The sequence below is a fragment of the Bradyrhizobium sp. DOA1 genome, assembly GCF_001593325.1.
Classification (GTDB): Bacteria; Pseudomonadota; Alphaproteobacteria; order Rhizobiales; family Xanthobacteraceae; genus Bradyrhizobium.
On sequence record NZ_JXJM01000001.1, the window covers coordinates 4,806,625 to 4,861,594 of the forward strand.

The following is a 54,970-nucleotide window of genomic DNA, read 5'->3' on the forward strand; positions in this document are numbered from 1 at the left end:
CTGCAACGCCTGCCGCCGACGGTGAGGATGGGCCGCGCGGAGGTGACGCTGCCGCCGGGCTCGTTCCTGCAGGCCACGGTGGCGGGCGAAGAGACGCTTGCGGCGCTCGTTGCCGAGCGCGTCGGCAAGGCCAAGGAGGTTCTCGACCTCTTCTGCGGCGTCGGCCCGTTCGCGCTACGGCTTGCCGAGAAGGCGCGCGTCACCGCGTATGACAGCGACCCCGGCGCCATCGCCGCGCTCGCGAAAGCGGCGCGCACACCCGGCCTGAAGCCGATCAAGGCCGAACCACGCGACCTGTTCCGCCGCCCGCTGCTGCCGCAAGAGCTGCGCGATTTCGACGCCGTGGTGTTCGACCCGCCGCGCCAGGGCGCGCAGGCGCAGGCGCTGAAGCTTGCCACAAGCAAGGTGCCCGTCGTCGTCGCCGTGTCCTGCAACGTCGCGACCTTCGCGCGCGATGCGCGGCTCTTGATCGACGGCGGCTACAAGCTCGAAGCGGTGGTGCCGGTCGACCAGTTCCGGCACACGCCGCATGTGGAGCTGGTGGCGAAGTTTAGACGCTAAAGCGCGATGAATATCATCGCGCTTTGGTTTATTGTTGACGCATGATCTTTCCGGAAAACCGCTTCGCACTTTTCCGGATCATGCTTTAGCGCCGAAGCCCACTCAGCGCCGGAGACTCGCCCGGCAGCATGTTCGATCTGATGTCGCTGTCCATGCGGCCCGAGTCCTGCTGGCCGAATCCGGCCCCAAACGACAGACTGAGGTTGGAGGTGGGCTTGAACTCGACACCCGCAAATGCGCTGTATCCCGGTGCGGCGCCGGATGTCAGCGGCGCAATCGAGCTGCCGATGCCGTTGCCGAATTTCAGCGTCTCGACACCTGCGAAGAACGTGACGGGCAAGCCGCCCGCCGTCTTGGTGTTGTAGCCGAACTGCGTGCTGTCATAGGACAGCGCGCTGAAATTACCGGCAAAACCAGTCTGGCCGAGGCCGCTCCAATTGAGGTTGCCCCGTTGGCTGCCGACGAAGAAGCCGTTCGCAAAATTGGCGCGGCTCCCAGCATCGCCGGCATTGAAGCTCTGGAAATTGCCATAGGTATCGGCGCTCTGGCCATCGCTGCCGCCAAGGCCGAAGGGTCCGCCCGGAATCCAATATCTCAGGGGCGCGACTTGCGCATGAGCGGGAGCTGCGCAAACGCAGAGCGCGGCAAAGAGGATTGCGAGCGCGGGTGAAGTAGCAAAGCCTGGCATTCAGATAACCGTCAGGAACTTCCCAAATCATACCCGCCGGCTCCCAAGATTGCCAGCAACGCGATGCCGGTGGTTCCCCCACCGGATCACCTTTTCCTGACGCATTGAACCTGCTCCATGACGAACGGACCCATCTAAAGGACGCGCTTGCCCGCGTCCGTGTCCAAGACACTTGAAAATGCCATCACATGGAGGCTGTCATGGAGGTCAATACCGACAGGTTGAATGCCTTTATGGGCAAGATGATCACCGAGGTCGGGGCCGCGATGAACGCGTCGCTGGTCCTGCTGGGCGACAAACTCGGCCTGTACCGCGCCCTCGCCGCCAAAGGGCCAATGAACTCCGCCGAGCTCGCGAGCGCCACCGGCACGGCGGAACGTTATGTCCGCGAATGGCTCGCGAGCCAGGCGGCATCCGGCTACGTCGAATATGATGCAGCATCCGGAAAATTCTCGATGCTGCCGGAACAGGCAATGGCGCTGGCCGATCAGGACAGCCCGGTGTTCCTCGGCGCGGTCGGCAATGTCATCGCCGCTGCCTTTCTCGACGAGCCGAAGATCACGGACGCGTTCAGAACCGGCAAGGGTGTCGGTTGGAACCGGCGCAGCGAGTGCCTGTTCTGCGGCACCGCGCGCTTCTTCCGCACCGGCTACATGCATCATCTGGTGCAGGAGTGGCTGCCTGCGCTCGACGGTGTCGTGGACAAGCTCAAGCGCGGCGCCAAGGTGGCCGATGTCGGCTGCGGCCACGGCGTTTCGACACGGCTGATGGCAGAGGCCTTTCCGAACTCGCGCTTCTATGGCTTCGACTATCACGAGGGCTCGATCGAGGCCGCGCGAAAGGCCGCTACGGAGGCCAAGCTGGACGATCGGGTCTCCTTTGCCGTTCACTCGGCCAAGTCTTATCCGGCCGAGGGATACGACCTCGTCTGCTTCTTCGACTGCCTGCACGATATGGGCGATCCCGTCGGCGCCATCAGCCATGTCCGGAAGACCATGGCCGAGGACGGCACCTGCATGCTGGTCGAGCCGTTCGCAGGCGATCGCCTTGAAGACAATCTCAATCCGGTCAGCCGCGTTTATTATGCGGCCTCGACCATGATCTGCACACCGGCCTCGCTGGACCAGGAGGTCGGTCTCGCGCTCGGCGCACAAGCCGGCGAGGCAAGGCTGCGCAAGGTCGCGCACGAAGGCGGCCTCTCGCGCTTCCGTCGCGCCGCCGAAACCCCGTTCAACCTGATCCTGGAGGCGCGGATCTGACCGTATCACAGGGGGGTCGCGTGACTGCGGCATACGGCCATGCCGATGCCGCAGCCTGACGCCGCATGGAGCTCCTTGCCTCGCTCGGGCCGTCACGTAAGCTGGCGGGCTACGACGCTGTTGTTGGAAGATCGACCGGCAATTGAAGCGATCGATATCTTGAAGCCCGGAGAACCCGGTGACATCCGACAATCCCGTCACTTACGAATGCGCTGGCAACATCGCCCGCATCACGCTGCGCCGCCCGCCCGTCAACGCACTGAGCCTCGAAGTCATCCGCGCGGTCGTCGCCGCGCTCCGCCGCGCCGCCGATGATCCGGATGCGCGCGTGGTCGTGCTGGGAAGCGCGTTTGCCAAACGCTTTTCGGCGGGCCTCGATCTCGACATCCTGCTCGGCAAGCCCGGCGCCCAGATCCGCGAATTCCTCCAGGCGCTCTATATCGACCTCTACGACGCCCAGTACGGGCTCGGAAAACCATCGATCGCGGCGGTCGGTGGCGCGGCCCGCGGCGGCGGCATGACCATGGCAGTGTCCTGCGACGTCGTGCTGGCGGCCGAGAGCGCGACGTTCGGCTATCCCGAGATCGACGTCGGGGTCATCCCGGCGATCCACTATGCTCATCTTCCGCGCATCGTCGGACGTCACCGCGCCTTCGAGCTGCTGTTCACCGGCCGCGTCTTCAGCGCCACAGAGGCACGCGAGCTCGGCGTGGTGAACCGCGTCGTCAGCGATGCGGAGCTCGAGGCGGAGGTCGCAAAGCTCGCAGCGCAGTTCTCAGGGAAATCAGCGGCGGTGCTGCGCATGGGCCGCGCCGCCTTCATGCGCCAGATCGATCTGGACTACCGGCGCAGCATCGCCAGCGCCGTGGACGACTTCTGCAACGTCGCGACCTCGGACGAGGCGCAGGAGGGCTTGAGAGCGTTCGTGGAGAAGCGACCGCCGAAATGGTGAGGACGGCAGCCCGCGCCGGCAACGCCGTGCGCTCAGGCGGTCTTGTCGAGCGTGGAGGATGAATCAGCCGGCGGATATTTGGTCACCGGCACCATGAAGGATTTGCTGCCGACCTGATAGATGATCCTGCCGTTCTGCCCGTCGTCGGTGGCGATCTGCGCCTGTCCGAACATGATGACGTTCTTGTAGACGATGCCGGTGCCCTGGCGGGTAATGCCGTCGGTGGTGACGCTGACCTGGGCTTCCTTGCCGTTGACCGAGAGCACCTTGAAGCTCGCGCTCTTGCCGTTGTCGCTGGAATAGCCGCCCCAGCTCCCCATGAGACGGCTGTCAGACGGCGGCGGATCCTGCTTCTCCAAATTGGCGGTCTGCTTGCCGGCACCGCCAACGGAGTAGAGCAGCACCATGTTCTTGCCGTCCTTGGTGCCGACCGTGACCCCACCGAAGCTGATCAGCGAGCCGTTGACCTCGGCAAAACCACGTTCGGTCCGCCCGTTATGGGTGTACTCGACCTGCGCCCGGGCACCGCGGATGTTGATGACGTTGAAGCTGACGGGCTGGTTGTTGCCGACCCAATTGCCCTTCCATTCGCCGAGCAGCCTGCTCTGGCGAAACACCCGCTCGTTGGCGGGAGAAATCTGGCTGGTGGTCGCTGAGACGGTGGCCATTGGACTGCTCGAGGGACGGGCCTGACAAACCCGCTTTCGTTCGCGTCCGATCGGAAGCAAACTGAAACACCCGGATTAGGGCCACGTGCCGGTTAACGAGGGGTTAAGCTCGATCGCCCGACGAGATGAGGCGAAAAGTCCCAACGGAGCCAGGCTGTCAGCGGCCCCAGCGATCCGACCAGATCTTCTCGCCGATCATGCAATTGACGCGCGGCTCCCTGTCGGCAACCCGCATCACCGGGCGCTCCGGCGTCCGGCCGGCGACCTCCATCAGCAGCTTGGTGCGGATCGCTTCCTTGAACTTGTCACGCTCCTTGATCGTGATGACGAAGGAGCCGGGACCGCCGATGACGCAGTCCTCGTAGTAGAAATCGAGATTGTCGATATCCATCGTCGAATAGGACGGCTCCTTGACCATGATCGGCAGACCGTTGATGACGATGCCCTTCTCGAGCGCAGCGTCGCGCGCCACCGTGACCGGGCCGCCATTGTTGTTGGGGCCGTCGCCGGAAATGTCGATCACGCGGCGCAGGCCCCGATACGGATCTTCGTCGAACAGCGGCATCGCGAAATTGATCGCGCCGGAGATCGACGTGCGCGAGGCGCGACGGATCGGCGTCTTCATGATCTCGGCGGCGACCGCGTCCGCCGTCTCCGGGCCGTCCACCAGCCGCCAGGGGATGATGATCTTCTGGTCGCTGGAGGCGGCCCATTCGAAATAGGTCACCGCGATCCGGCCGTTCGGGCCGAGCTTCAGGGCCTGGAGGAATTCCTTCGACTGGATCGCCTGCGCGTAGCCTTCGCGCTGGATCGCGAGCTCGTCCATGTCCATGGAGTAGGAGACATCGACCGCCAGGACCAGCTCGACGTCGACCGCCTGCGCGTCCTTGTCGGCGGCGAGCCGCTGAGTCTTGGTCGGCTCAAATTTCGGCCCCGGTGCCGCAACGCCCGCCACATCTCCTCCGGCGAGTACGCCGGCCACCAGCACAGCCCCGATCGAGAACAGCAAGCGCATCGCAGCAGTCTCCCGTCGTATGACGCGATGGTGACATGCAAACGCCTTGCCGCAAAGCGCGAAGATCGTTTGCACTTCACATTCGAGTTAGGAATTTGCAAACTTCACGCAAACCCGCCGCCATGTTGCCGCGCTTGCGTCACCGGAACTCGCGCGATCACAGACGTCCTCGCGCAGCCGAGACTCTCGGCATTCCGGGTTCTCGCGACGCACACCCAGAATGACACGTGCAATGTGGAGACACGCCCCCACCCACTTGTCCGGCACAATTTCCATGCTAGGCTGGCCGCACAGATGGGGATGGAGTCCCCCGACAACCGCCCGGCGGTCCGTTGCCGTATTGGGCTGATGACTCCTGCTCGAGGTGGGGCTCTCATAGAGGCTCTGCCTTTGGCGGGAGCATGGACAAACCCGCCGACGGCGGGTTTTTTGTTGCCTGAAAGGCAGGGTCAGGAGAAGGCGTGACGACGACGACACCGAATGCTGCGCGGACCTCGCTGCCCAGGGGAATATGGGTGCTCGGCTTCGTCTCGATGCTGATGGACATCTCTTCCGAGATGATCCATGCGCTGCTGCCGATCTATCTCGTCACCATGCTCGGCGCCTCCACGCTCACCGTCGGTTTTATCGAAGGCATTGCCGAGGCGACCGCCTCGATCACCAAGATCTTCTCCGGCGCGCTGTCGGACTGGCTCGGCCGCCGCAAGCTGCTCGCCGCGCTCGGCTATGGGCTGGCCGCATTCACCAAACCGCTGTTTCCGCTTGCGCCAAGCGTCGGGTGGCTGGTGGCGGCGCGCTTCATCGACCGCGTCGGAAAGGGCATCCGCGGCGCACCGCGCGATGCGCTGATCGCCGACATCGCTCCGGTCGGCCTGCGTGGCGCAAGCTTCGGGCTGCGGCAATCGCTCGACACCATCGGCGCCTTCCTCGGGCCGCTCGTTGCGATCGGCCTGATGTGGTGGACGGCCGACAATTTCAACATCGTGTTCTGGGTGGCGGTGCTTCCGGCCTTTCTGGCCTTTGGTCTGATCGCCTTCGCCGTGAGCGAGCCGAACCCCGATCCGAGCCGGGAGCGTGCGAAGAATCCGCTCAATCTCGCCGCGATGCGCCAGCTAGGAGCGGTGTACTGGCGCGTCGTCGCGGTCGGAATCGTGTTCACGCTGGCGCGCTTCAGTGAGGCCTTCCTGATCCTGCGCGCACAGAACATCGGACTCAGTGCGATGTGGGTGCCGGCGGTGCTGGTGCTGATGAACGTCGCCTATGCGCTGTCGGCCTATCCGGCCGGCGTGCTGTCGGACCGGATCAACCGGACCGGCCTGCTCGCGCTTGGCCTGGTCTTCCTCGCCGCTGCCGACCTCGCGCTGGCCTTGCTGCCGAGCCTTGCGGGCCTCGCGCTCGGCGTTGTGCTGTGGGGGCTGCATATGGGACTGACGCAAGGCTTGCTGTCGGCGATGGTCGCCGATGCCGCCCCGCCAAGCCTGCGCGGCACCGCCTTCGGCTATTTCAACCTGTTCACGGGTCTTGCTCTGCTCGCTGCGAGCGTGATCGCCGGCGCGTTGTGGGACGTCTACGGTCCGGCAGGCACGTTCCTCGCGGGTCTCGGCTTCGCGCTGGTCTCACTGATTGGGCTATTCGCGATCGGCGGCGGGCTGGCGGTAAAGGACGAATGATGCAGGTCGCAAACCAGGAAACGGGACGTTGAACACCCAGTACATTTTGGCGGTCGCCGCCGGCGGAGCGCTCGGCGCGGTCGTGCGCTATCTCGTTGCCATCGGCTCGGGCCGCGCCTTCGGCACCGACTTTCCCTGGGGCACGCTGATCATCAACGTGACGGGATCGTTCCTGATCGGCGTCTTCACCGCGCTGTTCGCGACGAGATGGAACCTGCCGCAGGCTGCCCGGATATTTTTGACTGTCGGCATCTGCGGCGGATACACGACGTTCTCGACGTTCTCGCTGGATGCCTGGTATCTCATCGAACGCGGCCAGACCGTTGCCTCCGCCGTCTATATGATTGCATCGGTGGTGCTGTCCGTGGGCGCGCTGATCGCCGCCTTGCAGCTCGTCCGCGCGCTTCCGTAGGCAGCGCAGCCACGCATTCCTGCCCATCCGCAACGGCATGATCACGACCACATCGGCCATCTTGGAGCAGGCCGGGCGTCTGCAATATGATGAGACGGCTGGAGCTGATCAGGGCCGGGGCGTTTCAGGACACGATGAACGATACCGTCACCACGCCGAAAACCAGGACGAAGACCAAGGTCGAGCGGCCGCGGCTGCACAAGGTCATCCTGATCAACGACGACTACACGCCACGAGAGTTCGTCACGATGATCCTCAAGGCCGAGTTCCGTATGACCGAGGCTCAGGCCTACAAGGTGATGATCACCGCACACAAGCTGGGGACCTGCGTCGTCGCCGTGTTCACCAAGGACGTCGCCGAGACCAAGGCGACACGCGCCACCGACGCCGGCCGCGCCAAGGGCTATCCGCTGCTGTTCACGACGGAGCCGGAGGAATAGGGCTCAGCCGGCCTGCGCGTACGTCTCTTCCGCCAGCCCATACACGCGCTGCGCCTTGGAAAATCCTGCGATCGGAAATTCGCCGAGCTCGTGCCAATCGTGCCAGCAGACATTGGCGAAACCTTCCGAGGCGACGACGGTTCGCCCCAACCGCCCCGTGATCTTCTCCAGCCGCGCCGCGAGATTGACGGCGGGGCCGATGCAGGTGAAGTCCAGCCGGTTGCCGCCGCCGATATTGCCATACAGGATATTGCCGACGTGCAGCGCGACGCCGAAGCGGAAACGCTCGACGGCCTCGCCGACAGGGATGGCGAGCGCTTCCACGCTGGCGCGGGATTCGCGCGCCGCCTCCAGCACGCCTGCGCAGACATGGGCGGCATCGCCGACATATTCGTCGATGGGAAACACGGCGAGCAGACCATCGCCCATGAATTTCAAGACCTCGCCGCCATGGCCGCGGATCGCGGTGACCTGGCAATCGAAATAATGGTTGAGGATCGTGACCACCGCCTCGGCCGGCAGCCGGTCCGACAGCGCGGTGAAGCCGCGCAGATCCGAGAGCCAGATCGCCGCCTGCATGGTGTCGTTGTGGCCGCGGCGGATCTGGCCGCCCAGGATGCGCGCGCCCGCGCGATTACCGACATAGGTGTCGAGCAGCATCTCGGCGGTGCGGCGCAGGCTGATGATCTCGCTGACGCGCGCGAGCGGCGCGATGATGGCCCGGATTGCCGCTATGTCCTCATCGCTGAAGCCGCCGGGCTGCCGTGTCATCCAGCTGGTCGCATGGGTCGAGCCGTCGAGGAACGGCAGCGGCACTGCGATATAGTCGGTCGCCCCTTCGGCGCGCATGTCGTCGACGATCGGAAACCGCTTGCTGTTGGGATCATCGACCCGCCCTCTCACCTCCACGCTCTGCTCGAATACGATACGAAGCGGGCTTTGGGCGAATTCGGGCGTATCCAGGACATCGAAATCGACGCTGCCGATTTCGACATCCTCGCCCTGCCGCCAGATGAAGTTGCGGCCGAAGATTTCGGGATGCAGCGTGCGGATGAAGATGCCGAACCGCCACAGCGGCAGGCCGGCCGCGACCAGACGTTCGCAGAAATCGGCGATCATCTCGGCCGGCTCCTGAGCCGACCAGGCGCCGTCGATCAGCCAATTCAAAACGCGCTGGAGCTCGGAGCTGTTCATGCCCGCATTTGCGGACGAAGTTGCGGGGCCGTCAAGCTGCGCGGTGGGCTAGTACCGCGACATTATATCTGGCGCATGATCTTTTCGGAAAATCGCTTCACATCTTTCCGGATCATGCGTTACCGCCCCACCTGCCCGCGATCGCGCAGGAAGTGATCGGCCAGCACGCAGGCCATCATGGCCTCGCCGACGGGGACGGCGCGGATGCCGACGCAGGGGTCGTGGCGACCCTTGGTGAAGATCTCGGTGTCGGCGCCGCTGCGATCGACGGTGAGCCGCGGCTGCAGGATCGACGAGGTCGGCTTCACAGCAAAGCGCACCACCACCGGCTGTCCGGTAGAGATGCCGCCCAGCACGCCGCCGGCATGGTTGGACAGGAAGCGCGTGCCGTCATTGCCGGTGCGCATCTCGTCGGCGTTCTCCTCACCAGTCAGTTCTGCCGCGCCAAAACCGGCGCCGATCTCGACGCCCTTCACCGCGTTGATGGTCATCATCGCGCCCGCGAGATCGGAATCCAGCTTGGCGTAGATCGGCGCGCCCAGGCCCGCCGGCACGCCCTCGGCGACGACTTCGATCACCGCGCCGATCGAGGAGCCGCTCTTGCGGATGCCGTCGAGATAGGTTTCGAAAAACGCGGCCTTGTCCTTGTCGGGGCAGAAGAACGGGTTGTTCGCGATCTCGTCCCAGTCCCACTTCGCGCGGTCGATCTTGTGCGGACCGATCTGCACCAGCGCGCCGCGCACCTTGACGTCGGGCAGCACCTTGCGCGCGATCGCGCCGGCAGCGACGCGCATCGCCGTCTCGCGCGCGGAGGAACGCCCGCCGCCGCGATAGTCGCGCAGGCCGTACTTCGCTTCATAGGTGAAGTCGGCATGACCAGGACGAAACTTGTCCTTGATCTCCGAATAGTCCTTCGAGCGCTGGTCGGTGTTCTCGATCAAGAGCCCGATCGGCGTGCCCGTCGTCACCTGCACGCCGGTCTCCGGATGCGCCATCACGCCGGACAGGATCTTCACCTGATCCGGCTCCTGGCGCTGGGTGGTGAAGCGCGACTGCCCGGGCCGGCGGCGGTCGAGGTCCCGCTGGATGTCGGCCTCGGTGAGCGGAATCATCGGCGGACAGCCGTCGACCACGCAGCCGATCGCCACCCCATGGCTCTCGCCGAAGGTGGTGACGCGGAACATGTGGCCGAAAGTGTTGAAGGACATCGCTGCTCGCTGGTGAGGTTCCGGCGAGTGGTAACGCGCTCTCGATGGGGGGTCAAATGCCTGCGGAGTTCGTCATGGCCGGGCCTGTCCCGGCCATCCACGTTCTTGGGTGCCGCAACCAAGGAAGCCCGTGGATGCCCGGGACAAGCCCAGGCATGACGGCGGAGGAGGCGCCGCTGCCCCTAGCTATATTTCTCCAGGCCCCCATCCCGAAACACGTAGACGGCGCCCTGCTCGATATAGAGCTCAGCCGCGCTGGCGGGGGTCTCGATGCCCAGAGCCACCATCAGGGCCCGGCAGGTGCCGCCATGGGCCACCGCGACGGTGTCGACCAGGAGCGACTCGTACCAGTCGAGCATCCGCAGCTGCACGGCGGCATAGGTCTCGCCGCCGGCCGGCGCGACCGTCCATTTGTCGGCGAGGCGGCTTGCATAGACATGGGGATCAAAGGCCTCGCTTTCGGCCAGTGTCAGCCCTTCCCAGGTGCCATAGCCGATCTCCCGCAGGCGGTCGTCGAGCGAATAGTCGGCAGGCGGCAGTTCGAGCTTGCCGCGCACGAGTTCCATGGTCTGGCGCGCTCGCCCGAGCGGGCTTGCCACGTATGGCACCGCCGCCTTGTCCTTGCCCTCGCGCCTGAACAGATCGGCGAGAACATCAGCCGCGTGCACCGCCTGGCCGCGGCCCTTTGCGTTCAGGGGGACGTCCTGGGTGCCCTGGAGCCGTCCGAGCGCGTTCCACTCGGTCTCGCCATGGCGAAGGAAGTAGATCGTGAGCACGGACATTCGAGCTAAAGGCTAGTCCTTCCCGCCGAACGAGATATCAGGCGCGTCCGGGCGCTTCATGCCGAGCACGTGATAGCCGGAATCGACGTGGTGCACCTCGCCGGTCACGCCGCGCGACAGATCGGAGAGCAAATACAGCGCGCTGCCGCCGACGTCCTCGGTCGAGACGTTGCGCCGCATCGGCGCGTTGGCCTCGTTCCATTTCAGGATGTAACGGAAATCGCCGATACCGGACGCGGCGAGCGTCTTGATCGGACCTGCCGAGATCGCGTTGACGCGGATGTTCTTCTCGCCGAGATCGGCGGCGAGATAGCGCACGCTGGCCTCCAACGCGGCCTTCGCCACGCCCATCACGTTGTAATGCGGCATCCATTTCTCGGCGCCGTAATAGCTGAGCGTGATGAGCGAGCCGCCGTCCGTCATCAGCTTCTCCGCGCGCTGCGCCACCGCGGTGAACGAATAGCAGGAGATCAGCATCGACTTGGAGAAATTCTCCTGCGTGGTGTCGACGTAGCGGCCATCGAGCTGCTCGCCATAGGCGATCGCGTGCACCAGGAAGTCGATCTTGCCCCACTTCTCCTTCAGCACCGCGAAGGCGGCATCGATGGATGCAGCGTCCGTGACGTCGCAATGGCCGAGCACGAGCCCGCCGATCTCCGCGGCGAGCGGCTCGACGCGCTTCTTGAGCGCATCGCCCTGATAGGTGAAGGCGAGTTCGGCGCCAGCCGCGTGGCATGCCTTGGCGATGCCCCAGGCGATCGAGCGGTTGTTGGCAACGCCGAGGATCACGCCTCGCTTGCCGTGCATCAATCCTTGCATCAGACCTGAATTCTGCGCCATTTTTCGATGTCCCATCGCGCGGGTTGAGGTCTGGAGGTACACCAGCCCTCCTTCGCGGTACAGTCCTAATACGTGGCGTTAACGCTGTTTCGAGCGCCGGAATAGCCGTTCCATTCGGGTGTTATGATCGTTGAGGCGCTTGCCCCGAACACCCGGACGTCATGACCGCAATGAATGCGTTTCGCCAGAGTGTGGAAGCCATGATCCCGGCGTTGCGCCGCTACGCTCGCGCGCTCACGCGCGATGCGGATGCGGCCGACGATCTGGTGCAGGATACGTTGGTGCGCGCGCTGCGTTCGGAGCGCCTGTTCCTCGGAGGCGACGTCAGGAGCTGGCTCTATACGATCCTGACCAACCTCAACAAGAACAGGCGGCGATCGCTGGCGAGGCGGCCGCAATTCATGCCGCTGACGGACAACAATCCGGATGCCAGCGGGACCGAGGCCGAAGGCCGCGACATCGAGAAGGCGCTGGCCACGCTCGTCGAGGAGCAGCGGTCGGTGCTGCTGCTGGTGATGCTGGAGGGCATGAGCTATCGCGAAGTCGCCGACATCCAGGGCGTGCCGATCGGCACCGTGATGTCGCGACTGGCGCGCGCCCGCGCCCACGTCAGGGCGTCGCTGGAGGGCGAGCGCCCGGCGCTCAGGCGGGTGAAATGATGGCAGGGTCGATGCATCGGGTATCGTCCACCCGCATGCCGATGGGGCGGGCGACGTCGAGTTACGAAGGACATTTTAGGCGGCAAGGCCAGAGACGACCGATATGAACGACCGCAACATTCCGATCACCGAAGACGAACTGCACGCCTATGTCGACGGCGAGCTGCCGGCCGAACGTCGCGCTGATGTCGAGGCTTTTCTTGCCGCCAATCCCGACGAGGCCGAACGTGTGCAGTCCTGGCGCGCCATGGCCGAGATGCTGCACGCCCGTTACGATTCCGTCGTCCTGGAGCCGGTGCCGGTACGGCTGGAGCTCGAGCGGCTGGAGCGCCGCCCCCGGCAATGGTTTTATGGCGCGGCCACGGCCGTGCTGGTTGCCTTCGTCGCCGGCGGCACCGCCGGCTGGGTCGCGCATGGCGCCGCCAACGCGCCCTCGACCTTCCAGAGCTTGACCGCGGACGCGCTCGACGCCCACCGCCTCTATGTCGTCGAGGTCCGCCACCCCGTCGAGGTCGGCGGCAACGAGCGCGACCACCTCCAGGCCTGGCTGACCCGGCGCTGCGGCTGGACCGTGTTCGCGCCGAACCTGGAGGCGAGCGGGCTGAAGCTCGTCGGCGGCCGGCTTCTGCCCGGACCGAACGGGCCGGCATCGTTCCTGATGTATGAGGGCGCCTCGGGCGAGCGGTTCACGATCTACGCGACCAAGACCGAGAGCGGGGCGACGCAGATGCGCTATGCCAAAACGGACAAGGACGGCGCGCTGTTCTGGGCCGAGCGCGGGGTCGGCTACGTCGTCAGCGGCGGCGGCGACCGCGATCGGCTGACCAAGGTGGCGCAGGCGGTGTACGACCAGGCGGAGAAAAACGGCACCTGAGCAACCGCATGAATGCGGTGCCTCGATTCCGACATTGAAAATTTGGAATCAGGACATCGACGCGTCTCATTATCGCACCGGATGATCACGCGAAAATGAGCAGCGTTCGATCCGCCGATCGACGCGGGCGGCCTCGATTGGGGTTTTTGGTACCGCGCTGGTCCCCCTCTCGAGGCCGCACCTATTTATCGCCTGCCCCGCCGGACAGCCGACACGTCGAGCATATCAGCCGAGAAGCGCACCCGCGCCTCTGGCATATGATGAGCATCATCTGCCTGACGATGCTCTAGACCTCTTGGGAGAACCCCTTCAGTTGGATCACGCCTAACCAACCCCACTACGCGCATTGTAGGGGTGCTGGTCCCGCCACTTTTCCATCAATGCCTCAAGCTCGGCATCGTTCCCGTCCGGTAGCATAATCCTGATGACGACGAAGAGGTCCCCGGCTCCGCCGGCTTTCGGCAGCCCCTTGCCCTTCAGGCGGAAGGTCCGGCCGCTGGACGTGTTTTTCGGGACCGAGAGCTCCACGGCATTGCCGAGCGTGGGCACCCGGACCTTGGCCCCGAGCACCGCCTCGTAAAGCGTGACCGGCAGGTCGATCCGCAAGTCCGCGCCCTCGACCTTGAAGTGCGGATGGGGCGCGATGTTAATGGTGATCAGGAGATCGCCGGGCGGATGGCCCTGCGCGCTCTCGCCCTGCCCGCGCAGTCTGATCTGCTGGCCTTCGGTGACGCCGGCCGGGATCTTGACGTTCAGCTCCTTGCCCGTGGGCAGCCGGACGCGCTTCTCGCCGCCGTTGACCGCCTCTTCCAGCGACACCGACATGGCGACGTTGACGTCGAGATCGAGCCCGATCCCGCCGGTGTCGAAATCGAACTGGGCGCCGCCGCCGGCGCCCGGCCGCGCGCCGCGCATCCCGCCGCCGAACATGCTGTTGAGGATGTCCTCGAACGCGCCGCCGCCCGGGCCGCCACCGGTACCACCGCTGCGGAACGTATAGCTCTCGAAGCCGCCAGGACCCGCGCGCCCGCGCGGACCGCCGCCACCCGGAAAACCCTGGAAGCGCGGCTTGCCCTCGGCGTCGATCTCGCCACGGTCGAACTGCTTGCGCTTGTCCTCGTCGCCGAGGATCTCGTTGGCCGAGTTGATTTCGGCAAAGCGCTCGGCGGCCTTCGGGTCACCCTTGTTGCTGTCGGGATGGTGCTTCTTGGCAAGCTTGCGATAGGCGCTCTTGATGGCGGCAGCGTTGGCGCTCCGCGGCACCCCCAAGACCTCATAGGGGTCGCGCATCCGTCACGTCTCCTTCAAGATATCGAAATTGTTCAAAGGGCTCCCCGCCCCACCTCCGGATCATGTGGGGAGAGAGTGGCATTTTTGCAACTAGGAGCGCGCACCGCCCCTCGATGATTCAAGCATGATCTTAGCGGAAAACCAGTCCCCACTTTTCGCGAACGCGGCCCTCCGGGTCCGGATCATGCTCAGCTCCGCCACGGCTTTAGCGTATGAATCTCCCAACGGCCACGACCACTTTGGCAGCCGGCGCCCTGGAGCCAGCTTTCGGTATTGCCGTTGACGTAGCTTGCCAGGAAGTCGCGGCATTTGCGGCCGTCCTCGGCGGCATACGACTGTGCGATCGGCGTGACCGAGCCGCGCGCCCCGGTCTCCGGATTCTCCCAATGCTGGCTGGAATCCTTGTCGCCCTTGCTGAGGACGTCGGAGGCGGCATTGCGGGTGAAGGCGAGATCGGTCTCGGTCGGCGGGCCGTTCGTCGGCCGCGTGATCGAGCCGGTCAAGTCGTTGTCCTCGGCCTTGGCATAGGCGCTGCCGTCGCTGCGCGAAAAGCTGCAGCCGCCGGCACCGCACCCGATCAGAATCATCGTCACGACGAAGCCGGATGGCCGGATCGCCGATAGGCCAACGCGTTCCCATGCCCTATATAGGGCGGTAGCGGACAGCAACGCGTTTTGGGCCGCGGGACGCAACTCGGACTCCGGACATGACCGACACGACATCGATGAAACACCAGACACCCTTAACATCCGGTGATTTCACCGCCGCCAACGAGCCATTTGCGTTGTTCGAGTCCTGGCTGAACGAGGCGATCAAGAGCGAGCCGAACGATCCGAACGCGATGGCGCTCGCGACCGTCGATCCGGACGGCCTGCCCGACGTGCGCATGGTGCTGATGAAAGGCTTCGATACCGAGGGTTTCGTCTTCTACAGCCACATCGCGAGCCAGAAGGGCCGCGAACTCGCCGCAAATCCTAAGGCAGCGTTACTTTTTCACTGGAAGTCGCTACGCCGTCAGGTCCGCATCCGCGGCAACGTGACGCCGGTGACCGATGCGGAGGCCGATGCGTATTTCGCGACGCGACCGAAGCAGGCCCAAATCGGCGCCTGGGCGAGCAAGCAGTCCGAAGCGCTGGAAAGCCGCTTCGCCTTCGAGCAGGCCGTCGCCAAGGTCGCGGCCAAATACGTCATCGGCGAGGTACCGCGGCCGCCGGGCTGGAGCGGCTGGCGCATCACGCCCTCGCGCATCGAGTTCTGGCACGACCGCCCATTCCGCCTGCACGACCGCATCGAATTTCGCCGTGACGCGGCCGGCCAGCCGTGGTCCAAGACGCGGATGTATCCTTAAAGCTTTGGGCCGATTTGAAAGATGTCCATGCCGCATTCGTCCAATCTGCCGCGTCGTACGCTCCTGCTGACCGGCGCCAGCCGCGGCATCGGCCATGCCACCGTGATCCGCTTCTCCTCGGCCGGCTGGCGCGTCATCACCTGCTCGCGGCATCCTTTTCCGGAGGACTGCCCGTGGGACGCAGGCCCTGAGGACCACATCCAGGTCGACCTCGGCAATCCCCAGGATACCGCGCGCGCGATCACCGAGATCCGCAATCGCCTCGAGGGCGGCACGCTGCATGCCCTCGTCAACAACGCCGCGATCTCGCCGAAGGGCCCGGGCGGCTCCAGGCTCGGCTCGGTCGACACCGATCTCGACACCTGGACGCACGTCTTCCACGTCAACTTCTTCGCGCCGATCATGATCGCGCGCGGGCTGATCGAGGAGTTGAAGGCGGCCAAGGGCTCGGTCGTGAACGTCACCTCGATCGCGGGCTCGCGCGTGCATCCTTTCGCCGGCGCCGCCTATGCGACGTCCAAGGCCGCGCTCGCCGCGCTGACGCGCGAGATGGCCTCGGATTTCGGCCGCGTCGGCGTGCGCGTCAACGCGATCGCGCCGGGCGAGATCGACACCTCGATCCTGTCGCCGGGCACCGAGAAGATCGTCGACCAGCAGATTCCGATGCACCGGCTCGGCACACCCGACGAGGTCGCCAAGATCATCTACGTGCTTTGCACGGACACCTCATCCTACGTCAACGGCGCCGAGATCCACATCAACGGCGGCCAGCACGTTTGATCCGATGCTTTGTATCGGCCGCGGCGCTGCGTCCGGGGCACGAGAGCGGAGTGAGGCGGATGCTGCTTCCGCGCGTCATCGCGAGGAGCCCTTGCGATGAACCAATCCAGAACCCTTCTGCGGAACGACTCTGGATTCCTTCGTCGCTTCGCTCCTCGCAATGACGGTGAAATTATCCCGAGCGGTGACCAACCTTGACGGACCGCATTCGATGGCAAGCCGATTGAATTGCGCTGAAGCGCTTTCCGATCCCTCTCATTTGGGGAAGCCATGCTGTGTGTTTTGCAGATCGTAGGCAGTCGCTTGAGGATGGCATTGCCAAGCGGCTGACCGCTCCCTTCTATCGAAAGGAGGTGTCGGATGATGGGCACGAGCAGCTTTTCTACGATGTCGCCGATGCGTCGAGCCGAACTGAGCTAATGAAACAAATCAAGCAGTTCATCGCCGAAAATAGAGAGGGCCTTGCCTACGCGCATCAGCACCCCGACGAAGTGGAGGCGCCCAACCTCGACATCGGAATCATCATGGATGGACCTCTGATGAAAAGCGCAACGTTCGACGGCGAACTCATTGCACTGCTTGCAGAGTTCGGCATGACGGTTTCGATTTCAGCTCATCAAGCTTCGCCAAGCGAAGAATAGGCCGCGCAGATCGTGAAGCACTGGCTGATTTGCCGAAAGACGGAAAGCAAGGCGATCCAGACAACGCCGCCGCAAGACCTGGATCGCCCGCCCTTCCTCCCCGTTCCTCAATCGAGTCGAATCCGACGCGACCTCTCGCGTGGCCGCGGAGCGGCCGTGCTGAACGCAGTCGAGCAGTCGTCGTCGTTCTCGCCGTCGAGCAGCGGAGCACCACAGTGCCGGCACATGCGCGCCGACAACGACGGCGCCCTGCCGCTCGTCACCGCCTGACGATAGTGCGCCAGATCGATGACGTTGCGGGGCGTCGTTATGTGTTTTTCAACCATGGCTGTTCCTCGCGGCTAACACGCTGCTTATCGCAGACAAGTTTCGCGCAAACGTTCAGCCCACCGCTCAAATTTTACCGGAGGAATTGGGGCGGCGAGCAGGCATCACCGCGCGGCCGCAATCCCGCTCTATTCTGCGACACGATCGACCGTGTCTCAGCGAATAGCGTAAGGTCTCGGTAGCTATTTTCCGAGAGCGGCGGGGATTCACAGCCACTTCTTGAACTTGAAGATCCAGTACGGGACGATCGCCGCGATCAGCATCATCACCAGGGCCATCGGATAGCCGTGGATCCATTCGAGCTCCGGCATCACCTTGAAGTTCATGCCGTAGATCGAGGCGATCAGCGTCGGCGGCATCAGGACAACGGCCATGACCGAAAACAGCTTGATGATGTTGTTCTGCTCGAGATTGACGACGCCGAGCATGGCGTCGAGCACGAAGGTGATCTTGCTGGAGAGATAGGAGGCGTGGTCGGTCAGCGAGGCCACGTCGCGCTGCATGGTCTTGAGCTGCTCGCGCATGTCCTTGGACCATTTCACGCCCTCGACCACCGCGGAGAGGAAGGTGACGACGCGGCCGATCGAGACCAGGCTCTCGCGAACCTTCGAGGTGAGGTCGCCCTTGCGGCCGATCGAGATCAGGATCTGGGAATATTGCTTGGCGTGGCCGTGGCGCTCGCTCTCGGGCTCGAAGATGTCGTGACTGACCTGGTCGATCTCGGAACCGCAGCGCTCCAGGATGTCGGCGCAGCGGTCGATCACGGCGTCCAGGAGCTCCATCAGCACCATCTCGCCGGTGATCGCCGGCGTGCAGGAGCGGGCGAGCTTGGCTTCCACCAGGGCGAACGGCTTGGGCAGATCGTAGCGCACCGTCACCAGGCGGTGGTCGCCGAGGATGAAGGTCACCGCCGTGGTCCTGGGCATGTCGGTATCGGAATGGCACATCAGCGTCGCGGTCATATAGCGCGCGCCGTTCTCGATGTAGAGGCGGCTGGAGATCTCGATCTCCTGCATGTCTTCCCGGGTCGGAATGGCGATGCCGGCCAGCCGCTCCACCGCCTTGTCCTCGGCCGCACTGGGATTGACGAGGTCGATCCAGACCGCGTTCTCCGGCAGGGTGGAGAGATCCTCGATGACGGCCTTCTTGAGCGAGGACTCGGAGGGAACGAATACCGAAAACATGACCACTCCAGAGATCCTGCGACAGAACGACAGCCCTTAGCGCGATTCTGACAAGTTCACGATGACAACAGCATTAACGAAGCGTTGGTATTTTGGGTGGGGGCAAGGCTCAACTGTGGCAAGGAATCGACAGTTTGCGGCTTAGGCGATCCCAAAACCGCAAAAATTTGCGGCAGAAAAGCCACAGGTTGGACCTCGCAGCGCGGGATAAGGCCTTCAGTGCTGGAATTGTGGCAGATTTCAACGATAATGGGATCAACGGAGTCGAGGAACTTGGGCGGTAAGCTCATGCCTTCCGCACGGTATTGTTTTGATTGGAACCAAACCATGTCGTCGCTGAAAGTTATTTTTGGGATTCTGGCCGCCGGCCTGATGCTGTCGGGCTGCATGCAGGCCACCACGCGTTACGAGGCGACCGACACCAAGGCGTTCAAGCCGAAGGACAAGGAACTCCTCGCCAAGGTCAAGTACGAGAATACTGCGGTTGCAGAGCCGTTCCGCCGCGCCATCGTCCAGTACCACCGCAAGGAAGCGCCGGGCTCGATCGTGGTCGATTCCGACAACCATTATCTTTATTACGTGCTGGATGGCGGCAAGGCGATCCGCTACGGCATCACCGTCGGTGAAGAGGCGATGGCCTGGTCGGGCATCGCCAAGGTGGCCAGCAAGACCGAGTGGCCGCCCTGGCACCCTACCCCCAGCGAAATCTCGCGCCTGGGCGTGCCGACCTATGTCGCCCCCGGCCCGGACAATCCGATGGGCTCCCGCGCGCTGTACCTCCATTCGGGGGGCAAGGACACGCTGTTCCGCATCCACGGCACCAACCAGCCGGAATATATCGGCGCCTCGATCTCGTCAGGCTGCATTCGCCTGACCAACGAGGACGCGATCGATCTCTATGATCGCGTCAAGGTCGGCACCCTCGTCGTGGTGCTCGAGCCCAAGCACGGCGACTCGCCCTACAACTCGCGCCTTGCGCTCGGCAGCAGCCAGACCGGCCAAGCGGCCAGCTACTGATCACCTCCTGATCTCAGACAATCAAAAGCGCCGGTTTTACCGGCGCTTTTTTATTCCCGGCTTGGATGGTTGAGCCTTCTTCTTCGGCTCCGACTTGTCCTTGGACGGAGAGGATTTCTCCGCGGTCTCGTCCTCGGCACCCTCCTTGGTCTCCGGCTTGGCCGCGACCTCGCGCGGCGGCGCCTCTTCAGGCCGTTCCGCCGGCAGCAGGGGAGCGACCTGCGGCAGGGGATCCCAGACGTTCCACTGGCAGATCCGATAGTCGTTGCGCCGCTGCACCAGATCGAGATGGATATGGTCCTCGTGGTACCAGTCCGAGCCCGGACCGAGCACGGTGGAGAAGCGCGCGCACACCGAATGCAGCACGCGCTCGCGCACCTCGCGCGACATGGTCCGGTCGGTGAGGCCGATCGACTGCCCGTTGGCGAGCTTGATGCCGCGGACGTCGATCGCATTGGCCTTGCCGTGCTCGGACAGCATCGCGCCGGCGACACGGTTGCGGCCGCGGCACTCGAAGCTGTCGAAATTGTCGAGCTCGCTCACCGCGGAGCCGAGGCTGGTCGCCAGCGGCGCCATGTCCTTGCGCACCCAATCGGCAAGGGCGGACGCCATGGTGCAGCGGAGGATGGCCGCCGGCTTGACCGCCACCTTGCGCTTGTCCGGCAGCACGACGGCCTCCAGCCGCACCAGATCCTCGCCACCGCAGGCGCCGGGGCCGCGGATATCGGGAATGGACGGCGCGATCGCGATCTCCTCCGTCAGCGCCAGCCGGCAGGCCGAGGCCTGCTTCTCGGGCGGCGGCGCCGCCTCGGCGGGCTTGTCCGCGCTCGGCTTGTCGGGAGCCGGCTTGCCGGCGGCCTCTGGCGGGCTCTCCTCCGATGCCTTCGAGGTTGCCTTAGGGGCCTCCTCGGGGCGCGGCTTGGGAAGGGGAATTTTGGCGGCGCGAACGGCAGCGCGCGGCTTTGGTGTTCCAAAATTGAAGATATCGAGCGGCGCAGGATATTTCCGCGCCTCTGCCGTTTCGGCGAGCAGCAACAGCCCCGCCGCAGCGGTAACCATTGCCGCCCCAGTGGACATATAGCCGCGACAAGACCATTTGCGGCGAAAGTCCGGCAGGCTAAAACTCATGACAATTCTTTGGCCCAACGCTGAGAGCGACAACGCGCCCAGCGACTTCTCGGAGGAACGTGAGAATGCTCGGTTTGATGCAAGATTGGCCCCTGCTCTGCCACCGGATCATCGAACATGCCGCAAGGATTCATGGCAAGCAGGAGGTGGTCACGCGCTCGGTCGAGGGACCGATCCACCGCACCACCTACGCCGAGATCCACAAGCGTGCGCTCAAGGTTTCGCAGATGCTGGACCGCGACAACATCAAGCTCGGCGACCGTGTCGCGACGATTGCCTGGAACACCTGGCGCCATCTCGAGGTGTGGTACGGCATCATGGGGATCGGCGCCATCTGCCATACCGTCAATCCCCGCCTTTTCCCCGAACAGATCGCCTGGATCATCAACCATGCGCAGGACCGCATCGTGGTGACCGATCTCACCTTCATTCCGATCCTGGAGAAGATCGCCGACAAGCTGCCGAGCGTCGAACGCTACGTCGTGCTCACCGACAAGGCGCATATGCCCGAGACCACGTTGAAGCAGGCGGTCGCCTACGAGGACTGGATTGCGCAGGCCGACGGCAAATTCAAATGGAAGGACTTTGACGAGAACACGGCAGCGGCGATGTGCTACACGTCGGGCACGACGGGCGACCCCAAGGGTGTGCTCTATTCGCATCGCTCCAACGTGCTGCACGCGCTGATGGCCAACAATGTCGACGCGCTCGGCACCAGCGCGTCCGAGACAATGCTGCCGGTGGTTCCGCTGTTCCACGCCAACAGTTGGGGCATCGCGTTCTCGGCGCCCTCGCAGGGCACCAAACTGGTGATGCCCGGCGCCAAGCTCGACGGCGCCTCGGTCTACGAGCTGCTCTCGACCGAGAAGGTGACGCATACCGCGGGCGTACCCACGGTGTGGTTGATGCTGCTCCAGCACATGGCCGCGAACAATCTGAAGCTGCCGGACCTGAAGATGGTGATCTGCGGCGGCTCGGCGATGCCGCGCTCGATGATCAAGGCCTTCCTCGACATGGGCTCGAACGTCCGCCACGCCTGGGGCATGACCGAGATGAGCCCGATCGGCAGCGTCGCGGCCCTGAAGCCGCCGTTCCAGAACGCAACCGGCGATGCCAAGCTCGACGTGCTCCAGATGCAGGGCTATGCGCCGTTCGCGGTCGAGATGAAGATCACCGACGATGCCGGCAAGGAGCTGCCCTGGGACGGCAAGACCTTCGGGCGGCTCAAGGTCGCGGGACCAGCCGTCGCCAAGGCCTATTACCGGGTCGATGCCAACATCCTCGACGAGGACGGCTTCTTCGACACCGGCGACGTCTCGACCATCGACGAGGACGGCTACATGCGGATCACCGACCGCTCCAAGGACGTGATCAAGTCCGGCGGCGAGTGGATTTCCTCGATCGACCTGGAAAACCTCGCGGTCGGCCATCCCGCCGTGGCGGAAGCCGCCGTGATCGGCGTGTTCCACCCGAAATGGGACGAGCGGCCGCTGCTGATCGTGCAGCTCAAGCAGGGCCAGCAGGCCACGCGCGAGGAGATATTGAAGTTCATGGACGGCAAGATCGCCAAATGGTGGATGCCCGACGACGTCGCCTTCGTCGACGGGATTCCGCACACGGCCACCGGCAAGATCCTGAAAACGGCGCTGCGCGACCAGTTCAAGGATTACCGCTTCCCGAACGCGGCGGCATAGTTCGGCACGGGCGTCATGCCCGGGGCTTGACCCGGGCATTCACGTATCGACCGCGGCAAAGATAGACGTGGATGGCCGGGACAAGCCCGGCCATGACGACGAGAGCGCCTGCGGAACTCTTGAATTTGCCCCCGGGGCGTGGTCTCAACGGCCCATCGTCGCGCCGGATCGGCCGGCACCGCCTCCAAAACCCCGGCAGAGCTCGTCCCGATGGCCCGCAGGTTTTCCGCTCCCTACCAGTCGGAGCCCGTGTCCAGCCTCGCGAACTGGGCGCGCAATCTGGCCGTGTTCGCGGTGGTGGCGGTGGTGGTCTCGATCATCATCGTCCGCTTCGACTTCCTTGAGATGAAGCCGGCGCTGATGACCTTTTTCGGCGGCCTGGCGATCGCCGGCCTGTCGATCCTGTTCGGGCTCGCCGGCTTTGCCGCGATCTGGCAGAACGGCTCGCGCGGTATGGGGCGCATCCTGCTCGCTTTCCTGATCGACGGGATGATCCTCGCCTATCCCGCCTATCTCGCCCTGCAATATCGCAAGCTGCCGGCGATCTACGACATCACCACCAATCCGATCGACCCGCCGCGCTTCGACGCGCTGGCGCCCGTCCGCACCGGCGATGGCACCAACACCGCGGTCTATGCCGGCCTCTATTCGGCCGAGCAACAGCGGCAGTTCTATCCCGACATCGAGCCGATCGAGCTGGAGCTTCCGGTCGACCGCGCCTATGCGATCGCGCGCCAGCTCGTCAACAAGCGCAAATGGCTCGTCATCGACGAGCGCGCCCCGCAGCCGCCGCGCCGGATCGGCCGCATCGAGGCGGTAGCACGCACGCCGATCATGGGCTTCCGCGAGGACGTCTCGATCCGCGTCGTGCCCGACGGCGATGATTCCCGCGTCGATATCCGCTCGGCCTCCCGCTATTTCGAAAGCGACCTCGGCAGCAACGCCGCCCGCGTCAAGAAATTCATCGATGACCTCAACACCGCCGCCGATGCCGATGCGCTGAAGCCGGTGAAGAAGACGCCGGTCGCTCCGCCCAAGGCCCCGGCGAAGACGGTGAAGAAATAGCGAGTAGCGAATAGCGAATGGAAGCCACTCTCATTCGCTACTCCCCACTCGCCATTCGCCCCTAGGCCATCCGATACGTCCCGCCGATCACGGGATCGCCGTCCGTCGCCACCACGCCGCGGGCGACCAGATCTTCGAGGTGCGCCAGCACGGAATAGCCGGCCGCCGTCGTCAGCCGGGGATCGATGCCGATATAGATCGCGCGCACCATCGTCGGGATATCGGTCTCGCCCTTGCCGAGACGATGCAGGATCGAGGCCTCGCGCGCCTTGCGATGACGGATCAGGAAGCGCACGAAGCGCGGTCCATCCGGAATCTCGGGGCCATGGCCGGAGAAGTACAGATCTTCCTCACGCGCGGCGAGGCGGTCCAGCGAGTCCATATAGTCGATCATCGAGCCGTCGGGCGGTGCGACGATCGAGGTCGACCAGCCCATCACGTGATCGCCGACGAAGTTGAACTTCTGCTCGGGCCAGGCAAACGCCAGATGATTGGCGGTGTGGCCGGGCGTCGCCACCGCCTCGAGCCGCCAGCCGTCGCCTTCCACGACGTCGCCATGGGCGATCCTGATGTCGGGCACGAAATCGCGATCAGAGCCGGATTCCGGATTGTGCTTCTCGCTTTCGAAGCGCGGGCGCGAGGCGCGGTGGGGGCCTTCGGCATAAACGGGCGCACCGGTCGCCTGCTTGATCCGCGCCGTGTTCGGCGAATGGTCGCGGTGGGTGTGGGTGACGAAGATGTGGCTCACCGTCTCGCCGCGCACGGCATCGAGCAGCGCTGCGGCGTGCGCCGCGTCGTCCGGGCCGGGATCGATGATCGCGACATTGCCGGTGCCGACGATGTAGCTGACCGTGCCGGTGAAGGTGAACGGGCTCGGATTGTTACAGAGCACGCGCCGCACGCCGGGGCGGACTTCCTCGACGATTCCAGGCTTCAGCGGAAAGTTGCGGTTGAACGGGACGTCGTCGTTGTCGGACATGAGACTTCCTGTGCACTACCTCCCCCCCCCCCCCGCCGTCATACCCCGCGAAGGCGGGGTATCCAGTACGCCCTGGCGCCGGTGGCAAAGGCGAGGTCTCTGGGATACTGGATCGCCCGCCCTAGTGCGCAATTGCGCACGGGGCGGGCGATGACACCGAGCAAGACACAACCACGGAACGCGGTCAGAAGAACGCCTGAATGCCCGTGATCGCGCGGCCCAGGATCAGAGCGTGGACGTCGTGGGTGCCCTCGTAGGTGTTGACGGTCTCGAGATTATGGACGTGGCGCATCACGTGGTACTCGATCGAGATGCCGTTGCCGCCGTGCATGTCGCGGGCGGTGCGGGCGATGTCGAGCGCCTTGCCGCAATTGTTGCGCTTCATGATCGAGATCATCTCGGGCGCGAACTTGCCCTCATCCATCAGGCGACCGACGCGCAAGCTACCCTGCAGGCCGAGCGCGATTTCGGTCTCCATGTCGGCGAGCTTCTTCTGCACCAGCTGGGTGGCCGCGAGCGGCTTGCCGAACTGCTTGCGATCGAGCGTGTACTGACGGGCGCGATGCATGCAGTCCTCGGCGGCGCCCAGCGCTCCCCAGGAGATGCCGTAGCGGGCGCGGTTGAGACAACCGAACGGACCCTTGAGGCCGGAGACGTTGGGCAGCAGCGCATCCTCGGGAACCACGACACCGTCCATCACGACCTCGCCGGTGATGGAGGCGCGAAGCGAGAGCTTGCCGCCGATCTTCGGCGCGGAGAGGCCCTTCATGCCCTTCTCCAGCACGAAGCCGCGGATCTGGTTGTCGTGCGCGGCCGACTTGGCCCAGACCACGAACACGTCGGCGATCGGCGCGTTCGAGATCCACATCTTGCTGCCGGTGAGGCGATAGCCATCCGCCACCTTCTCCGCGCGGGTCTTCATGCCGGCCGGATCGGAGCCCGCATCGGGCTCGGTCAGGCCGAAGCAGCCGACCCACTCGCCGCTGGCGAGCTTCGGCAGGTACTTCTTGCGCTGGTTCTCGTCGCCATAGGCGTAGATTGGATACATCACCAGCGAGGACTGCACCGAATTCATCGAGCGATAGCCGGAATCGACGCGCTCGATCTCGCGCGCGACGAGACCATAGGCGACATAGCTCGCATTGGCGCAGCCATATTCCTCCGGCAGCGTGATGCCGATCAGGCCGAGTTCACCCATCTCATTGAAGATCTCGCGGTCGGTCGTCTCTTCGAGATAGGCCTTGGAAACGCGCGGCAGCAGCTTGTCCTGGGCATAGGCGCGGGCGGTGTCGCGCACCATGCGCTCGTCTTCGGTGAGTTGCTCGTCAAGCAGGAACGGATCGTCCCACTGGAAAGCAGCCGCAGCCGGCTTGTCCTTGGCCTGAGGGCGCACGCTCATGAAACGTCCTTTCGCGTCTGGTTCCGTCATAAATTGCCCGACAAATTAAAGCGCCGCGGCAACAAGTGCAATTGCATTGCAGATCGATGGACCTGCGTGGCTCCACGGACGCGCGTCGTGCGGCCCGGGATGACAGCGCTAGCTTTCCAGCTGCTCGTTGGCGACGATCTCGATGCCGAAGCCGGACAGGCCTTTGTAGTCGTGCACCGAGGAGGTGAGATGCCGGATCGAGGTGACGCCGAGATCGCGCAGGATCTGCGCGCCGACACCGACCTCGCGCCACTGCCGGTTGCGGTCCGCCTCGGTCGCGCTCTCGTCGGGCAGCGGTGACACGGGGACACCGGCTGCGCCGTCGCGCAAGTAAACCAATACGCCACGGCCGGACTTCTTGAAGTGCTCGAGCACCGCCGCCATGCGCTTGTGGCCGGTAAAGGTATCCTTGACGATGTTGGGCTTGTGGAAGCGCGTCAGCACGTTCTTGCCGTCACCGACGCCGTTGTAGACGAAAGCGACATGGGCGATGGAATCGAACGGCGAACGATAGGCATAGCCCTGCAAGGGGCCGATCGGGCTCTCGGTCACGAAGGTCGAGACCCGCTCGATCAGCTTCTCGCGCGCCTGACGGTAGGCGATCATGTCCGCGATGGTGACGTGCTTGAGCTTGTGCTGGGCGGCGAAGCGGGAGACCTGCTCCCCCTTCATCACGCTGCCATCGTCGTTCATGAGCTCGCTGATGACGCCGACCGGCGGCAGGCCCGAGAGCTTGCAGAGGTCCACGGCAGCCTCGGTATGGCCGGAGCGCAGCAGCACGCCGCCGTCCTTGGCGATCAGCGGGAAGATGTGGCCGGGCCGGGCGAAATCGTTGGCGCCGACATTGGGATTGGACAGCGCGCGGCAGCAGGAGGCGCGTTCCTCGGCCGAGATACCGGTGCCGCCGTCGGGCTTGTAATCGATCGACACCGTGAACGCGGTGGTGTGTGCGGAATCGTTGTGGGCGACCATCGGATCGAGCCGCAGGCGGCGCGCGTCCTCCGTGGTCACGGGGGCGCAGACGATGCCGGAGGTGTGGCGGATGATGAACGCCATCTTCTCGGCGGTGCAGAGCGAGGCGGCGACGATCAGATCGCCCTCGCCCTCGCGATCGTCGTCGTCAGTGACGACCACGAGCTCGCCCCTGGCAAAGGCCTGCAAGACTTCCTGAACGCTATCGGGCATTTCCCAATCTCTATCGATGATGGCCGCGAGGCTTAGCCGGACGCCTTAGCCGGACTTGGACCGGGGCGCTAGTCTTTCCAGCGCAACCGCTCATGCCGGAGGGCAGGCCTGCCGGGATGGTTCACCAGGGATATAGGCGCCCCGCGCCGGAGAGGAAGCAGCAGCCCGGCCGGTCAGGGCAGCACTTCGCGCCGCTCGCCGAGACGCTGATCGAGCTCGGCGCGCTTGTCAGCCAAAAGGCCGGCCTGGGCCGCCTCGATCACAGTGAACAGCTCATGGGCATCGCTGACCCGGGTCACCGTGACATAGCTGGCGCCAGCCTCATAGAGCTCGTCGACATCGGCCAGGAGGTCGGCCGTCGCCACGATCAGGGCGGTGGGATTGAGCGCGCGGACGTGACGGACCAGCTTCTCGTTGGTGGCGCCCTTGAGCAGCGAATCCGGCACGCTGAGAATGATCATCTCGGACTTACCGATGCCGGCATGGAGCAGCGTGTCGACATTGCTGATGTCGCCATAGATCACGTGCAGGCCGCGCGAGAGCAAGGTCTGGTACACATTGGGGTTGAAGTCGACCACGGTGATCTGCTCCAGCAGCACCGGGGCCTGCCGCTCGATCTCGGCGAGAAGTGCGCTTGCCGCACGGAAAAAGCCGAGGATGACGATGCGGCGGGCCTCGCCATGGCCGCCCTCATGCCCCTCCTCGCCTTGGCCGCTGCCGTGATCGAGGTCGCGCAGGCCGATCCGCTTCAAGGGACCGATCGCCCAGCGGGTAATCTCGTCGCTGCGGGTCATCACGAAGGTCGAGAGCACGGCCAGCACCACGAAGGCGAAGGAGGCCGCGTTCGCCGTTTCCGCTGCGATGTGGCGGTCGGTGACACCGGTCTGGATCACCACCAGTGAGAATTCGGAGATCTGCGCAAGGTTCAGGGCCGGCAACAGGCTCGCGCGCAGCCCCTGCTTCATCAAATAGAGCGGCGTGAAGGTGGTGACGAGGCGGCTCACGACCGTGAAGCCCGCGATCATCAGGGCGAGCCAGATCACGGAGAGGCCGGGGATAGGAATGGTCATGCCGAGCGCGACGAAGAACAGCGTGATGAAGAAGTCGCGGAGCGTGGTGACCTTGGCGGTGACGTCGAGCGCATAGGGGAAGGTCGAGAGCGAGACGCCGGCGATCAGCGCGCCCATCTCGCGCGACAGCGACAGCTGATACGCGGTCTCGGCGACCAGGAAGCACCAGGCCAGCGCGCCGAGCAGGATCAGCTCGGGGCGGCGGGCGATCTGGTGAAACACGCGCGGCAGCACGTAGCGGCTGACCAGCAGCGCAGCGGTGACCAGAACCGCGACGCGGCCGACCGAGAGCAGGATGACGCTGACCTGTAGATTGGCAAGGCTCGGTTGCACCGCCAGGAACAGGATGGCGAAGATGTCCTGGAGCACCAGCACGCCGAGGGTGATGCGGCCCGGCAGCGTATCGAGCTCGCGCTTCTCATAGAGCACCTTGACGATGATGACGGTGCTGGAGAGCGCGCAGGCGACGCAGAGATAGACCGCATCGAAATGCCCGCCACCGAGCGACAGGCCGATGCCGACGAAGAAAAGCACCCCGAGCAGGCAGCCGCCGAGCAACTGGCCGCCCGCCGCGAACAGGATCACCCGCCCTGCCCGCACGATCTTCTTCAAGTCGATCTCAAGGCCGATCATGAACAGCATGAAGATCAGGCCGAGCTCGGAAATGACCCCGATCGATTCCTGGGAATGGACCCAGCCGGCGCCGAATGGACCTATGCAGAAGCCGGCGACAAGGTAGGCCAGAATCAGGGGTTGCCGGGAGAAATGGGCGAGCAGGCCCAACATCCAGGCAAACAGAATACAGAGAGTGATGTCGTGAATGAGCTCGTGCATGCCAAATTGGTCCGTTTTTGCCGCACCCTAGAGACGGGTTGCGGTGCGGCAAGCGAGCAATTCGTCACATGCGGAAAGGGCTCTTCGCAGCCAGGCTGCTCGATCCCTTCGCCTTTGCCGTTGCGCGCCGCCGCGCAATCTGAGGTCAGTATCGAACAAAACCTTGCCGATTCGCTCCCACGCCATCGAAGAGGGGCCCTCTCCGTCCCCAGCGGGTCTCTGTACCCGCCGATTCCAGCGTCGCGATGGGCCAGGCAAGCCGGCGTCGACGTCTCGGCGATGCTGAGCGTGCACAACGCCTCCGAGACCCGCTGGTGGTCCAACGCATCGCCTATTTCGACACCGCAGGCAAGCAGGTCGAGAGCTATCTGAAGGGTCCGGGGAGAGCGAGATTGCCAGCCCCTTGCTCAAGCCTTGATGCTTGGCGGCGTCGGCAATGCACATTACCCTTTCATCAGCCCCGTCCGCCCCGGACGGCCAGCAAGAACTGACGCGGCCAGCCGGTGCAACGCCGGCTGCTCAACAAGAACAAAACGAGGAATGCCCATGACGTCCAGCTTCGATTTCGCGCCCCTGTTTCCGGCGGGGCTGCCGGCCCCTTCTGCGCGCTGGACGGGCCTTGCCAAATACAGCTTCGTCGGCGGCAACAACGATTCCGAACAAGTCCCGCTGGAGGGCCTGATCGAGGCGACCAACCTGGTGCTGCAACGCGAGGGCCGCTCACTCGCCACTTACGGGCTCGCGCATGGTCCGCAGGGTTACCTCCCCTTGCGCGAATTCCTCGTGACGAAACTCAAGCGCGATGCCGGCATCAATTGCACGGTGGACGATGTCATGATCGTCTCGGGCTCGCTCCAGGCGCTCGACCTCGTCAATGCCGCATTGCTGGCGCGCGGCGACACCGTGATCTTCGAGCAGGAGAGCTATCAGGGCTCGCTGACGCGCCTGGCGCGGCTCGGCGTCAACGTGGTGGGCATCCCCCTCGATGAGGACGGCATGCGCATGGACGTGCTGGCCTCGACGCTCGCCGACCTGAAAAGCCGCGGCATCCGGCCGAAATACATCTACACCATTCCGACCGTGCAGAATCCCACCGGCAGCATCATGCCGGAGAGCCGACGCGCCGAGCTGCTCCGCCTGTCATCCGAATACGGCGTGCCCATCTTCGAGGACGATTGCTATGCCGATCTCGTCTGGTCGGGGCAGCGGCCGCCCGCGATCTACGCGATGAGCCAAAACGGCGGCGTCATCCATATCGGCTCGTTCTCCAAATCGATCGCGCCGGCGCTGCGCGTCGGTTTCGTCGTGGCGCCCTGGGAAGTGATGTCGCGGATGCTGGCGCTGAAGACGGATGCCGGCTCGGGGGCGCTGGAGCAGATGGTGCTTGCCACTTATTGCAAGCCGCATTTCTCGGCCCATGTGCCGGCCCTGACCAAGGCGCTGCGCACCAAGCTCGATACGCTGATGGAAGCTCTCAATGAGCAGTTCGGGACGGCGGCCGAGTTCGAGGAGCCCAAGGGCGGAATCTTCCTCTGGGTGAAGCTGCCCGACCAGGTCGATACGCTGAAGCTCTATCAGGCCGCGCTCGCCGCCGGCGTCTCGATCAATCCGGGATCTGAATGGTCGACCAACAAGAGCCATTCCAGCTCGCGGCTGCGGCTGTGCTTTGCAAGCCCGACGCATCAACAGATCCGCGAGGGAATCGCGGTGCTGGCCGACATCTGCCGCAAGGAGTTCGGCGTGCCCGCCCGCAGCGCCAACGTCGAGAAGCCGGCCTGATGCTTATAGCTTGGGCATGATCTTGCCGGAAAACCGCTTCACACTTTGCGCTGACGCGGCCCTTCGGGTCCGGATCATGCCCGATCAGGCCGCCTGGGGCTGGCTGCGGTGGATCGCGGCGGCCAGACGCAACAACAGGACGATCGAGACGTTGCCCTTGCCCACCTCGATCTGGGCGATGTAGCGCTCGGAAATCCCGGAGCGGCGGGCGAGCTCGCGGCGCGACAGCTCGCAGCGCGTACGCGAGGACCGCAGGCGATCGCCGAGCTCGGCCAGAAACGCGGTTTCGGAATAAGGCGGCACCGCGCAGCTCCCCGGGAGCACTTCGCCCACAAGATCCATGACTTGATTCAGCATCGGTCCATCCACGCTTCGCCTTGAGAAGCGCATCCTAGCCTGGATGGGGCCGGCCTCATTTGACGCGGATCAAATTCGCGCGCGATCGGCAGTCGGCGTGGACGACCCGGCGGGGGATGCTACACTTTGGAATTCTTCGAGGCGGGGCTTACCAGGATATGACGGGTTGTTTGAGCCGCTGGACCGCGGCTTTGCTGCTGTGGGTCGCACTCGCGTCCACGGCGCGCGCCGAAACATTGGCTGCGACCGTTGAGCAATGGGGCCTGCTCGGCTCCTGGGCGGTCGACTGCGCGGCCCGGCCCGACCGGGACAAGGGCGCGCTCCTGACTTACGAAACCAGGAAGGACGGCCGGGTCATGTATCGGCGTAATTTCGGCGACACCAAAGACGAGAGCGAGGTCGTATCCGCCACGGTCAACGCCGAAGGTCTGCTCAATGTGATGGTGTTCTTCCCTTCGCTGCATCAGACGCGCGAATTCGGGCTACTGTTGCAGAAGGACGGCAGCTTGCGCGCAGTCTACAATCGCAGCGAGCGCGGCGAGTACACGATCAGGGACGGCAAATTCGTTGCAACCGGCGCGCCAACGCCGGCGCAGCAACGCTGCGATTAACCACCTGAACGCCTGTTCAGAATTCTCTTCCCGTTCCTCCGGAACGTTCGCCCGAATGCGCGGTTTAGATTTGCATTCGAATTGGAGGAGTACATCATGAAGAAACTTGGTTTGGTGGTTGCGGCTCTGGGTGCGCTCGTGATCGCAGCACCGACAGTGGCAAGTGCGGAAACGGTGGTGATCAAGCGCAGCGGCGGCTACCACCATCATCACCACGGCCCGTACGGCGCCCGCGCTGAATATCGCAGGCATCATGATCACGGCTGGCATCGCGGGCATCATCGCGGCAACAAGGTCGTCGTGATCAAGCGCAGCCACCGCCATCACCACTGGGACTAAGGCGTAACGCAACATGGAAATGGCCCCTCGCGGGGCCATTTCCTTTGCGCGTCGGGCTCTAGTCCCAGGCCGGCGCGAAGCCTGGATTGACGCAGCGCTTGTCCTTTGCCAGCGCGGCGATCTTGTTGCGGTCGGCATCGTCGAGCGTGATCTTCAGCGCATCGAGATTGGCCTTCTGGCTCTCTCGGCGCGACGCCTTCGGGATCGCAGCAACGCCGTCCTGGTCGAGCAGCCATTTCAGCGCGACCTGCGCTGCGGTCGCGTCGTGCCTGCTACCGATTTCAGCCAGCACCGGATCGGTCGCGAAACGTCCTTGCGCCAGCGGACAATAGGCAACCAGCGGGATCGACTTGGCCTCGAGATAAGCCAGCAGCTTCGACTGATCGAGCATGGCGTGATATTCGACCTGATTGCAGGCGATCGGCGCCTTGATCTCCTCGACCGCGATCTTGAGTAGCGCCGTGGTGAAATTGGCGACACCGATGGCTCGCGTGCGCCCTTCCTGCTTCAACTTCATCAGAGTTTCGAACACCGCACCCCAGTTCGCGGATGTCGAGGGCCAGTGCACGAGATAGAGGTCGACATGGTCGAGCCGGAGCTTGTTCAGGCTGGCATCGAAGGCGCGCCGGATCGCATCCGGGCCGAGATTCTCGTGCCAGACCTTGGTGGTGACGTGGAGCTCGCCGCGCGGCACGCGCGAGGCGGCGATGGCCGAGCCGATCGGCTCCTCATTGGCGTACATCTCGGCGGTGTCGATATGACGATAGCCGAGCGCGAGCGCGCTCTCGACCGCGGCACGGCAGGCATCGCCCTGCATGCGGAAAGTGCCGAGGCCGAGCTTGGGCATGCTGATGCCCTGTGTCTTCAAATGGTCCATGAAACAGCTCCTGACATCATTCATCCCGCCAGAGGCGCGGTGAGGCCGCGGCGACAGACTCTTCGGTGATGGAAAAGAAGTGGCGGGAGCAGCGATGGTAGCGTGAAAGGCGCGGCGGGGCCAATCAAGATCGGGTTAGGAACTTCCCGCCCGTCATGCCCGGGCTTGTCCCGCCTGCGCGGCCGAGCCGCTTCGGCGTGGCGAAGGCCCCGGGCATCCACGTTCTTCGTGCCGTGCGGCAAGTCGTGGATGGCCGGGTCAAGCCCGGCCATGACGATGCCGAGAGAACTTCCCGATCCTCACGAATGCTGTGCCACCACGGCCGGGCGCGGCTGCGGCTGCGGCTGCGGCACGATATCGACCGACCAGAGGTCGCGGTTGTCGACGTCCTTCAAGGTCACCGTCATCACCCCGGACGCGCCGTCGATGTCGACACGGCCGAAGAACTGCAAGCCGAAGCAGGGCGCCAGGTTCTCGCCCTGCTCGGCCCTGCAGCCGTGCTGGTACATCGCGACCGGGCCGAAGGTGTCATCGAGCTCGCCGGGGCCCCAGGTGCCGGCGTGGAGCGGGCCGGAGACGAACTCCCAGAACGGCTCGAAATCCTGGAATTGCGCCTTGCTGGGATCGTAGTAATGCGCGGCAGTGTAGTGCATGTCGGCCGTGAGCCAGACGATGTTGCGAATGCCGGCGTGCTTGATGGAGCCGAGCAGGTCGGCGATCTCGTGCTCGCGCCGATCGGGCAGCCCGTTGCCGAGCGCAACGGCGTCCAGGCTGATGAGGCCGATCGGCAAGTCGGCCGCGATCACCTTCCAGGTCGCGCGCGAGGCGGCAAGCTCGCGCTTGAGCCAGGCGAGTTGCTCGGCGCCGAGGATCCAGCCGCGATGGTCGTCGCCCTTGTTCCATGTGCCATCGCGATAGCTGCGCATGTCGATCATGAAGACGTCGAGCAGCGGGCCGTAAGCGATCTTGCGATAAACCCGGCCTTGCCGCGCGGCGATGTCGCGGATCGGCATGAAGTCGAAGAAGGCGCGGCGGGCGCGCGCGACCAAGAGCGGCGTGCCGTCGTCCTCATAACCGGCGGTATCGTAGCTGCCGGTCGGCGACCAGTCGTTGGTGACCTCGTGATCATCCCACTGCGCGAACATCGGCACCTCCGCATGGAAGGCGCGAAAATGTTCGTCGAGATGGTTGTATTTGTAATTGCCGCGGAACTGCGCCAGCGTCTGCGCGACCTCGGATTTCTCCTCGGTAACGAGGTTGCGCCAGGTCTCGCCGTTCGGCAGCTTCTGTTCGGCAGGTATCGTGCAGTCGGCGTAGATGTGATCGCCGGAGTGGATGAAGAAGTCCGGACGGTTGTCGCGCATGGTGCGATAGCTGCGATAGCCGCCGCGCGAGACGTCGATGCCCCAGCCCTGCCCCGCGGTGTCGCCGGACCACAGGAACGAGATCGACTGGCCAGTTGCCGGCGCGGTGCGGAAATGTCCGACGCGGCTTTCGCCGGCGATGCCGGTTGCGATGTCGTCGAAGCGGACGCGATAGAAGATGTCCTGACCGGGCGGCAGATCGTTCAGCAGAAGCTTTGCCGTGAAGTCGGCGTCAGGCAGCGCATCGCGCGAGACCGACGCGATGATGGTGTTGAAACTCTCGACGGTCGAACATTCCACCTGCATCCGCGCGGGCCGATCAGCGCGCGCCCAGATCACGGCGGAGCCGTCGGAGACATCGCCGGACTGGATGCCGCCTGCGATCTGCGGGCGATCCGCCGCGCGGCTAATGGAGGGCTTCGCGAGCGAAGCGATGGCGAGGCTGGAGGCGGAGCGGACCAGGAACTGTCGCCGGGTCCATGCGCGCGGGGCGCGGGGCGATGCCATTCAGGAGACCTTCGTCGAATCACGACGGAAGGTGCCTGCGCTCCTTGACTCCCGGCTTACGGTTTCTTGACTCCGCGCCTAAGGTTTTACGACGCAGGGATGACGGCTATGAGCTAGCGCTTCCAGTCGCAGATGCCGCCGGAGCGGCACGGCCAGGTCTGGATGCGCGTGTCCATCGCCTGTGCGTCGAGCGGATTGCCGTGTCGATGTGACAGCCTCGTGCGCGCCGAGCCACGAGGCTGGCTGCTCTTGGTATGGGCGACCTTCGGCGGCGGCACGTGCACGCGTTCGGCTGCAACCTTCTTCGGCACGTCGATCGGCTCGGCGCGCGCTTGCGCCTCGTTGCCGCCCCGCGCCTCCAAAGCGACCGGCGCGAATTGCGTCTCCGGGCCGAGCCGCTTCGGCGACAGCACGGCCCTGGAGAGATCGAGGCCGAGATATTCGCCGGGCTTGTAGTCGTCGGCACGCGCAACGCCGCCCGCTGTGAGCACGAGCGCAACCGCAATTGCAAAAGAAGCACTTTTCAGGACCACGGACGCCTCCTGAAATTGATCATGAAAGGGGTAATTTACCCCTATTTAGGAGGCGTCGCGCGCAATTCCAGCGGTCAATGCCGCCGTGGTTAAGAAGTTTGGCGGTGTCACGCGACCTTTCGCGTCGCCCCCGTCTCATCCAGGAACCCCATCAGGCGGCTGCGGATGATCTGCTCGGCCTCGGCCATGATGCGGTCGACGAGTTCCTTGCAGGAGGGGATGTCGTGGATCAGGCCGGCGACCATGCCGCAGCTCCAGGCCCCCGCGTCCATCTGGCCGTCCAGCATGATCTTGGGATAGACGCCGGCGACCTGATCGTGAATGTCGTCGATCTTCAGGCTGGCGCCCTTCTCGCGCTCGATCTCGATGAGGCGATCGACATTGGCGTTCTTCAGGACGCGCTCGGTATTGCGCAGCGCCCGCATGATGAGGCGCGTGTCGAGTTCGGTGGCCGCGACCAGCGCGTTCTTGACGTTCTGATGCACCGGCGCTTCCTTCGTGGCGATGAAGCGCGTGCCCATGTTCATGCCGGCGGCGCCCAGCGACAGCGCGGCGACGAGGCTGCGCCCGTCGGCCATGCCGCCCGAGGCAACGAACGGGATCTTCAATTCCTCCGCCGCTCGCGGCAGCAGGATCATGTTGGGTATGTCGTCCTCGCCGGGATGACCGCCGCACTCGAAGCCGTCGACGCTGACGGCATCGCAGCCGATGCGTTCGGCCTTCAGCGAATGACGGACCGAGGTGCATTTGTGGATCACCTTGATGCCCGCGGCCTTCAGCGCCGGCATGTAGGCTTCCGGGCTGCGGCCCGCAGTCTCCACCGCCTTGATGCCGCCCTCAACGATGGCCGCGATGTATTCCGGGTAAGGCGGCGCGGCGAAGGTCGGCAGGAAGGTGAGATTCACACCGAACGGCTTGTCGGTCATGTCGCGGCAGCGCGCGATTTCCTTTGCGAGCAATTCCGGCGTCTTCTGCGTGAGACCGGTGATGATGCCGAGCCCGCCGGCATTGGAGACGGCCGCCGCCAGCTCGGCAAAGCCGACGAAATGCATGCCGCCCTGGATGATCGGATGCTCGATGCCGAACAGTTCGGTGATCGCAGTCTTCACGTCGGTTCCTCCCAAAGCCTCGTTTGATGTCGGGTCCAGTCTAACCGTAGTCGCGTGCCGTGGTCACCATTTCTCTCCGAACGGGCGGATCTCCATCTCGAAGGTCCAGGCGCTCTTCGGCTGCTGGTAGAGCTGCCAATAGGCGTCGGCGACCGAGGATGGCGGCATCAGGAGATCGGGATTGTCCAGCGCATTCGGCCCGAGCGCCTCAAGCCGGCGCTGGCGCACCCATTCGGTGTCGACGCCGGAATCGATGATGAGGTGAGCGACGTGGATGTTCTTGGGCCCGAGCTCGCGCGCCATCGCCTGGGCCACCGCACGCAGGCCGAACTTGGCGCTGGCGAAAGCGGCAAAGCCGCTGCCGCCGCGCAAGGACGCGGTGGCGCCGGTGAAGAAGATGTTGCCGCCGCCGTGCGGCAGCATCAGCCGCGCCGCTTCGCGGCCCGCCAGGAAGCCGGAATAGCAGGCCATCTCCCATACCTTCCGGAACACGCGCTCGGTGGTGTCGAGGATCGGGAAATTGACGTTGGCGCCGACGTTGAAGATGCAGACATCCAACGGCGCGTGCTTGTCGGCATCATCGAGGAAGGCAATGACTTCGTCCTCTTTGCGCGCATCGAGCGAGCGCGCATGGATCTCACCACCGGCAGCTTCGATATCCTTCACCAGCGGCGCGAGCTTGTCGCCATTGCGACGGCCGGCGAAGACGGTAAAGCCTTCAGCGGCGAATTTCTTGGCGATCTCCGAGCCGATGAAATCTCCGGCCCCGATGACGGCGGCAGTGGCGTTTCGCTTGGGCAAGGTCGCCTCCTCCGATGAGCCGCGCCGTGGGCGTGGCAAGCGCGCAGTGCCCCGAAGGCTATAGTTCTAAAATAGAACTGTCAAACCCCATGGGTAAATGTTAGCTTCCACGACGAATTGTCCTGACCCTTCAAGTCAGTTCTTTTTTCAGACTGATTGCCCGCGGAGACCGCACATGAAATGGGACACGCTGGACGAAGAAACCTGCTCGCTTGCTCGCACCATCGCGGTGATCGGCGACCGCTGGACCCTGCTGATCCTGCGCGAGTGCTTCTTGCGCGTGCGGCGGTTCGAGGCGTTCCAGTCCTCCCTCCAGATCACCCGGCACCTGCTCTCGGAGCGGCTGAAGAAGCTGGTCCGTTTCGGCATCCTGCGCCGCGTGCCCTATTCCGATGCGCCCAAGCGCTACGAATACATCCTCACCCAGAAGGGCCTCGACCTCTACCCGATCATCATGGCGATGGTGCATTGGGGCGACGCCCATATGGGCGACGAGCGCGGCCGCCCGATGCTGCACGAGCACAAGACTTGCGGCAAGCTGTTCGACCCCGTGATGGTGTGCTCGGAATGCGGCGAGGTGCTGCATGCGAAGCAGGTACATGTGCATGCGGGACCGGGGCGACACGAGGCGGTCGGGTGAGGGAGGCAGGCGAACCTCACTAACCGTCATTGCGAGGAGCCCTTGCGACGAAGCAATCCAGAATCCTCCGCCGAGACAGCCTGGATTGCTTCCGCCTTTGCCAAAGGCTTCGGCGGACAAGTCGCTGCGCTCGCAATGACAGCAGCGGCAACCTCAATGCCCGCGCGCCGGCGCGCTCAGATCGATCCGGCGCAGCACGGCTGCGGTGGGAACCATCAGCAGCGCGACGATCGCGAGCGTCCAGAACACATCGATATAGGCGAGCAGGTCGACCTGCCGCTGCAAGGTCTTGCCGACCCAGGCCACCGCCTGCGCGGCGGCGTCGCTTGCATTCGAGCCCTGCGCCTGGAAGTAACGCGTCATCGCGTCGATGGTCTGCTGGTAGCCGAGATCGGACGGCGCGGCGTGCTCGACCAGCCTGCTCTGGTGAAATTGCTGGCGTTGCGCCAGCATGGTCTGCGCCAGCGCGACACCCATCGAACCCCCGATGTTGCGAGCGACATTGATCAGCGCCGAGGCCTGGTTGGTCTTGTCGGGCGGGATGCCGTCATAGGAGGCGGTCGTCACCGGCAGGAACAGGAAGGGAAGACCGAGCGCGAGGAAGATGCGCGACAGCGCCGCGTAGCCGTAGGTGATATCGCCCGTGAGTCCAGTGAGATGCCACATCGAGAAGGCGACGATCGCGGCGCCGAACATGATGAGGTATTTCGGCTGTACCGTGCTGACGAGGCGCCCCACCACCGGCATCAGCACCAACGTTGCGATACCGCCCGGCGACAGCGCAAGTCCGGCCAGCATGGCCGTGTAGTTCAGCTCGGTCTGGAGCAACTGCGGCAGAAGCTGGGTGGTCGAGATCAGCACCGCGCCGGTGGCGAGCATGACCAGGAAACAGGCGGCGAACTGACGCCGGCCGAGCAGGCGAAGATCCACGATGGGATCCTTGCGCGACAATTCCCACGGGATCAGCGCGAGCAGCGACACGGCCGCAAGCACCGCGAAGACGACGATCATGTTCGATCCGAACCAGTCCTTGCGCTGGCCTTCATCGAGCACGAATTCGAGCGAGCCGAGCCCGATCGCGACGAGAGCGAAGCCGACATAGTCGACACGCAGGCCCTTGCTGAGCAGCTTCTGCCTCTCCTCCTCCGCACCAGATGGTTCCTTGACCAGCGAGCCGACCAGGAACAGCGACAGCAATCCCATGGGGACGTTGATCAGGAACACCCAGTGCCAGGTGTAGGTGTCGGTGATCCAGCCGCCGAGCGTCGGGCCGATCACCGGCGCGACCACGACGGCCACGCCGTAGATGGCGAAAGCCTGGCCGCGCTTATGCGGCGGAAAGGAGTCAGCGAGGATCGCCTGCTCGCTGGTCGCCATGCCGCCGCCGCCAAGGCCCTGCAGAATGCGGAATAGCACGAGCGATTCCAGATTCCAGGCGAAGCCGCAGAGCAGCGAGGCCAGCGTGAAGGTCGCAACGCAGATCATGTAGAAGCGCTTGCGGCCGATCACCGTCGACAGCCAGCCCGAGATCGACAGCACGATGGCGTTGGCCACGAGATAGCTGGTGATGACGTAGGTGCTCTCGTCGATGCCAACCGCGAGGCTGCCGGCAATGTGGCGCAATGCGACGTTGGCGATGGTGGTATCGAGCACCTCCATGTAGGTCGCGATCGAGACCACGAAGGCGATCAGATAGGGATTGTGCCCGCCCGCGGCCGACCGCTCCGGCGACCATCCGCCGGCGGACGCGCCGCCTTGCGTGGCATCCGTCATCGCACCCTGGTCCAGGGCACGACCGACATGCCGGGACCAACGGGCAAATCGGGCGGCCAATTGTCGACGACGATCTTCACCGGCACGCGCTGCACCACCTTGACGTAATTGCCCGTGGCATTCTCGGCCGGCAGCAGGCTGAAGGCCGTGCCCGAGCCGGGCTGCACGGACTCGACGTGGCCGGTCAGCTTGCGGCCGGGATAGGCATCGATGCGAATCTCGACCGGCTGGCCCGGCCGCATGTCACTCAGCTGGGTTTCCTTGTAATTGGCGACGATCCAGACCTCGTCGGGCACGAACATCATCAGGCTCTGACCGGCCGTGACGAACGTGCCTTTGGCGCCCGAGAGCTTGACCACGCGGCCGGACTGCGCCGCGACGACGCTGGTGTATTGCAGGTTCAGCCTGGCCTGGTCGAGCTGCGCCTGCGATTGCGCGAGCTGCGCCTTGGCGCCTTCGCGCTGCGCTTGCAGCGTCTTGATGCCGAGTTGGGCTGCGGTGACCGCAGTCTTCGCGCGCTCCGTGTTGGCCTGCTGCGCCTGGAGATCGGACCGGGTCTGCTGCTGGCGCTGCACGGTGCCGGCGCCTTTCTCGACCAGCTCTTCGGCGCGCTTGAACTCCTCCTGCGCGAACTGAAGCTGGGCTTGCGCCTGCTCGAGCTGGGCTTGGGCCTGCTTGATCTGCTCCTCCTGCGAGACGATCTGCGCCTCGACATTGTCGATATTCGCCTTGGAGACCGCGACCTGCGCGTCGGCCTGCTCGATCGCGATCCGGTAGTCGCGCTCGTCGATCTTGGCCAGGAGATCGCCGGCCTTGACGTGCTGATTGTCGGTGACAGGGATATCGGTCACGTAGCCGCCGACCTTGGAGGCGACCGAAAAGCTGCGCGCGGCAACGAAGGCGTCATCGGTGGACTCGTAGTGCCGAACATCAAGCCAATAAAGCAGACCGCCGATCAGCGCCGCAATCAGCACAAGGACGCCGACGGTCGCAAGCAGCCAATGCTCGCGGAGCCGGTCGCGCAACGACGGCGTCGGCTTGTCCGGCTTATCTTCGCCGCCGCGAACCTGATCGGGATTGAATGTCGGAGCTTCCTTCGCCTTCTGCGGCTGCTCCACAGACGGCCTACGCTCCCGGGTTTGAGCATCCACGCTGGCACCTATTCTCGGGCTGACGGCAGCAAGCAACTTGAACGTGCTTGCGCACCGGGAGCCCAACCGCAGTGCAGAACCATGGTTCCCTGGTGCTCAAGCGCCTCTGCCTTTCGTGAATGCGGTGCGCAAAAAAGAAGCGCGGCACCGGCGCCGCACTTCTCGATGATATCGTGTAAAGGAGCGCGCTTCAGTGCGTCTTGGTCTCGTGCCACTTCTCGAGATCGGGTTTCACCTCGTCCGATCCCTGTTCCTTCTCTGGATTGCCCTTCCAGGGCTTGTCCGTTTGCCTGTGCGAACCCCAGTCGCTCTGCTGCCGGGGATCGTCAGTGGGTCGTTCCTTGCTCATAGGATCGTCCTTTCGTTACGCGAAGGGGACACCGTAATAGGCATTGATCCCGCGGACGGCGGCATCGTCGCCCCAGTTCCACTCGGTCTTCTCGCCGTATTTCGGCGCGCCTTCCAGATCCTTGGCGGTAATCGCAGTAACGTAGCCGCCGAGTTCGGTGTCGTATTTCAGCGACTGCCAAGGCAATGGATAGTGATCATTGCCGAGGCCGAGAAAGCCGCCGAAACCAAGCACCGCGTAAGAGACCTTACCGCTGATCTTGTCAATCATGACCCGTTCGATCGAGCCGATCTTGTTCCGATCGGCGCCGTAGACGGCTGTTCCTTCGACCTTGTCGCTTCCGATCAGCCGGCCCATCTCGTTGCGGTCCAGTTCGCCCTGATTCAGCATCGTCATTCTCCATTCAGCCATTTGTGAATCAACCGCAAGGGGTGAGTGATCGTTCCGGCGCGTGTTCCGCAAGAGCTTGGGAACATCGCCACAGACAACCGGTTCTCTGACGAGGCCGCAACCAAGAGAGCCGCCCGCATGTCCCAGACCGTCTCCGACTTCATCGTTCAGCGCCTGCATCAATGGGGCGTGCGTCATATCTTCGGCTACCCCGGCGACGGCATCAACGGCGTGTTCGGCGCCATGAACCGGGCGGAAGGCAAGATCGGGTTCGTCCAGGCGCGGCACGAGGAGATGTCGGCGTTCATGGCGAGCGCCTACGCGAAATTTTCAGGTGACCTCGGCGTCTGCATCGCGACCTCCGGTCCCGGTGCCTCGCATCTCGTCACTGGTCTCTATGATGCATTGCTCGATCACCAACCGGTGCTGGCGATCGTCGGCCAGCAGGCTCGCAATGCGCTGGGCGGCCATTATCAGCAGGAACTTGATCTTCTCTCGATGTTCAAGGACGTCGCCGGCGCCTATGTCATGCAGGCCTCCTCGCCCGCACAAGTGCGGCACCTGATCGATCGGTCGGTGCGGATCGCGCTGGCGCGGCGGACCCCGACCGTGATCATCCTGCCCAACGACCTGCAGGAAGAGACCTACGAGGACCCGCCCCGCGCTCACGGCACGCTGCATTCCGGCATCGGCTATAGCGCGCCCAGAATCATGCCCCGGGACGCCGATCTCGACCGCGCGGCCGACGTCCTCAATGCCGGCAAGAAGGTTGCGATGCTCGTCGGCGCCGGCGCGCTTGGCGCCACCGACGAAGTCATCGCGGTCGCCGACCGGCTGTCGGCCGGCTGCGCCAAGGCGCTGCTCGGCAAGGCCGCGCTGCCCGACGACCTGCCCTGGGTCACCGGCTCAATCGGCCTGCTCGGCACCGAGCCCAGCTACAACATGATGATGGAGTGCGACACGCTGCTGATGGTCGGCTCCGCCTTTCCCTATGCGGAATTCCTGCCCAAGGAAGGCGCAGCGCGCGGTGTGCAGATCGACATCGACGCCAGCATGATGTCGATCCGCTTTCCCATGGAGGTCGGCCTCGTCGGCGATGCCGCCGAAACATTGCGCGCGCTGCTGCCACGGCTCGCAACCAAGAGCGACGGCGCCTGGCGCAAGGGCATCGAAGACGATGTCGCAAAATGGTGGAAGACGCTGGACGACCGCGCGCATCAGCCGGCCGCGCCCGTCAATCCGCAGCTCGTCGCCTGGGAATTGTCCCCGCGCCTGCCCGACCGCGCCATCATCACCAGCGATTCCGGCTCCTGTGCCAACTGGTTCGCGCGCGACCTGAAGATGCGCCGCGGCATGACGGCGTCACTCTCGGGGGGGCCTCGCCTCGATGGGCGCTGCGGTGCCTTACGCACTCGCCGCCAAATATGCCCATCCGGACCGGCCGGTGATCGCGCTGGTCGGCGACGGCGCCATGCAGATGAACAACATGGCCGAGCTGATCACGGCCGCGAAATACTGGCGCTCGTGGCGGGATCCGCGCTTCGTCGTCTGCGTCTTCAACAACGAAGACCTCAACCAGGTCACCTGGGAGCAACGCATCATCAACGGCGATCCCAAGTTCGAGGCCTCGCAGCGCATTCCCGATGTTTCCTATTCGCGCTTCGCCGAGCTGATCGGCCTGCGCGGCATCTTCGTCGACAGCCCAAAGCTGCTCGGCTCGGCCTGGGAACAGGCGCTGGCGAGCGAGATGCCCGTCGTGCTGGAAGTGAAGACCGATCCGGAGGTGCCGCCGCTGCCGCCGCATATCACGCTGCAGCAGGCGAAGAATTTCTCGCTCGCGCTGCTGAAGGGCGATCCGAACGAAAGCGGGATGATCAAGGGAGCAGCGCGGCAGGTGTTCGAATCTATTCTGCCCGGAAAGGAATGAGGTGAACCATGAGCGACTTCCGCGACATCCAGCACGGCGTCAACGATCCGGTCGGAGGCCTCGACGTCAAGCGGCAGATCAACGACAACCGCACGCCGCATGAGCGGGCGCAGCGCCATGCCGACGTGCGCGCCGACGCCACCGCCACACCGGCCGAGCCGTTCCTACCGGAGCGGCTTCGACGCAAGCCGACCGATCCCATCAATCCGCGAACGGGGCGCAATCCCACGGATTAGCCGTTAGGAACCTCGGCCTTTGCAGGGTGTTGATCGGCGCAATATGGCGCGGCGGATGGCCGCGCGATCAAGTGAAGGGACCGGACCATGAAACGTACCATCATCGCCATTGCTTGCATGCTTCTCGCAGGCCCCGCACTGGCGCAATCCCTGGGCGAAAAGACCGGCGTCAATTCGGCGCTCGGTGTCTCGCCCTCCACGGAGGATTTCGTCAAGCAGGTCGCCATTAGCGACATGTTCGAGATCGAATCGAGCAAGCTCGCCGAGCAGAAGGGAAATGCGCAGGAGAAGAGCTTCGCGCAGCAGATGGTGACCGATCACACCAAGACCAGCACCGAGCTCAAGGGGCTGGTGAATGACGGCAAGGTCAAGGCGACCCTCCCGACCGCGCTCGACAGCTCGCATCAGAGCAAGCTCGACAAGCTCAAGAATGCGACAGGCAAGGACTTCAGCTCGGATTACAATTCCTACCAGGTCAGCGCCCATGAGGACGCCGTCTCGCTGTTCGAGCGCTACGCCAAGGGCGGCGACAACGCCGCGCTGAAGGATTGGGCCGGCAAGACGGTGCCGGCCCTGAAGCACCACCTCGAGATGGCCAAGGAGCTCGGCAAGGCGCCGAACGTCGGTCAGACCAAGTAACGCATTGCCGAGGGACGCCGGCGCGCCGGCGTCCTTCGCTTAGCAACGACAACCGCCTCCGCGCATTGAGCTTCGACCATCGCGGAGAGCATGATGTCAAATCCCAGCAACACCTCACTGTCCCGCCGGCACGTCGTCCACGCCGCGAGCGCAACGCTCGCGGCGGCTTCACTGCCATCCACAGCGAAAGGAGATACGTCCATGGCCGAGCAGGCGTTGATCGATCCCGTCAGCCGTTATCCGAAGCCGCCGTTCAAGAAACAGTCGCAGGCCTGGCCGGGACTTGCCAGCAAGATGGAGCCGCGACCGGATCATGGCGAGACCAGCTACAAGGGCTCTGGCCGGCTCGCCGGCCGCAAGGCCCTGATCACCGGCGGTGATTCCGGCATGGGCCGCGCTGCCGCAATCGCGTATGCGCGCGAAGGCGCCGACGTCGCCATCAACTATCTGCCCGCGGAAGAGCCGGATGCGCAGGAGGTGATCGCGCTGATCAAGAAGGAAGGCCGCACCGGAGTTGCGATTCCCGGAGACCTCAAGGACGAAGCCTTTTGCAAGCGGCTGGTCGAGCAAGCCGTGCAAGCCCTCGGCGGACTCGACATCGTCGTCAACAACGCGGCGCGGCAGCAGACGCGCGACTCTATCCTCGATGTCTCGTCGGAGGACTTCGATGCAACTATGAAGACGAACATCTACGCGCCGTTCTGGATCATCAAGGCGGCGCTGCCGCATCTCAAACCCGGCTCCTGCATCATCGGCACGACCTCTGTGCAGGCTTACGACCCCTCCCCAGAACTCTACGACTATGCGCAGACCAAGGCGGCGACGATGAACTACGTGAAGTCGCTGGCGAAACAGCTCGGTCCCAAGGGTATCCGCGTCAACGGGGTTGCGCCCGGGCCAATCTGGACACCGCTCCAGGTCTCCGGCGGCGCGACCATGGAGAAGCTGGAAAAATTCGGCGGCATGACACCGCTCGGCCGTCCCGGCCAGCCTGTCGAGCTGGCTTCGATCTACGTGCAGCTTGCCGCGGCCGACGCCAGCTATGCGACAGGGCAAGTGTATGGCTCGGCCGGCGGATCCGGACAGCCTTAGCGAAGGCCACGGCGTCGGAACTCAGGAACCATCTTTGTCTCCCAGCCTTTACAAAACTGTCATGGAGGAAATGTCGCCGGCTGACCGATGGCTCTCGTAACCGTCAAACCCACGCGGATGGACACGGCGATCGCAGACGAGATCGCACACAACACCAACTTGGGGCTCGAGCAGGCCGCCCAGGCAATGACTTGGGGCGCCGACGAGCATGTGCTCGTCGCGCTGGCAACGGTGGGATGGCTCTACACACGACTGCAGGAACCGCAGAAGCGTCGGATCGCCGATCATGTCCTGATCGTATCGGTGGCCACAGCCGTGCTGCCGCATATCCTGAAGTCCCTGTTCGACCAGACGCGACCGGACCGGCTGACAGTGGGCGGACACCGGCGCGGCGTTCCCTATTCGGGGCAACCTCACGATGCCTTCCCTTCAGGTCACGCCGTGCACATGGGCGCCCTCGCCTCGGCCGCCAGCTTGTTGCCGCCGGCTCTGCGCCGCCTGGTCCGCGCCACGGCCGTGACATTGTGCTTGACGCGCGTGGCGCTGCTCGCGCATTGGGCCAGCGACGTGGTGGCGGGCTTCACTCTCGGCGTCCTGGTCGAGCGAGCCTTCAGACCGTTCACGCTGGCAGGGTCGCGGCAGCGGGCACGGCCATGACGGAATATCTCGTGCGTTTCGTTGCCGGTGGCCTGATCGTCTCCATGTTCGCGATCGTCGGCGACATGCTTAAGCCCAAGAGCTTTGGCGGGCTGCTCGGCGCCGCGCCGTCGGTCGCTCTCGCCACACTTGGCATTGCGGTCGTTCAGCACGGCCCGCACTATGCCGCGGCCGAGAGCTGGACCATGATCTACGGCGCGGTCGCCCTCGGCTGCTACAGCGTCGTCGTCTGCCATCTTCTGATGAGATTTCGTCTCGGAGCGCTGCCGGCGACCATCCTTGCATTTGTCGTTTGGCTTGCCGTCTCCTTCGGCCTGCTCGCCGGTTTCGGAGGGGCCGCCTGATGCTGATCAAGCTGTCGACATCCGCGCTCAAGCAGACGCATTGGTACGAATACGCGGTGCGTTTCGTTCTCGGCGGCCTCGCGACTGTCGCAACAGGACTCATCGGCCGCTATTTCGGCGTCGCGATCGGAGGGCTGTTTCTCGCGCTTCCCGCGATCTTCTGCGCCAGCGCGACGCTGATCGAAAGTCATGAGCGCCGGGCCAAGGAGAAAGCCGGCCTCAGCGGGCGAAGACGCGGACAACAGGCCGCGGCATTGGACGCAGCGGGCGCCGGCCTCGGAAGCATGGGCCTCGCAGCGTTCGCGGCGACGTTCTATGTCCTGGTATCGACGAGCATCATCGGAGCCTTCGCCGCCGCCATCCTGGCCTGGGCCCTGGTGTCCGTGTCGTCATGGTGGATGCGGCGGAAGCTTCGCACCACCTCAGGCCACGCGCCGGCCCAACATGGGGCACGATCAGCGCGGAGCTGAAATTTCCTGCCGCAGCATCAGGAAGTCGTGCATCTCGGCGGCAGTCTGGAGCTGTTCGAGGCGCGCAACGACGGACTCGCGTTGCTGCCCGTCCGGCAGTCTCGCGATCTCATGCTGGAGCCGCTGCCTCTGGGCGTCGAGGCGTTGCTCGAATGTGTGTGGCTCAGAGCGTCTTCGCATCGTCCGTCCTCGGTGGCTGCAGGCCCGGGCTGTTCGCCCAACGCTCGATGTCCTCAATGACCTTCTGAAGGCTCGGACGTACCGGCTTCTGGGTTTCCGCTTCTTCGGAAAGTTTGCGGGGTAACCTGACCTCGTCCGTCATGGCCTTTCTCCCTTTCCAGGGAAATGCACCAGCGTGCGAGTCGTTTCAATATTAACGCATTGATTTTGCTGTCCTTTCCTACTCACTTAGGGATTCTTCCGCCACTTGTGGAACTTACTTGGAGGTCGGCGGTTGAGTAAGCTACTCAACTTGCTCAATTTGCGTGATCGACCATGAACGACCTTCGCGCCGAGCGTCTTCAGGTCATGCTCTCGCCGGAAGAGCTGGCCGCCATCGATGATTTCCGATTCAAGCATCGCATGCCGACGCGAGCTGCCGCGGTTCGCGAACTGCTCAAGTTCGGCTTGGCCGCGGCGGGCGTCGATGCGGCAGCCGGCGTGAAGTCCAGCAGTTTTGGCGTATTCGGCCGCGGACCCGACGGACACATCCAGGGAGATCCAGAGGGCGAGGCCGAGAAATAATCCGCAGAGCCGTTCGCCCAAGCAAACGGCCCCGGCACAGGGGTGCCGAGGCCGTCCTTGGAGATTGCTTCCGGCGCACCGGGGGCATGACAACCGGAAGCAATCCGTCGACTCTTCGCGCGGGGATTCGTTCCTTGTGACGGCTACCCCGTAGCGTCGCTTGATCCGTCAGGCATCGCACCGGAGCCCGGCGTCTTGCTCTCGTCGTTCAGCTTGGGATCGCGCGTCGCCTCCCGCGTGGGCGAGCCCTTGGGATCGCTCTTGTGCACAGATTGCGCACGCTGCTTGTCGCGCGGCTGCTCCTCCCCCCGCTTGTCCTTGACGATACCGTGGTCGGAATGGGCCATGATCTGCTCTCGCCTCTCTTGATGTTCGAAGCGGTTACGCGCAGGCCCGTCGATTGTTCCGGTGCAGAGAGATCGCCGCTAACTGTGGGCCGCGTGGACCGCAGTCGATGCCTTTTCCAGATGCACCTGCCGTACCGTCGTGACCGTCGCGAACGCGACTGAAACGCCAAAAGCGAGGATCAGTGACACAAGAGCCAGACGTGGAGCCATTGCAAACCTCCTTCTGGAATCGAAAATCAATGCGATGGACCGTTCACGGATGATCCTGGACCGGTCTCTTGCATTCCGTGCGCGGACTCACACACGGCTGCACAGGCGCCTACCTGTCCTGCTTCTGGGGGAGATGGACCGTGAGCGGCGGGATTTCCCCGTCGAGCCAATCCTGTTCCTTCGCAAGCGCCGTCCAGGCGTCCGCCATGCGTGAATAGCGTTTGTAAGCGGGTCGCCCTTCCGCTCGCTCGGCGAGCTGAAGACAGTTGTCGGCGTTATCCCTGAAAATGTCAGACTGTTTCATGCAGAATGACGTGGGGACGGAACTCCGTGGTCGCAATGCCCTTACGACATCGTAACGTTCGGGAACTTGGCGTCTGATCGTTCGTTGATAGCGATTCGAATCTTTGTCGCGATCATCCTGGCATTCATCAGCTCCGCAGCACTTGCCGACAGCACGGGCGAACGTAAGCTTGGCGATCGCACGCCGCCGACCGCAACCGACGTCATCAGCGGCCTCTACGCCTTCAGCCGCTTCCAGCAAGGCCTGTTGGAAAGCACCGACCTGAAGGGCAATGCGGAGGTCAAGAATCTTGCCGCATTGCGCGCCGAAGAAGCGGCCAAGCGCGACAAGGCGCTCAAACAGATCCAGGAGACGATCGGTGCGGAGCCGCGCGCCAGCAAGACGGCGTCGGCCAGCGCAAGCCTGGTCGAGCCTGAAACTTCGGACGGACCCACCTACGTCAGAAGCTTTTACGCCTCGCAGATTCCCGAATATGAAGCGACCATCGAGCTGCTCGAACGCTATCTGAAGGCGCCGGACAATGCCGCGCTTGCAGCTTTCGCGCGCGAACAGCTGCCGCTGCTGCGCGCACAGGTCAAGGCCGCCGAGCGCACCATGGCGGACAAGTAGTTGCCTTTACTTCTCCTTCGGACGTTGCTGACTTTCCGGAAGCACCGTCCGGTTGCTCTCAGGCATCTTGTCCCGGCCTCCATCGCCATTGTCGTCCTTACCGCCGGAGGTCGAAGTGCCGCTGCCGCTGGGGTTCGACCGGTTGGCCGTCCCCGTGGTCGGCGTATCGGCACGGGGCGTCGCCGAGCTTGCGGCGGGATCGCCGGTCACGGCCCCACGACCGCTGGGCTCGCCGCCCTGGGCGAGGGCCGCTCCGGCAAACAAGATGGCGATAAGCGCAGCCAGTCCAGCTTTCATTTGCGTGCTCCTGTCTTTGCTGGCTAACCGTGGGGCTGCCGGTCCGTTCCGAGCGGCATAGGCGCCGCGGGGCCAAGGCCGAATCTCTGAACCTGACATGGAACCAACTCGGGGGATGGACGTTACTAACGTCGGGCTGAGCAAGGCAGGTTCCATATTCGCGCGCCGCACCTTGGCGCTTGATTTCGAATTAGGCTGACGCTCTATTTTGACCAAACGCGTACGCCTGGATTCGGCCGACGCCTGCGGGGGAATCAGTATGAGCGACCTCGATCCCGGAACTGCATCACGCTCCGGTCGTCGCGTCCCAAAGCCAAAAAACAGCGATATGTCGGACCCAGATTCCCGGGCGGAATTGCTGCTCGCCCTACAGGCGATGCGCAGCGGCGACTTCTCGGTGCGGATGAGCGGCGATTATCTCGGCATCGACGGCAAGATTGCCGACACTTTTAATGAAATCATCGCGGCCAACCAGCGCATGGCGCAGCAGCTCGAGCTGGTCGGCCAGGTAGTGGGGCGCGAGGGCAAGACCCGCCAGCGCGTCAAGTTCGGCCTCGCCTCCGGCTCCTGGGCCGACATGGAAGGCTCGGTCAACACGCTGATCGACGATTTGTTGTGGCCGACCCGCGAGGTGACGCGCGCGGTCGCGGCGGTGGCGCAAGGCGACCTGCTGCAGACCGTCAAGCTCGACGTCGACGGAAGGCCGCTGCGGGGTGAATTCCTGCAGTCGGCCAACATCGTCAACACCATGATCAAGCAGCTCGGCGTGTTCACCTCCGAGGTGACGCGTGTGGCGCGCGAGGTCGGCACCGAGGGCAAGCTCGGCGGCCAGGCCCAGGTGCCGGAGGTGACCGGCGTCTGGAAGGACCTCACCGAGAGCGTCAACTCGATGGCGAACAACCTGACCAACCAGGTTCGCAACATCGCCGAGGTGACGATCGCGGTCGCCAACGGCGACTTGTCGAAGAAGATCACCGTGGACGTCCGCGGCGAGATCCTTCAGCTCAAGGAAGCCATCAACACGATGGTGGACCAGCTGCGCTCCTTCGCCTCCGAAGTGACGCGCGTGGCGCGCGAAGTCGGCACCGACGGCAAGCTCGGCGGCCAGGCGATCGTGCCCGGCGTGGCCGGCACCTGGAAGGACCTCACCGATTCCGTCAACGCGATGTGCGGCAACCTGACCGCGCAGGTGCGCAACATCGCCAACGTGACGACGGCCGTGGCGCGCGGCGACCTGTCGCGCAAGATCACTGTGGACGTGCGCGGCGAAATTCTGGAGCTGAAGGACACCATCAACACCATGGTGGACCAGCTCAACTCGTTCGCCTCGGAAGTGACGCGGGTCGCGCGCGAGGTCGGCACCGAGGGCAAGCTCGGCGGCCAGGCCCAGGTGCCCGGCGTGGCCGGCACCTGGAAGGACCTCACCGACAACGTCAACTTCATGGCGTCGAACCTGACTGCGCAGGTCCGCAACATCGCCGACGTTGCCACCGCGATCGCCGGCGGCGACCTCTCCAAGAAGATCACGGTGAACGTGTCGGGCGAGATCCTTCAGCTGAAGGAAACGCTGAACACGATGGTCGACCAGCTCAACGCGTTTGCGGGCGAAGTGACGCGCGTCGCGCGCGAGGTCGGGACAGAAGGACGGCTGGGCGGCCAGGCCAACGTGCTCGGCGTCGCCGGCACCTGGAAGGACCTGACGGAGAGCGTCAACTCGATGGCTTCGAACCTGACCGCGCAGGTCCGCAACATCGCAGAGGTGACGACGGCGGTCGCGGGCGGCGACCTCTCGAAGAAGATCACGGTGGACGTGCGCGGCGAAATCCTCGAGCTGAAGGACACCATCAATACGATGGTCGACCAGCTCAACGCCTTCGCAGGCGAAGTGACGCGCGTGGCGCGCGAGGTCGGCACCGAAGGCAAGCTCGGCGGCCAGGCCGTCGTGCGCGGCGTCGGCGGCACCTGGAAAGACTTGACGGACTCGGTCAACTCGATGGCCTCGAACCTGACCGGTCAGGTCCGCAACATCGCCGAAGTCGCGACCGCGGTGGCGAAGGGCGATTTGTCCAAGAAGATCACGGTGAACGTGTCGGGCGAAATCCTTCAGCTGAAGGAAACGCTCAACACCATGGTCGACCAGCTCAACGCCTTCGCCGGCGAAGTGACGCGCGTGGCACGCGAGGTCGGCACCGACGGCAAGCTCGGCGGTCAGGCCCAAGTCACCGGCGTTGCCGGCACCTGGAAGGACCTGACCGACTCCGTGAACTCGATGGCCGGCAATTTGACCGCCCAGGTCCGCAACATCGCGGAGGTCGCGACAGCGATCGCCGGCGGCGACCTGTCCCGCAAGATCACGGTCGACGTCCGCGGCGAAATCCTGCAGCTGAAGGAAACGCTGAACACGATGGTCGACCAGCTCAACCGCTTCGCGGGCGAGGTGACGCGCGTTGCGCGCGAGGTCGGCACCGAGGGCCGCCTCGGCGGTCAGGCCAACGTGCCCGGCGTCGCCGGCACCTGGAAGGACCTCACCGACAGCGTGAACTCGATGGCGGGCAACCTCACCGCCCAGGTCCGCAACATCGCCGAAGTGACGACCGCCGTGGCGCGCGGCGACCTCTCCCGCAAGATCACCGTGGACGTGAAGGGCGAAATCCTCGAGCTGAAGAACACCATCAACACCATGGTGGACCAGCTCAACGCCTTTGCCGGCGAAGTGACGCGCGTGGCCCGCGAGGTCGGCACCGAAGGCAAGCTCGGCGGTCAGGCCGAAGTGCCCGGCGTTGCCGGCACCTGGAAGGACCTCACCGATAACGTCAACTTCATGGCCTCCAACCTGACGGCCCAGGTCCGCAACATCGCGGAGGTCGCGACCGCGATCGCCGGCGGCGACCTCTCGAAGAAGATCACCGTGGACGTGCGCGGCGAGATCCTGCTGCTCAAGGACACCCTGAACACCATGGTCGAACAGCTGCGCTCCTTCGCGGCGGAAGTGACGCGCGTCGCGCGCGAGGTCGGCACCGAGGGACGGCTCGGCGGCCAGGCCGTCGTGCCCGGCGTCGGCGGTACCTGGAAGGACCTCACCGACAACGTCAACCTGCTCGCGGCCAACCTCACGACGCAGGTCCGCAACATCGCCGAAGTCACCACGGCGGTCGCCCGCGGCGACCTCTCGCGCAAGATCACCGTCGACGTGAAGGGCGAGATCCTCGAGCTGAAGAACACCATTAACACCATGGTGGACCAGCTCAACGCCTTCGCCGGCGAAGTGACGCGCGTGGCGCGCGAGGTCGGCACCGAGGGCAAGCTCGGCGGCCAGGCGCAGGTGCCCGGCGTCGCCGGCACGTGGAAGGATCTCACCGACACCGTCAACTTCATGGCCGCGAACCTAACCGAGCAGGTGCGCGGCATCGTCAAGGTGGTGACCGCGGTCGCCAACGGCGATCTCAAGCAGAATCTCACCGTGAAATCGAAGGGCGAAGTCGCGGCTCTCGCCGACACCATCAACAACATGACCGAGACGCTCGCGACCTTCGCCGATCAGGTGACGTCGGTGGCGCGCGAGGTCGGCGTCGAGGGCCGCCTGGGCGGTCAGGCCAACGTGCCCGGCGCCGCCGGAACCTGGAAGGACCTCACCGGCAACGTCAACCTGCTCGCGGCCAACCTCACTTCGCAGGTGCGCGCGATCGCGGAAGTCGCGACCGCCGTGACCAAGGGCGACCTGACGCGGTCGATCCAGGTCGACGCCCGCGGCGAAGTCGCCGAGCTGAAAGACAACATCAACACGATGATCACGAATCTCCGTCTGACGACGGACGTGAACACCGAGCAGGACTGGCTGAAGACAAACCTCGCCAAGTTCACCAACATGCTCCAGGGCCAGCGCGACCTCACCACCGTCGGCCGGCTGCTGCTCACCGAGCTGTCGCCGCTGGTGAACGCTCATACCGGCGTGATCTACCAGGTCGAGAGCGAGGACAATCCGCAGCTCCTGCTGCTCGCGTCCTACGCCAGCGACGGCATCTACCCCTATCAGCGCGTGCTCCAGTTCGGCGAAGGCCTGATCGGCCAATGCGCCCTCGACAAGCGGCCCCGGGTGGTTGGCGACATTCCCTCCGACGTGGTGCCGATCAACTCGGCGCTGTTCCGCGTCGCGCCGAAGAATCTCGTGGTGCTGCCGGTGCTATTCGAAGGTCAGGTCAAGGCCGTGATTGAGCTTGCTTCGCTCGTCTCCTTCACGACATCGCAGATGACCTTCCTGGAGCAGCTCACCGACTCCATCGGCATCGTGCTCAACTCGATCGAAGCGACGATGCAGACCGAAGGCCTGCTCAAGCAGTCGCAGCAGCTCGCCGGCGAGCTCCAGACCCAGCAGCGCGAATTGCAGCAGACCAACGACCAGCTCGAGCAGAAGGCGCAGCAGCTCGCCGAGCGTAACGTCGAGGTCGAACGCAAGAACCAGGAGATCGAGCAGGCCCGCCGCGCGCTGGAGGAAAAGGCGACCGAGCTCGCGCTCACCTCGAAATACAAGTCCGAATTCCTCGCCAATATGAGCCACGAGCTGCGCACGCCGCTGAACTCGATCCTGATCCTCGGACAGCAGCTCACCGACAATCCGGACGGCAACCTTTCGGCCAAGCAGGTCGAATTCGCCCGCACCATCCACGGCGCCGGCACCGACCTGCTCAATCTCATCAGCGACATTCTCGATCTCTCCAAGATCGAGTCCGGCACGGTGACGGTCGACGCCGAGGAGATCCTGACCGCGAACCTGCTCGAGACCGTCGGGCGGCCGTTCCGGCACGAGGCGGACAACCGCAACCTATCGTTCAAGATCGACATCGATCCGAACCTGCCACGCAGCATCGTCACCGACTCCAAGCGCCTGCAGCAGGTGCTGAAGAACCTGCTCTCCAATGCCTTCAAGTTCACCGCCGAAGGCGAGGTGCGCCTCAAGGTGGGCGGCGCGCTCGGCGGCTGGGGCACGGATCACCCGGTGCTGAATTCGGCGCCGGCCGTGATCGCGTTCGAGGTATCCGATACCGGCATCGGCATCCCCCTGGAAAAGCAGAAGCTGATCTTCGAAGCGTTCCAGCAGGCGGATGCCGGCACCAGCCGCAAATATGGCGGCACTGGCCTCGGACTTGCAATCAGCCGTGAGCTCGCGAGCCTGCTCGGCGGCGAGATCCACCTGCGCAGTTCGCCGGGCAAGGGCTCGTCCTTCACGCTCTATCTGCCGCTAAAATATTCCGGCCCGACGCTCGCACCGCGCGCAGCACCTGCGCCCCAGCAGTACAACCAGCCGCCGGCGCTCCAGCCGGCCG

General features: G+C 64.4%; 58 protein-coding genes, 1 pseudogene and 1 riboswitch (1 of these 60 cut by a window edge). Of the genes and pseudogenes, 29 read left to right on the top strand and 30 right to left on the bottom strand.

The window, feature by feature from the left end:
• Positions 1-561: class I SAM-dependent RNA methyltransferase (locus tag SE91_RS22480; RefSeq protein ID WP_156490041.1), on the top strand; the 561-nt coding region annotated here is incomplete at its 5' end.
• 85 nt (positions 562-646) lie between these two features.
• Here the strand turns inward: SE91_RS22480 and SE91_RS22485 are convergent.
• Positions 647-1,249, bottom strand: coding sequence for a hypothetical protein (locus SE91_RS22485; protein ID WP_061849158.1), 603 nt, complete (start codon positions 1,247-1,249; stop codon positions 647-649).
• A 200-nt stretch (positions 1,250-1,449) separates the two neighbouring features.
• Between SE91_RS22485 and SE91_RS22490 the strand changes: the two genes are divergently transcribed.
• Together SE91_RS22490 and SE91_RS22495 are read left to right on the top strand one after the other, a co-directional pair.
• Positions 1,450-2,508 (top strand): class I SAM-dependent methyltransferase, encoded by a 1,059-nt coding sequence (locus tag SE91_RS22490; protein WP_061851248.1) that lies wholly within the window; start codon positions 1,450-1,452, stop codon positions 2,506-2,508.
• Positions 2,509-2,686: 178 nt separating this feature from the next.
• Positions 2,687-3,460 (top strand): enoyl-CoA hydratase/isomerase family protein, encoded by a 774-nt coding sequence (locus tag SE91_RS22495; RefSeq protein WP_061849159.1) that lies wholly within the window; start codon positions 2,687-2,689, stop codon positions 3,458-3,460.
• A gap of 32 nt (positions 3,461-3,492) precedes the next feature.
• On the opposite strand, the gene SE91_RS22500 is transcribed toward SE91_RS22495, so the two are convergent.
• Both SE91_RS22500 and SE91_RS22505 read right to left on the bottom strand, forming a co-directional pair.
• A complete protein-coding gene (locus tag SE91_RS22500) occupies positions 3,493-4,128 on the bottom strand; it encodes a hypothetical protein (protein ID WP_061849160.1) in 636 nt (211 codons plus the stop codon).
• Between the two features lie 157 nt (positions 4,129-4,285).
• Positions 4,286-5,143, bottom strand: a complete 858-nt coding sequence (locus SE91_RS22505) for a DUF1194 domain-containing protein (RefSeq protein ID WP_061849161.1) — start codon at positions 5,141-5,143, stop codon at positions 4,286-4,288.
• Between the two features lie 287 nt (positions 5,144-5,430).
• Positions 5,431-5,508, top strand: a riboswitch (Fluoride riboswitch).
• Positions 5,509-5,604: 96 nt separating this feature from the next.
• On the opposite strand from SE91_RS22505, the gene SE91_RS22510 reads away from it, so the two are divergent.
• From SE91_RS22510 to clpS, 3 genes are all read left to right on the top strand, one after another.
• Positions 5,605-6,813: an MFS transporter gene (locus tag SE91_RS22510; RefSeq protein WP_061849162.1), complete on the top strand. Its 1,209-nt coding sequence runs from the start codon at positions 5,605-5,607 to the stop codon at positions 6,811-6,813.
• 28 nt (positions 6,814-6,841) lie between these two features.
• The gene (crcB, locus tag SE91_RS22515; RefSeq protein ID WP_061849163.1) at positions 6,842-7,225 is read left to right on the top strand and encodes a fluoride efflux transporter CrcB; all 384 of its coding nucleotides are present in this window, start codon (positions 6,842-6,844) and stop codon (positions 7,223-7,225) included.
• A gap of 134 nt (positions 7,226-7,359) precedes the next feature.
• Positions 7,360-7,665 carry an ATP-dependent Clp protease adapter ClpS gene (gene clpS / locus SE91_RS22520; RefSeq protein WP_008551298.1) on the top strand — a complete coding sequence of 102 codons (306 nt, stop codon included), beginning with the start codon at positions 7,360-7,362 and terminating at the stop codon, positions 7,663-7,665.
• Between the two features lie 3 nt (positions 7,666-7,668).
• On the opposite strand, the gene SE91_RS22525 is transcribed toward clpS, so the two are convergent.
• The 4 genes from SE91_RS22525 to fabI form a co-directional block, all read right to left on the bottom strand.
• Positions 7,669-8,859: an adenylate/guanylate cyclase domain-containing protein gene (locus tag SE91_RS22525; RefSeq protein ID WP_061849164.1), complete on the bottom strand. Its 1,191-nt coding sequence runs from the start codon at positions 8,857-8,859 to the stop codon at positions 7,669-7,671.
• A 119-nt stretch (positions 8,860-8,978) separates the two neighbouring features.
• Positions 8,979-10,067 carry a chorismate synthase gene (aroC, locus tag SE91_RS22530; protein ID WP_061849165.1) on the bottom strand — a complete coding sequence of 363 codons (1,089 nt, stop codon included), beginning with the start codon at positions 10,065-10,067 and terminating at the stop codon, positions 8,979-8,981.
• Positions 10,068-10,249: 182 nt separating this feature from the next.
• The gene (locus tag SE91_RS22535; RefSeq protein WP_061849166.1) at positions 10,250-10,849 is read right to left on the bottom strand and encodes a histidine phosphatase family protein; all 600 of its coding nucleotides are present in this window, start codon (positions 10,847-10,849) and stop codon (positions 10,250-10,252) included.
• Between the two features lie 12 nt (positions 10,850-10,861).
• On the bottom strand, positions 10,862-11,689 hold the full coding sequence (fabI, locus tag SE91_RS22540; RefSeq protein ID WP_060735337.1) for an enoyl-ACP reductase FabI: 828 nt from the start codon (positions 11,687-11,689) through the stop codon (positions 10,862-10,864).
• A gap of 170 nt (positions 11,690-11,859) precedes the next feature.
• Between fabI and SE91_RS22545 the strand changes: the two genes are divergently transcribed.
• Positions 11,860-12,348 (top strand): sigma-70 family RNA polymerase sigma factor, encoded by a 489-nt coding sequence (locus tag SE91_RS22545; RefSeq protein ID WP_061851249.1) that lies wholly within the window; start codon positions 11,860-11,862, stop codon positions 12,346-12,348.
• Positions 12,349-12,451: 103 nt separating this feature from the next.
• Entirely contained in the window at positions 12,452-13,222 is a 771-nt protein-coding gene (locus SE91_RS22550; RefSeq protein ID WP_061849167.1) for an anti-sigma factor family protein, read from the top strand.
• Positions 13,223-13,546: 324 nt separating this feature from the next.
• Here SE91_RS22550 and SE91_RS22555 read toward each other — a convergent pair whose 3' ends face one another.
• Together SE91_RS22555 and SE91_RS22560 are read right to left on the bottom strand one after the other, a co-directional pair.
• Positions 13,547-14,512, bottom strand: a complete 966-nt coding sequence (locus SE91_RS22555; protein WP_061849168.1) for a DnaJ C-terminal domain-containing protein — start codon at positions 14,510-14,512, stop codon at positions 13,547-13,549.
• Positions 14,513-14,700: 188 nt separating this feature from the next.
• The gene (locus tag SE91_RS22560; RefSeq protein ID WP_349541374.1) at positions 14,701-15,099 is read right to left on the bottom strand and encodes an RT0821/Lpp0805 family surface protein; all 399 of its coding nucleotides are present in this window, start codon (positions 15,097-15,099) and stop codon (positions 14,701-14,703) included.
• Between the two features lie 119 nt (positions 15,100-15,218).
• Between SE91_RS22560 and pdxH the strand changes: the two genes are divergently transcribed.
• The 4 genes from pdxH to SE91_RS37200 all read left to right on the top strand — a co-directional run bounded on the left by pdxH (position 15,219) and on the right by SE91_RS37200 (position 17,551).
• On the top strand, positions 15,219-15,860 hold the full coding sequence (pdxH, locus tag SE91_RS22565; RefSeq protein WP_061849170.1) for a pyridoxamine 5'-phosphate oxidase: 642 nt from the start codon (positions 15,219-15,221) through the stop codon (positions 15,858-15,860).
• Positions 15,861-15,887: 27 nt separating this feature from the next.
• A complete protein-coding gene (locus SE91_RS22570; RefSeq protein ID WP_061851250.1) occupies positions 15,888-16,640 on the top strand; it encodes an SDR family NAD(P)-dependent oxidoreductase in 753 nt (250 codons plus the stop codon).
• A gap of 275 nt (positions 16,641-16,915) precedes the next feature.
• Positions 16,916-17,281, top strand: a complete 366-nt coding sequence (locus SE91_RS22575; RefSeq protein ID WP_061849171.1) for a hypothetical protein — start codon at positions 16,916-16,918, stop codon at positions 17,279-17,281.
• 12 nt (positions 17,282-17,293) lie between these two features.
• The gene (locus SE91_RS37200; RefSeq protein WP_197489500.1) at positions 17,294-17,551 is read left to right on the top strand and encodes a hypothetical protein; all 258 of its coding nucleotides are present in this window, start codon (positions 17,294-17,296) and stop codon (positions 17,549-17,551) included.
• A gap of 263 nt (positions 17,552-17,814) precedes the next feature.
• Here SE91_RS37200 and SE91_RS22580 read toward each other — a convergent pair whose 3' ends face one another.
• Both SE91_RS22580 and SE91_RS36445 read right to left on the bottom strand, forming a co-directional pair.
• Positions 17,815-18,792, bottom strand: coding sequence for a magnesium transporter CorA family protein (locus SE91_RS22580; RefSeq protein WP_008551347.1), 978 nt, complete (start codon positions 18,790-18,792; stop codon positions 17,815-17,817).
• Positions 18,793-18,848: 56 nt separating this feature from the next.
• On the bottom strand, positions 18,849-19,121 hold the full coding sequence (locus SE91_RS36445; RefSeq protein ID WP_156489730.1) for a hypothetical protein: 273 nt from the start codon (positions 19,119-19,121) through the stop codon (positions 18,849-18,851).
• Here SE91_RS36445 and SE91_RS22585 point away from each other — a divergent pair.
• Positions 19,120-19,809 (top strand): L,D-transpeptidase, encoded by a 690-nt coding sequence (locus tag SE91_RS22585; RefSeq protein WP_061849172.1) that lies wholly within the window; start codon positions 19,120-19,122, stop codon positions 19,807-19,809. The genes SE91_RS36445 and SE91_RS22585 overlap by 2 nt on opposite strands.
• Positions 19,810-19,845: 36 nt before the next feature.
• On the opposite strand, the gene SE91_RS22590 is transcribed toward SE91_RS22585, so the two are convergent.
• On the bottom strand, positions 19,846-20,937 hold the full coding sequence (locus tag SE91_RS22590; RefSeq protein WP_061849173.1) for an extensin family protein: 1,092 nt from the start codon (positions 20,935-20,937) through the stop codon (positions 19,846-19,848).
• 65 nt (positions 20,938-21,002) lie between these two features.
• Between SE91_RS22590 and SE91_RS22595 the strand changes: the two genes are divergently transcribed.
• Positions 21,003-22,631, top strand: a complete 1,629-nt coding sequence (locus tag SE91_RS22595; RefSeq protein ID WP_061849174.1) for a fatty-acid--CoA ligase — start codon at positions 21,003-21,005, stop codon at positions 22,629-22,631.
• A gap of 210 nt (positions 22,632-22,841) precedes the next feature.
• Positions 22,842-23,696: a DUF1499 domain-containing protein gene (locus SE91_RS22600; protein WP_061851251.1), complete on the top strand. Its 855-nt coding sequence runs from the start codon at positions 22,842-22,844 to the stop codon at positions 23,694-23,696.
• 61 nt (positions 23,697-23,757) lie between these two features.
• Here the strand turns inward: SE91_RS22600 and SE91_RS22605 are convergent, their stop codons facing one another.
• The 4 genes from SE91_RS22605 to SE91_RS22620 form a co-directional block, all read right to left on the bottom strand.
• On the bottom strand, positions 23,758-24,675 hold the full coding sequence (locus SE91_RS22605) for an MBL fold metallo-hydrolase (RefSeq protein ID WP_061849175.1): 918 nt from the start codon (positions 24,673-24,675) through the stop codon (positions 23,758-23,760).
• A 184-nt stretch (positions 24,676-24,859) separates the two neighbouring features.
• Complete coding sequence (locus SE91_RS22610; protein ID WP_061849176.1) at positions 24,860-26,074, bottom strand: acyl-CoA dehydrogenase; 1,215 nt, start codon at positions 26,072-26,074, stop codon at positions 24,860-24,862.
• A gap of 138 nt (positions 26,075-26,212) precedes the next feature.
• On the bottom strand, positions 26,213-27,289 hold the full coding sequence (gene ribB / locus SE91_RS22615; protein ID WP_061849177.1) for a 3,4-dihydroxy-2-butanone-4-phosphate synthase: 1,077 nt from the start codon (positions 27,287-27,289) through the stop codon (positions 26,213-26,215).
• Between the two features lie 173 nt (positions 27,290-27,462).
• Positions 27,463-29,193: a cation:proton antiporter gene (locus SE91_RS22620; protein WP_061849178.1), complete on the bottom strand. Its 1,731-nt coding sequence runs from the start codon at positions 29,191-29,193 to the stop codon at positions 27,463-27,465.
• Positions 29,194-29,739: 546 nt separating this feature from the next.
• Here SE91_RS22620 and SE91_RS22625 point away from each other — a divergent pair.
• Positions 29,740-30,972 carry an aminotransferase-like domain-containing protein gene (locus tag SE91_RS22625; protein ID WP_061849179.1) on the top strand — a complete coding sequence of 411 codons (1,233 nt, stop codon included), beginning with the start codon at positions 29,740-29,742 and terminating at the stop codon, positions 30,970-30,972.
• 84 nt (positions 30,973-31,056) lie between these two features.
• Here SE91_RS22625 and SE91_RS22630 read toward each other — a convergent pair whose 3' ends face one another.
• Complete coding sequence (locus SE91_RS22630; RefSeq protein WP_061849180.1) at positions 31,057-31,329, bottom strand: helix-turn-helix domain-containing protein; 273 nt, start codon at positions 31,327-31,329, stop codon at positions 31,057-31,059.
• A 158-nt stretch (positions 31,330-31,487) separates the two neighbouring features.
• Between SE91_RS22630 and SE91_RS22635 the strand changes: the two genes are divergently transcribed.
• Together SE91_RS22635 and SE91_RS22640 are read left to right on the top strand one after the other, a co-directional pair.
• A complete protein-coding gene (locus tag SE91_RS22635) occupies positions 31,488-31,940 on the top strand; it encodes a hypothetical protein (RefSeq protein ID WP_061849181.1) in 453 nt (150 codons plus the stop codon).
• A gap of 96 nt (positions 31,941-32,036) precedes the next feature.
• Entirely contained in the window at positions 32,037-32,279 is a 243-nt protein-coding gene (locus SE91_RS22640) for a hypothetical protein (RefSeq protein ID WP_061851252.1), read from the top strand.
• Between the two features lie 58 nt (positions 32,280-32,337).
• On the opposite strand, the gene SE91_RS22645 is transcribed toward SE91_RS22640, so the two are convergent.
• The 5 genes from SE91_RS22645 to SE91_RS22665 form a co-directional block, all read right to left on the bottom strand.
• On the bottom strand, positions 32,338-33,156 hold the full coding sequence (locus tag SE91_RS22645; protein WP_061849182.1) for an aldo/keto reductase: 819 nt from the start codon (positions 33,154-33,156) through the stop codon (positions 32,338-32,340).
• A 299-nt stretch (positions 33,157-33,455) separates the two neighbouring features.
• Entirely contained in the window at positions 33,456-35,027 is a 1,572-nt protein-coding gene (locus tag SE91_RS22650) for an alkaline phosphatase D family protein (protein WP_061849183.1), read from the bottom strand.
• 113 nt (positions 35,028-35,140) lie between these two features.
• Positions 35,141-35,560, bottom strand: a complete 420-nt coding sequence (locus tag SE91_RS22655) for a hypothetical protein (protein WP_061849184.1) — start codon at positions 35,558-35,560, stop codon at positions 35,141-35,143.
• Between the two features lie 107 nt (positions 35,561-35,667).
• Positions 35,668-36,669: an NAD(P)H-dependent flavin oxidoreductase gene (locus tag SE91_RS22660; protein WP_061849185.1), complete on the bottom strand. Its 1,002-nt coding sequence runs from the start codon at positions 36,667-36,669 to the stop codon at positions 35,668-35,670.
• A 63-nt stretch (positions 36,670-36,732) separates the two neighbouring features.
• Positions 36,733-37,470, bottom strand: a complete 738-nt coding sequence (locus tag SE91_RS22665) for an SDR family oxidoreductase (protein WP_061849186.1) — start codon at positions 37,468-37,470, stop codon at positions 36,733-36,735.
• A gap of 175 nt (positions 37,471-37,645) precedes the next feature.
• Between SE91_RS22665 and SE91_RS22670 the strand changes: the two genes are divergently transcribed.
• Positions 37,646-38,110 carry a winged helix-turn-helix transcriptional regulator gene (locus tag SE91_RS22670; protein ID WP_061849187.1) on the top strand — a complete coding sequence of 155 codons (465 nt, stop codon included), beginning with the start codon at positions 37,646-37,648 and terminating at the stop codon, positions 38,108-38,110.
• A 153-nt stretch (positions 38,111-38,263) separates the two neighbouring features.
• Here the strand turns inward: SE91_RS22670 and SE91_RS22675 are convergent, their stop codons facing one another.
• From SE91_RS22675 to SE91_RS22685, 4 genes are all read right to left on the bottom strand, one after another.
• Entirely contained in the window at positions 38,264-39,883 is a 1,620-nt protein-coding gene (locus tag SE91_RS22675) for a DHA2 family efflux MFS transporter permease subunit (protein ID WP_061849188.1), read from the bottom strand.
• On the bottom strand, positions 39,880-41,034 hold the full coding sequence (locus tag SE91_RS22680; RefSeq protein WP_061849189.1) for an HlyD family secretion protein: 1,155 nt from the start codon (positions 41,032-41,034) through the stop codon (positions 39,880-39,882). The genes SE91_RS22675 and SE91_RS22680 overlap by 4 nt, the downstream gene beginning before the upstream one ends.
• 190 nt (positions 41,035-41,224) lie before the next feature.
• Entirely contained in the window at positions 41,225-41,383 is a 159-nt protein-coding gene (locus SE91_RS37205; protein ID WP_008551460.1) for a hypothetical protein, read from the bottom strand.
• A gap of 15 nt (positions 41,384-41,398) precedes the next feature.
• On the bottom strand, positions 41,399-41,773 hold the full coding sequence (locus SE91_RS22685; protein WP_061851253.1) for a PRC-barrel domain-containing protein: 375 nt from the start codon (positions 41,771-41,773) through the stop codon (positions 41,399-41,401).
• A 138-nt stretch (positions 41,774-41,911) separates the two neighbouring features.
• Here SE91_RS22685 and SE91_RS22690 point away from each other — a divergent pair.
• From SE91_RS22690 to SE91_RS22720, 7 genes and pseudogenes are all read left to right on the top strand, one after another.
• Positions 41,912-43,700, top strand: a pseudogene (locus SE91_RS22690) (thiamine pyrophosphate-requiring protein).
• 8 nt (positions 43,701-43,708) lie between these two features.
• A complete protein-coding gene (locus SE91_RS22695) occupies positions 43,709-43,936 on the top strand; it encodes a hypothetical protein (protein ID WP_061849190.1) in 228 nt (75 codons plus the stop codon).
• Between the two features lie 87 nt (positions 43,937-44,023).
• On the top strand, positions 44,024-44,575 hold the full coding sequence (locus SE91_RS22700; protein ID WP_061849191.1) for a DUF4142 domain-containing protein: 552 nt from the start codon (positions 44,024-44,026) through the stop codon (positions 44,573-44,575).
• 201 nt (positions 44,576-44,776) lie between these two features.
• Positions 44,777-45,667, top strand: coding sequence for an SDR family oxidoreductase (locus tag SE91_RS22705; RefSeq protein ID WP_197489501.1), 891 nt, complete (start codon positions 44,777-44,779; stop codon positions 45,665-45,667).
• 87 nt (positions 45,668-45,754) lie between these two features.
• A complete protein-coding gene (locus tag SE91_RS22710; RefSeq protein WP_061849192.1) occupies positions 45,755-46,324 on the top strand; it encodes a phosphatase PAP2 family protein in 570 nt (189 codons plus the stop codon).
• On the top strand, positions 46,321-46,668 hold the full coding sequence (locus SE91_RS22715; protein WP_061849194.1) for a DUF3147 family protein: 348 nt from the start codon (positions 46,321-46,323) through the stop codon (positions 46,666-46,668). The genes SE91_RS22710 and SE91_RS22715 overlap by 4 nt, the downstream gene beginning before the upstream one ends.
• The gene (locus tag SE91_RS22720; RefSeq protein ID WP_061849196.1) at positions 46,668-47,138 is read left to right on the top strand and encodes a DUF3147 family protein; all 471 of its coding nucleotides are present in this window, start codon (positions 46,668-46,670) and stop codon (positions 47,136-47,138) included. Before SE91_RS22715 ends, SE91_RS22720 begins: the two co-directional genes overlap by 1 nt.
• A 163-nt stretch (positions 47,139-47,301) precedes the next feature.
• Here SE91_RS22720 and SE91_RS37210 read toward each other — a convergent pair whose 3' ends face one another.
• Positions 47,302-47,460 (bottom strand): hypothetical protein, encoded by a 159-nt coding sequence (locus tag SE91_RS37210; protein ID WP_193409771.1) that lies wholly within the window; start codon positions 47,458-47,460, stop codon positions 47,302-47,304.
• 173 nt (positions 47,461-47,633) lie between these two features.
• Here SE91_RS37210 and SE91_RS22730 point away from each other — a divergent pair, with 173 nt between their 5' ends.
• The gene (locus SE91_RS22730; RefSeq protein WP_008551502.1) at positions 47,634-47,882 is read left to right on the top strand and encodes a hypothetical protein; all 249 of its coding nucleotides are present in this window, start codon (positions 47,634-47,636) and stop codon (positions 47,880-47,882) included.
• A gap of 143 nt (positions 47,883-48,025) precedes the next feature.
• Here the strand turns inward: SE91_RS22730 and SE91_RS22735 are convergent, their stop codons facing one another.
• On the bottom strand, positions 48,026-48,229 hold the full coding sequence (locus SE91_RS22735; protein ID WP_008551504.1) for a hypothetical protein: 204 nt from the start codon (positions 48,227-48,229) through the stop codon (positions 48,026-48,028).
• 319 nt (positions 48,230-48,548) lie between these two features.
• Positions 48,549-48,743 (bottom strand): hypothetical protein, encoded by a 195-nt coding sequence (locus SE91_RS37740; RefSeq protein WP_008551506.1) that lies wholly within the window; start codon positions 48,741-48,743, stop codon positions 48,549-48,551.
• Positions 48,744-48,836: 93 nt separating this feature from the next.
• On the opposite strand from SE91_RS37740, the gene SE91_RS22745 reads away from it, so the two are divergent.
• Entirely contained in the window at positions 48,837-49,352 is a 516-nt protein-coding gene (locus tag SE91_RS22745; RefSeq protein WP_008551508.1) for a DUF4142 domain-containing protein, read from the top strand.
• A gap of 6 nt (positions 49,353-49,358) precedes the next feature.
• Here SE91_RS22745 and SE91_RS37215 read toward each other — a convergent pair whose 3' ends face one another.
• Positions 49,359-49,649, bottom strand: coding sequence for a hypothetical protein (locus tag SE91_RS37215; protein ID WP_008551511.1), 291 nt, complete (start codon positions 49,647-49,649; stop codon positions 49,359-49,361).
• Between the two features lie 259 nt (positions 49,650-49,908).
• On the opposite strand from SE91_RS37215, the gene SE91_RS22755 reads away from it, so the two are divergent.
• Positions 49,909-54,970 carry the 5' portion of a HAMP domain-containing protein gene (locus tag SE91_RS22755; RefSeq protein WP_061849199.1) on the top strand. Its footprint extends 1,238 nt past the window's final position, so only the first 5,062 of its 6,300 coding nucleotides appear in the window; the start codon lies at positions 49,909-49,911; the stop codon falls past the right edge of the window.

Excerpts from the sequence above, each read along its gene's own strand:
- SE91_RS22605 (WP_061849175.1), bottom strand. The coding sequence starts at position 24,675 with ATGTCCGACAACGACGACGTCCCGTTCAACCGCAACTTTCCGCTGAAG.
- SE91_RS22730 (WP_008551502.1), top strand. The coding sequence starts at position 47,634 with ATGAACGACCTTCGCGCCGAGCGTCTTCAGGTCATGCTCTCGCCGGAA.
- SE91_RS22505 (WP_061849161.1), bottom strand. The coding sequence starts at position 5,143 with ATGCGCTTGCTGTTCTCGATCGGGGCTGTGCTGGTGGCCGGCGTACTC.
- SE91_RS37210 (WP_193409771.1), bottom strand. The coding sequence starts at position 47,460 with ATGACGGACGAGGTCAGGTTACCCCGCAAACTTTCCGAAGAAGCGGAA.
- SE91_RS22640 (WP_061851252.1), top strand. The coding sequence starts at position 32,037 with ATGAAGAAACTTGGTTTGGTGGTTGCGGCTCTGGGTGCGCTCGTGATC.
- SE91_RS22550 (WP_061849167.1), top strand. The coding sequence starts at position 12,452 with ATGAACGACCGCAACATTCCGATCACCGAAGACGAACTGCACGCCTAT.
- SE91_RS22685 (WP_061851253.1), bottom strand. The coding sequence starts at position 41,773 with ATGCTGAATCAGGGCGAACTGGACCGCAACGAGATGGGCCGGCTGATC.
- SE91_RS22525 (WP_061849164.1), bottom strand. The coding sequence starts at position 8,859 with ATGAACAGCTCCGAGCTCCAGCGCGTTTTGAATTGGCTGATCGACGGC.
- ribB (WP_061849177.1), bottom strand. The coding sequence starts at position 27,289 with ATGCCCGATAGCGTTCAGGAAGTCTTGCAGGCCTTTGCCAGGGGCGAG.
- SE91_RS22500 (WP_061849160.1), bottom strand. The coding sequence starts at position 4,128 with ATGGCCACCGTCTCAGCGACCACCAGCCAGATTTCTCCCGCCAACGAG.
- SE91_RS22585 (WP_061849172.1), top strand. The coding sequence starts at position 19,120 with ATGTCGTCGCTGAAAGTTATTTTTGGGATTCTGGCCGCCGGCCTGATG.
- aroC (WP_061849165.1), bottom strand. The coding sequence starts at position 10,067 with ATGTCCTTCAACACTTTCGGCCACATGTTCCGCGTCACCACCTTCGGC.
- SE91_RS37740 (WP_008551506.1), bottom strand. The coding sequence starts at position 48,743 with ATGAAACAGTCTGACATTTTCAGGGATAACGCCGACAACTGTCTTCAG.
- SE91_RS22650 (WP_061849183.1), bottom strand. The coding sequence starts at position 35,027 with ATGGCATCGCCCCGCGCCCCGCGCGCATGGACCCGGCGACAGTTCCTG.
- SE91_RS22695 (WP_061849190.1), top strand. The coding sequence starts at position 43,709 with ATGAGCGACTTCCGCGACATCCAGCACGGCGTCAACGATCCGGTCGGA.
- SE91_RS22645 (WP_061849182.1), bottom strand. The coding sequence starts at position 33,156 with ATGGACCATTTGAAGACACAGGGCATCAGCATGCCCAAGCTCGGCCTC.
- SE91_RS22490 (WP_061851248.1), top strand. The coding sequence starts at position 1,450 with ATGGAGGTCAATACCGACAGGTTGAATGCCTTTATGGGCAAGATGATC.
- SE91_RS22720 (WP_061849196.1), top strand. The coding sequence starts at position 46,668 with ATGCTGATCAAGCTGTCGACATCCGCGCTCAAGCAGACGCATTGGTAC.
- SE91_RS22580 (WP_008551347.1), bottom strand. The coding sequence starts at position 18,792 with ATGTTTTCGGTATTCGTTCCCTCCGAGTCCTCGCTCAAGAAGGCCGTC.
- SE91_RS22485 (WP_061849158.1), bottom strand. The coding sequence starts at position 1,249 with ATGCCAGGCTTTGCTACTTCACCCGCGCTCGCAATCCTCTTTGCCGCG.
- SE91_RS22545 (WP_061851249.1), top strand. The coding sequence starts at position 11,860 with ATGAATGCGTTTCGCCAGAGTGTGGAAGCCATGATCCCGGCGTTGCGC.
- SE91_RS22700 (WP_061849191.1), top strand. The coding sequence starts at position 44,024 with ATGAAACGTACCATCATCGCCATTGCTTGCATGCTTCTCGCAGGCCCC.
- SE91_RS22535 (WP_061849166.1), bottom strand. The coding sequence starts at position 10,849 with ATGTCCGTGCTCACGATCTACTTCCTTCGCCATGGCGAGACCGAGTGG.
- SE91_RS22705 (WP_197489501.1), top strand. The coding sequence starts at position 44,777 with ATGGCCGAGCAGGCGTTGATCGATCCCGTCAGCCGTTATCCGAAGCCG.
- SE91_RS22555 (WP_061849168.1), bottom strand. The coding sequence starts at position 14,512 with ATGCGCGACCCCTATGAGGTCTTGGGGGTGCCGCGGAGCGCCAACGCT.
- SE91_RS22675 (WP_061849188.1), bottom strand. The coding sequence starts at position 39,883 with ATGACGGATGCCACGCAAGGCGGCGCGTCCGCCGGCGGATGGTCGCCG.
- SE91_RS22710 (WP_061849192.1), top strand. The coding sequence starts at position 45,755 with ATGGCTCTCGTAACCGTCAAACCCACGCGGATGGACACGGCGATCGCA.
- SE91_RS22635 (WP_061849181.1), top strand. The coding sequence starts at position 31,488 with ATGACGGGTTGTTTGAGCCGCTGGACCGCGGCTTTGCTGCTGTGGGTC.
- SE91_RS22610 (WP_061849176.1), bottom strand. The coding sequence starts at position 26,074 with ATGAGCGTGCGCCCTCAGGCCAAGGACAAGCCGGCTGCGGCTGCTTTC.
- SE91_RS22595 (WP_061849174.1), top strand. The coding sequence starts at position 21,003 with ATGCTCGGTTTGATGCAAGATTGGCCCCTGCTCTGCCACCGGATCATC.
- SE91_RS22625 (WP_061849179.1), top strand. The coding sequence starts at position 29,740 with ATGACGTCCAGCTTCGATTTCGCGCCCCTGTTTCCGGCGGGGCTGCCG.
- SE91_RS37205 (WP_008551460.1), bottom strand. The coding sequence starts at position 41,383 with ATGAGCAAGGAACGACCCACTGACGATCCCCGGCAGCAGAGCGACTGG.
- SE91_RS22630 (WP_061849180.1), bottom strand. The coding sequence starts at position 31,329 with ATGCTGAATCAAGTCATGGATCTTGTGGGCGAAGTGCTCCCGGGGAGC.
- SE91_RS22600 (WP_061851251.1), top strand. The coding sequence starts at position 22,842 with ATGGCCCGCAGGTTTTCCGCTCCCTACCAGTCGGAGCCCGTGTCCAGC.
- SE91_RS22570 (WP_061851250.1), top strand. The coding sequence starts at position 15,888 with ATGCCGCATTCGTCCAATCTGCCGCGTCGTACGCTCCTGCTGACCGGC.
- SE91_RS22670 (WP_061849187.1), top strand. The coding sequence starts at position 37,646 with ATGAAATGGGACACGCTGGACGAAGAAACCTGCTCGCTTGCTCGCACC.
- SE91_RS36445 (WP_156489730.1), bottom strand. The coding sequence starts at position 19,121 with ATGGTTTGGTTCCAATCAAAACAATACCGTGCGGAAGGCATGAGCTTA.
- SE91_RS37215 (WP_008551511.1), bottom strand. The coding sequence starts at position 49,649 with ATGAAAGCTGGACTGGCTGCGCTTATCGCCATCTTGTTTGCCGGAGCG.
- fabI (WP_060735337.1), bottom strand. The coding sequence starts at position 11,689 with ATGGCGCAGAATTCAGGTCTGATGCAAGGATTGATGCACGGCAAGCGA.
- clpS (WP_008551298.1), top strand. The coding sequence starts at position 7,360 with ATGAACGATACCGTCACCACGCCGAAAACCAGGACGAAGACCAAGGTC.
- SE91_RS22715 (WP_061849194.1), top strand. The coding sequence starts at position 46,321 with ATGACGGAATATCTCGTGCGTTTCGTTGCCGGTGGCCTGATCGTCTCC.
- pdxH (WP_061849170.1), top strand. The coding sequence starts at position 15,219 with ATGACCGACACGACATCGATGAAACACCAGACACCCTTAACATCCGGT.
- SE91_RS22560 (WP_349541374.1), bottom strand. The coding sequence starts at position 15,099 with ATGATTCTGATCGGGTGCGGTGCCGGCGGCTGCAGCTTTTCGCGCAGC.
- SE91_RS22735 (WP_008551504.1), bottom strand. The coding sequence starts at position 48,229 with ATGGCCCATTCCGACCACGGTATCGTCAAGGACAAGCGGGGGGAGGAG.
- SE91_RS22620 (WP_061849178.1), bottom strand. The coding sequence starts at position 29,193 with ATGCACGAGCTCATTCACGACATCACTCTCTGTATTCTGTTTGCCTGG.
- SE91_RS22590 (WP_061849173.1), bottom strand. The coding sequence starts at position 20,937 with ATGAGTTTTAGCCTGCCGGACTTTCGCCGCAAATGGTCTTGTCGCGGC.